Annotated in this window: 43 protein-coding genes, 1 pseudogene and 1 riboswitch (1 of these 45 running past the window's edge); of the genes and pseudogenes, 6 read left to right on the top strand and 38 right to left on the bottom strand. The window is 26.7% G+C overall.

Going from position 1 to position 57,671, the window contains the following annotated elements; genetic code table 11:
* Together NSA50_RS16435 and NSA50_RS16430 are read left to right on the top strand one after the other, a co-directional pair.
* Positions 1-919 carry the 3' portion of an ABC transporter ATP-binding protein gene (locus NSA50_RS16435; protein ID WP_257446833.1) on the top strand. It extends 800 nt beyond the left edge of the window, so 919 of the gene's 1,719 nt are visible here — the last part of the coding sequence; the start codon falls outside the window, past its left edge; it ends in the stop codon at positions 917-919.
* Between the two features lie 16 nt (positions 920-935).
* The gene (locus tag NSA50_RS16430; RefSeq protein WP_257446830.1) at positions 936-2,687 is read left to right on the top strand and encodes an ABC transporter ATP-binding protein; all 1,752 of its coding nucleotides are present in this window, start codon (positions 936-938) and stop codon (positions 2,685-2,687) included.
* On the opposite strand, the gene NSA50_RS16425 is transcribed toward NSA50_RS16430, so the two are convergent.
* The 5 genes from NSA50_RS16425 to NSA50_RS16405 form a co-directional block, all read right to left on the bottom strand.
* Positions 2,651-3,319, bottom strand: a complete 669-nt coding sequence (locus NSA50_RS16425; RefSeq protein WP_257446827.1) for a hypothetical protein — start codon at positions 3,317-3,319, stop codon at positions 2,651-2,653. The genes NSA50_RS16430 and NSA50_RS16425 overlap by 37 nt on opposite strands.
* Before the next feature lie 29 nt (positions 3,320-3,348).
* On the bottom strand, positions 3,349-4,560 hold the full coding sequence (locus tag NSA50_RS16420) for a DNA glycosylase AlkZ-like family protein (RefSeq protein WP_257446824.1): 1,212 nt from the start codon (positions 4,558-4,560) through the stop codon (positions 3,349-3,351).
* A gap of 213 nt (positions 4,561-4,773) precedes the next feature.
* The gene (locus tag NSA50_RS16415) at positions 4,774-6,150 is read right to left on the bottom strand and encodes a sensor histidine kinase (RefSeq protein ID WP_257446821.1); all 1,377 of its coding nucleotides are present in this window, start codon (positions 6,148-6,150) and stop codon (positions 4,774-4,776) included.
* Between the two features lie 4 nt (positions 6,151-6,154).
* The gene (locus NSA50_RS16410; RefSeq protein ID WP_195428239.1) at positions 6,155-6,838 is read right to left on the bottom strand and encodes a response regulator transcription factor; all 684 of its coding nucleotides are present in this window, start codon (positions 6,836-6,838) and stop codon (positions 6,155-6,157) included.
* 15 nt (positions 6,839-6,853) lie between these two features.
* Complete coding sequence (locus tag NSA50_RS16405) at positions 6,854-8,044, bottom strand: hypothetical protein (protein WP_257446818.1); 1,191 nt, start codon at positions 8,042-8,044, stop codon at positions 6,854-6,856.
* A 331-nt stretch (positions 8,045-8,375) separates the two neighbouring features.
* On the opposite strand from NSA50_RS16405, the gene NSA50_RS16400 reads away from it, so the two are divergent.
* Positions 8,376-9,722: an MATE family efflux transporter gene (locus NSA50_RS16400; RefSeq protein ID WP_195263029.1), complete on the top strand. Its 1,347-nt coding sequence runs from the start codon at positions 8,376-8,378 to the stop codon at positions 9,720-9,722.
* A gap of 60 nt (positions 9,723-9,782) precedes the next feature.
* On the opposite strand, the gene NSA50_RS16395 is transcribed toward NSA50_RS16400, so the two are convergent.
* The 4 genes from NSA50_RS16395 to NSA50_RS16380 form a co-directional block, all read right to left on the bottom strand.
* Complete coding sequence (locus NSA50_RS16395; RefSeq protein WP_257446815.1) at positions 9,783-10,238, bottom strand: GNAT family N-acetyltransferase; 456 nt, start codon at positions 10,236-10,238, stop codon at positions 9,783-9,785.
* A 91-nt stretch (positions 10,239-10,329) separates the two neighbouring features.
* Complete coding sequence (locus NSA50_RS16390) at positions 10,330-10,674, bottom strand: phenylpyruvate tautomerase MIF-related protein (protein WP_195263027.1); 345 nt, start codon at positions 10,672-10,674, stop codon at positions 10,330-10,332.
* Positions 10,675-10,925: 251 nt separating this feature from the next.
* Entirely contained in the window at positions 10,926-11,405 is a 480-nt protein-coding gene (locus tag NSA50_RS16385; RefSeq protein ID WP_195263026.1) for a PTS sugar transporter subunit IIA, read from the bottom strand.
* 45 nt (positions 11,406-11,450) lie between these two features.
* Positions 11,451-12,377, bottom strand: a complete 927-nt coding sequence (locus NSA50_RS16380; protein WP_257446810.1) for a GNAT family N-acetyltransferase — start codon at positions 12,375-12,377, stop codon at positions 11,451-11,453.
* Positions 12,378-12,609: 232 nt separating this feature from the next.
* On the opposite strand from NSA50_RS16380, the gene NSA50_RS16375 reads away from it, so the two are divergent.
* Positions 12,610-13,179, top strand: coding sequence for a protein kinase family protein (locus tag NSA50_RS16375; protein ID WP_195263024.1), 570 nt, complete (start codon positions 12,610-12,612; stop codon positions 13,177-13,179).
* 264 nt (positions 13,180-13,443) lie between these two features.
* Here NSA50_RS16375 and NSA50_RS16370 read toward each other — a convergent pair whose 3' ends face one another.
* Together NSA50_RS16370 and NSA50_RS16365 are read right to left on the bottom strand one after the other, a co-directional pair.
* Positions 13,444-13,920: a L,D-transpeptidase family protein gene (locus NSA50_RS16370; RefSeq protein ID WP_257446806.1), complete on the bottom strand. Its 477-nt coding sequence runs from the start codon at positions 13,918-13,920 to the stop codon at positions 13,444-13,446.
* Between the two features lie 102 nt (positions 13,921-14,022).
* Positions 14,023-14,556, bottom strand: a complete 534-nt coding sequence (locus tag NSA50_RS16365; protein ID WP_257446803.1) for a hypothetical protein — start codon at positions 14,554-14,556, stop codon at positions 14,023-14,025.
* A gap of 323 nt (positions 14,557-14,879) precedes the next feature.
* Positions 14,880-14,980: riboswitch (TPP riboswitch) on the top strand.
* A 62-nt stretch (positions 14,981-15,042) separates the two neighbouring features.
* On the opposite strand from NSA50_RS16365, the gene thiT reads away from it, so the two are divergent.
* The gene (gene thiT, locus NSA50_RS16360; protein WP_257446799.1) at positions 15,043-15,687 is read left to right on the top strand and encodes an energy-coupled thiamine transporter ThiT; all 645 of its coding nucleotides are present in this window, start codon (positions 15,043-15,045) and stop codon (positions 15,685-15,687) included.
* A 197-nt stretch (positions 15,688-15,884) separates the two neighbouring features.
* Here thiT and pulA read toward each other — a convergent pair whose 3' ends face one another.
* The 3 genes from pulA to NSA50_RS16345 all read right to left on the bottom strand — a co-directional run bounded on the left by pulA (position 15,885) and on the right by NSA50_RS16345 (position 23,298).
* A complete protein-coding gene (gene pulA / locus NSA50_RS16355; RefSeq protein ID WP_195263021.1) occupies positions 15,885-18,791 on the bottom strand; it encodes a type I pullulanase in 2,907 nt (968 codons plus the stop codon).
* Between the two features lie 353 nt (positions 18,792-19,144).
* A complete protein-coding gene (locus tag NSA50_RS16350; RefSeq protein WP_257446797.1) occupies positions 19,145-21,205 on the bottom strand; it encodes a hypothetical protein in 2,061 nt (686 codons plus the stop codon).
* A gap of 14 nt (positions 21,206-21,219) precedes the next feature.
* Positions 21,220-23,298 (bottom strand): sensor histidine kinase, encoded by a 2,079-nt coding sequence (locus tag NSA50_RS16345; RefSeq protein ID WP_257446794.1) that lies wholly within the window; start codon positions 23,296-23,298, stop codon positions 21,220-21,222.
* A 330-nt stretch (positions 23,299-23,628) separates the two neighbouring features.
* Between NSA50_RS16345 and NSA50_RS16340 the strand changes: the two genes are divergently transcribed.
* Positions 23,629-26,073 (top strand): family 10 glycosylhydrolase, encoded by a 2,445-nt coding sequence (locus tag NSA50_RS16340; RefSeq protein ID WP_257446791.1) that lies wholly within the window; start codon positions 23,629-23,631, stop codon positions 26,071-26,073.
* 172 nt (positions 26,074-26,245) lie between these two features.
* Here NSA50_RS16340 and NSA50_RS16335 read toward each other — a convergent pair whose 3' ends face one another.
* The 24 genes and pseudogenes from NSA50_RS16335 to NSA50_RS16225 all read right to left on the bottom strand — a co-directional run bounded on the left by NSA50_RS16335 (position 26,246) and on the right by NSA50_RS16225 (position 57,295).
* A complete protein-coding gene (locus NSA50_RS16335; RefSeq protein ID WP_257446788.1) occupies positions 26,246-27,259 on the bottom strand; it encodes a sensor histidine kinase in 1,014 nt (337 codons plus the stop codon).
* Positions 27,256-27,927, bottom strand: a complete 672-nt coding sequence (locus NSA50_RS16330; protein WP_195263016.1) for a response regulator transcription factor — start codon at positions 27,925-27,927, stop codon at positions 27,256-27,258. Before NSA50_RS16330 ends, NSA50_RS16335 begins: the two co-directional genes overlap by 4 nt.
* A gap of 482 nt (positions 27,928-28,409) precedes the next feature.
* Positions 28,410-30,407: an ABC transporter permease gene (locus tag NSA50_RS16325; protein WP_257446784.1), complete on the bottom strand. Its 1,998-nt coding sequence runs from the start codon at positions 30,405-30,407 to the stop codon at positions 28,410-28,412.
* Positions 30,397-31,164, bottom strand: a complete 768-nt coding sequence (locus NSA50_RS16320; protein WP_195263557.1) for an ABC transporter ATP-binding protein — start codon at positions 31,162-31,164, stop codon at positions 30,397-30,399. Before NSA50_RS16320 ends, NSA50_RS16325 begins: the two co-directional genes overlap by 11 nt.
* Before the next feature lie 192 nt (positions 31,165-31,356).
* A complete protein-coding gene (locus tag NSA50_RS16315) occupies positions 31,357-32,361 on the bottom strand; it encodes a lysylphosphatidylglycerol synthase domain-containing protein (RefSeq protein WP_257446780.1) in 1,005 nt (334 codons plus the stop codon).
* A gap of 471 nt (positions 32,362-32,832) precedes the next feature.
* Positions 32,833-35,391 carry a selenium-dependent xanthine dehydrogenase gene (gene xdh, locus NSA50_RS16310; protein ID WP_257446777.1) on the bottom strand — a complete coding sequence of 853 codons (2,559 nt, stop codon included), beginning with the start codon at positions 35,389-35,391 and terminating at the stop codon, positions 32,833-32,835.
* A gap of 73 nt (positions 35,392-35,464) precedes the next feature.
* On the bottom strand, positions 35,465-37,201 hold the full coding sequence (locus tag NSA50_RS16305; RefSeq protein ID WP_257446774.1) for a hypothetical protein: 1,737 nt from the start codon (positions 37,199-37,201) through the stop codon (positions 35,465-35,467).
* A 173-nt stretch (positions 37,202-37,374) separates the two neighbouring features.
* Positions 37,375-38,703, bottom strand: a complete 1,329-nt coding sequence (gene ssnA, locus NSA50_RS16300) for a putative aminohydrolase SsnA (protein ID WP_257446771.1) — start codon at positions 38,701-38,703, stop codon at positions 37,375-37,377.
* Between the two features lie 802 nt (positions 38,704-39,505).
* Positions 39,506-39,685, bottom strand: a complete 180-nt coding sequence (locus NSA50_RS16295; RefSeq protein WP_257446769.1) for a hypothetical protein — start codon at positions 39,683-39,685, stop codon at positions 39,506-39,508.
* A gap of 16 nt (positions 39,686-39,701) precedes the next feature.
* Positions 39,702-40,355 carry an HAD family hydrolase gene (locus NSA50_RS16290; RefSeq protein ID WP_257446767.1) on the bottom strand — a complete coding sequence of 218 codons (654 nt, stop codon included), beginning with the start codon at positions 40,353-40,355 and terminating at the stop codon, positions 39,702-39,704.
* Positions 40,356-40,495: 140 nt separating this feature from the next.
* Entirely contained in the window at positions 40,496-41,779 is a 1,284-nt protein-coding gene (locus NSA50_RS16285; protein WP_195428251.1) for a sigma-54 interaction domain-containing protein, read from the bottom strand.
* A 168-nt stretch (positions 41,780-41,947) separates the two neighbouring features.
* Entirely contained in the window at positions 41,948-43,168 is a 1,221-nt protein-coding gene (locus NSA50_RS16280; protein ID WP_195428252.1) for a YgeY family selenium metabolism-linked hydrolase, read from the bottom strand.
* 187 nt (positions 43,169-43,355) lie between these two features.
* Positions 43,356-43,925 (bottom strand): NTP transferase domain-containing protein, encoded by a 570-nt coding sequence (locus tag NSA50_RS16275; protein WP_195263566.1) that lies wholly within the window; start codon positions 43,923-43,925, stop codon positions 43,356-43,358.
* Between the two features lie 80 nt (positions 43,926-44,005).
* Entirely contained in the window at positions 44,006-45,367 is a 1,362-nt protein-coding gene (locus tag NSA50_RS16270) for an 8-oxoguanine deaminase (protein WP_257446763.1), read from the bottom strand.
* 54 nt (positions 45,368-45,421) lie between these two features.
* A complete protein-coding gene (xdhC, locus tag NSA50_RS16265; protein ID WP_257446760.1) occupies positions 45,422-45,895 on the bottom strand; it encodes a xanthine dehydrogenase subunit XdhC in 474 nt (157 codons plus the stop codon).
* Positions 45,888-46,769, bottom strand: coding sequence for a xanthine dehydrogenase FAD-binding subunit XdhB (gene xdhB / locus NSA50_RS16260; RefSeq protein ID WP_257446757.1), 882 nt, complete (start codon positions 46,767-46,769; stop codon positions 45,888-45,890). Before xdhB ends, xdhC begins: the two co-directional genes overlap by 8 nt.
* Before the next feature lie 13 nt (positions 46,770-46,782).
* A complete protein-coding gene (gene xdhA, locus NSA50_RS16255) occupies positions 46,783-49,074 on the bottom strand; it encodes a xanthine dehydrogenase molybdenum-binding subunit XdhA (protein ID WP_257446754.1) in 2,292 nt (763 codons plus the stop codon).
* 147 nt (positions 49,075-49,221) lie between these two features.
* Positions 49,222-49,725, bottom strand: coding sequence for an AAA-type ATPase lid domain-containing protein (locus NSA50_RS19985; RefSeq protein WP_458339760.1), 504 nt, complete (start codon positions 49,723-49,725; stop codon positions 49,222-49,224).
* Positions 49,726-50,060 (bottom strand): annotated as a pseudogene (locus NSA50_RS19980) (sigma 54-interacting transcriptional regulator); the annotation flags it as partial.
* A 1,017-nt stretch (positions 50,061-51,077) separates the two neighbouring features.
* Entirely contained in the window at positions 51,078-52,433 is a 1,356-nt protein-coding gene (locus tag NSA50_RS16245) for a uracil-xanthine permease family protein (RefSeq protein WP_257446751.1), read from the bottom strand.
* A 207-nt stretch (positions 52,434-52,640) separates the two neighbouring features.
* Positions 52,641-53,996 carry a uracil-xanthine permease family protein gene (locus NSA50_RS16240; RefSeq protein ID WP_195428260.1) on the bottom strand — a complete coding sequence of 452 codons (1,356 nt, stop codon included), beginning with the start codon at positions 53,994-53,996 and terminating at the stop codon, positions 52,641-52,643.
* 426 nt (positions 53,997-54,422) lie between these two features.
* Complete coding sequence (locus NSA50_RS16235) at positions 54,423-54,767, bottom strand: hypothetical protein (protein ID WP_195263574.1); 345 nt, start codon at positions 54,765-54,767, stop codon at positions 54,423-54,425.
* A 28-nt stretch (positions 54,768-54,795) separates the two neighbouring features.
* Complete coding sequence (locus NSA50_RS16230) at positions 54,796-55,020, bottom strand: hypothetical protein (protein ID WP_195263575.1); 225 nt, start codon at positions 55,018-55,020, stop codon at positions 54,796-54,798.
* A 268-nt stretch (positions 55,021-55,288) separates the two neighbouring features.
* A complete protein-coding gene (locus NSA50_RS16225) occupies positions 55,289-57,295 on the bottom strand; it encodes an amylo-alpha-1,6-glucosidase (protein WP_257446746.1) in 2,007 nt (668 codons plus the stop codon).
* Between the last annotated feature and the right edge of the window lie 376 nt (positions 57,296-57,671).

Raw genomic sequence — 57,671 nt, 5'->3', positions numbered from 1 at the left:
GACTCAAGGTGAAGTAATAGCATTTGTTAATTATATAACTCAAATTCTTCTTGCCTTAATAGTTTTTGCTCAATTAATAGTTACACTTACTAAAGCATCTACATCAGCTAATAGGGTAAATGAAATTTTAGAAATTAAATCTACAATAACAGAAAACAGTATTGTTAAGTCTTATAGGTTTTCATCAGCTCCAATTATTGAATTTAAAGATGTTTTCTTTTCATATGCTGACTCTAATGAATATTCATTAAGTAATATATCATTAACTATTAATAAAAACGAAACTATTGGAATTATAGGTGGTACCGGTTCTGGAAAATCTACTCTAGTAAATTTGATCCCAAGGTTTTATGATGCTACAAAAGGGCAAGTACTTATAAATGGAATAGATGTTAAAGATTATTCATTAAAAACTCTTAGAAACTTAATAGGTATAGTTCCTCAAAAAGCTGTTTTATTTAAAGGTAAATTAATAGAAAATTTAAGATGGGGAAATAAAGATGCCACTATTAAGGACATTGAAGATTCATTAGAAATTTCTCAATCATCATCTTTTGTCCAAGCTTTACCTGAAAAATATGATACAAATATACTTCAAGGCGGTAAAAATTTATCTGGTGGCCAAAGGCAAAGACTTACAATTGCAAGAGCTTTAGTTTTAAAACCTAAAATTTTAATATTAGATGATAGCTCAAGTGCTTTAGATTTTGCTACAGATGCAAACCTAAGAAAAGCCTTAAAAGAAAAAGTTAAAGATACTACAGTGATAATGGTATCTCAAAGAGCTAGTAGTATTAAAAATGCAGATAAAATAATAGTTCTAGATAATGGTGAAATAGCAGGTATCGGCAACCATGATTATCTAATTAACAATTGCGAAGTATATAAAGAAATTTATTCTTCTCAATTAAAAAATTAGGAGGTGACTTCATATTATGAATATTTCATTAGTAAAAAGAATTTTAAGATATACTAAATCTTATAATAAATATATAATTCTTGCTTTTTTTAGTGCAATAATTAATATAACTCTTACACTTTTAACTCCAATTATTATCGGTGAGGGAGTAGATTTAATAATCGGTCCAGGTAATGTTAGCTTTAATGGATTATTTAAAATACTAATTCCCCTTTCATTAACAGTTATATTTTCTTCCATTTTCCAGCTTATTATGACTAGATGTACTAATATTGTGAGCTATAAAACTATTAAGGATATAAGAATCGATGTATTTAATAAAATCAATGCTTTACCCTTAAAATATATAGATAGTACTTCTCATGGATCTATTATAAATGGAGTAATTAATGATATAGAAATTGTATCTGATGGTCTTTTACAAGGATTTTCGCAACTTTTTACAGGAATAGTAACTATAATTGGAACACTAATATTTATGATCTCCATAAATTTTAAAATTGCTCTTATAGTAGTTGTAATTACTCCACTATCCTTATTTACAGCTTCTACTATAGCTAAACATTGCCATTCTATGTTTAGAAAGCAATCTCAAGTCCGTGGTGAGCTAAGTGGATATGTTGAAGAAATGATAGGAAATCAAAAAGTAGTTAAAGCATTTTCATTTGAAGAACGATCACAAGAAACTTTTGAAGAAATAAATAAAAGATTATATAAATACGGACAAAAGGCTCAGTTTTATTCAGCATTAACTAATCCTTGTACAAGATTTGTTAATGGAATAGTTTATGCAGCAGTAGGAATAATTGGTGCTGTTAGTGCTATTAATGGTGCTATAACAATAGGTCAGCTTTCATCATTCTTAAGTTATGCCAATCAATATACTAAACCATTTAATGAAATATCAGGTGTTATTACAGAACTTCAAGCTGCCTTTGCATCTGCAAGTAGGGTTTTTAAAATTTTAGATGAAAAAGAAGAAATTCCAGATCCTAAAGATTCAACTATTCTAAATTCTTGTGAAGGATATATAGATATAAATGATGTTTCATTTTCATACAGTAAGGATAAAAAGTTAATTGAAAACTTCAATTTAAAAGTTAAACCTGGAGATAAAATAGCAATAGTTGGTCCAACTGGTTGTGGAAAAACTACACTAATTAATTTACTTATGAGATTCTACAACATAAATTCTGGAGAAATTAAAATAGATAATATTAATATAGATGATATTACTAGAAATAGTACAAGAGGTTTATACGGAATGGTCCTTCAAGATACATGGTTATATTCTGGAACAGTTAGAGAAAATATAGCTTATGGAAAGCCTGGTGCGTCTTTTGAAGAAGTAATAGCAGCTGCCAAAAATGCTCATGCTCATAAATTTATAATGAATTTACCTAATGGCTATGATACTATCCTTACTGACGATAATTCTTTATCCCAAGGTCAAAAGCAGTTACTATGCATTGCTAGAGTTATGTTATCTAAGCCACCAATGCTTATTTTAGACGAAGCCACTAGTAGCATAGATACACGTACAGAAATTTATATTCAAAAAGCTTTTAATAAATTAATGGAAGGTAGAACAACTTTTATTGTAGCTCATAGACTTTCAACTATACGTGAAGCAGATTTGATTCTTGTTATGAATAATGGAAAAGTTATAGAACAAGGTACTCATGATGAACTATTAAATAAAGGTGGATTCTATGCTAATTTATATAATAGTCAATTTGCTTTATCTTCTTTAAATATTAAGGTTTGATTATTATCTAATGTCATGGTTAGTGGAAAATCTCTTATTATATATTCTTTAAAAATTTTCTTTATTAATTCTATATCATTAGTAGTAATTGGACCCTTTACTATAATCTTCTCTATTCCTAAAATTTCATTATCTATACTATTTGGAACCATATATTCTTCCATAAACTTACGTGATTTATCATCTTTCATCTCTTGTAAACCAATTTGGAGTGGAATCCCCTCAAAAAAGTTAACATAACTATTTCTCCAAGGCATTGTTCTCATAAATAAATTAAAGAACCATTTAAATTTTAAAAACTCTGGCTTTGAAATATTTATATTTCTATTTTTAAATATATCATAAATCTTATCAAGACTATTTGTATCTATCATCAAACAAACTAAGCCCCTATGCCCATTATTATATAAGTTTGTCCAACTTTCTATCCATCCTCCACCCTCTTGCTTTAATATATTCACCATTTCAAAATATTCATTACCTATCCATATATTAGAAACCTTAAATCCCCTTGTTCCTTTTCCAAAGCTAGGTTCATATGGAAAACCAGCTTCAACTATTTTACTTATGTATTTTTTGTCTTTTTGATAACATTCATCGATATTTATTACTAGATGATCTAATTTAAACATTCTCTTCCCCCATTTTATATGATATTTGCTTATATTTTATTTATTTTATTAAATGAATCTTCCGATATTCCATCAGCTTTTAAATACTTGCAAAACCTATCTAAAGCCTCTTTTACAGCATCTATACACTCATCTGTTATTTTAAAATTATTCTCCCACCACCAATTTTTTATTACTAATGGTTCATTTCCTCTATGAAGTTCTGGTTCAAATCTTGCTACAATTTTATCTCCATATAAGATAGGTAAAACATAATATCCATATTTCCGCTTATCTACAGGCTTATATACTTCCCAAGTATAATCAAAATTAAAAATATCTCTAGTTAATTTTCTATCCCAAATTATATTATCTAGTGGAGCTAAAATTTTTATATTATTTTCATTTATACGATTAGAGTCATTTAAAATCGATATATCCTCTTTTCTTAAATAAAAGTTTTCTTTTAAATTTTCTACCTTTATAAGAATTAGTTCACCCTGTTCTACCAATTCATTTAATATTCTTATTCTTAGATTTTTATGGGAAACATAATTTCCTAGCCAGCCTTCTCCATTCCTATCCCAATATCCCCCTATGCTTCCTATTCTTCTCTTAAAGTACCATTTATAAAACTCATCATCTTTTTTGAAAGGATCTACTTTAGATATTATTTCTTTAGGTAATAGCCTTTCAATTAAATCATATATCTTTTGAGTATTTTTCTTTTCCTTTACTCCAAGTACCCCCATATTCCACATGTAATCCATTGTTGCACTTGAAAGTTTTCCATGTCCCCATAACCCTTTTTCTACAGAACCTAGATCAATTTGTGATGGATTAGCTGTTCCGTTCTTTTCAATATATTCTTTTACTAAATCAACATAGTTTATTGCATCAATTGAATTTCTATGTCTTAGTACATTTTCAACTTCCTTTTTTCTTTCTGATCTTACTCTCTTAAAATACTGCCAATCTTCAGCAGAATAAATAGCCATCATTTTATCCCATCCATCTATTAACTCCCTTTTCTTATAAAGCAAATCCTCTAGCATTATAGGATCATAATCTTCAATTCTCGATTGCATAACAAGATCTGCATTTCTTCCTACAACATTTAATGGGTCATATTGAACACATCCTACTCTTTTTATAAAATCTTTAATCCCTTCTTCTCCAATAAAAGTATTAGTAGTATATAGCCCTTGATATACTACTAGGAATTTTCTTAGATCTTCCTTTGATATGGTAATTGCTTGCATATTTTCACCTCTCAAAAACCTTATGCTTACTTAATTTAAATCCATATAACATGACAATAATTAAGCTTATTTTTGTAGTTAAATTTATTCGATAACTATACATTTCAAACACATATTTTATAAATATAGTTTAACATATTTTTACAAAACAATATCTCTTTATTATAAAAAACCTATGCATTTATTAATTTTTAATTTTGCATAGGCTTAATTTTATATATTTAATATTAAGGTGAATATAATATCATTATCTATAAATTCATAATTCAAACTCCATTCATTTTCTTTAGCAAGTTCACTACCTAAATATAGACCAAGACCTGAACTACTCACTTCTTTAGATATATCATCGTAATAATTGTATTTTTTAAATGGTTCAAATAACCTATCCTTTATATCAATAGGAATTTCTAAACAATTATTCTTTAATTTTAATACTATATTTTCATTTTCCTTATATAATTTAATTGAAATCTCATTAGAATCTGAGTATTTTATGCTATTATCTAAAAGATTTAAAATAATTTGTTCAAAGTCTTCTAAAACTCCATATATCATAATTTCTTCTAACTCTTCTTTTATATAAAGATCTTTATTTTTTAACCTTAATTCTAAATCCTCTATTATTTCTTTTATTATATTAGTTAATGAAAATTCACTCTTATTTTTACCTTTACTTATTTTACCTCTTGAACTTTCTAAAATCTTCTCTACTAACTTTTTCATCTTTTCACATTCAAGAACTATTCTATTACTTGCTCTTTTTAAAAATTCCTCATCAATTTCTTTTATATCTTCGTCTCTTATTATTTGAGAATATAAAGAAATAGCTGTAACTGGAGTCTTTAGTTCGTGAGTTGCATTATTAAAAAATTCTATTAGAGCTTTTTCTTGATTATTAATTTGATTTTTCATAGAATTATAAGTTCTAGTCAAATCTGCTATCTCATCTTGTGTATTTATCTCTATATCTTTAATATCTTTTCCTAATTTAAATTCCTTCATAGAAGTGGTTAAATCTCCAAGTGGTTTTGTAACCTTCTTAATTATAAAAGATATAACATATATAATTGTTAAGATAGCAACTACTTGACCAAAAATGATAATTCCTATTGTCTTTATCATTTCATTATACTTAATTGTATAATCTTTTTGTATTATTAAATTACCACTAAAGCTATCATTAATATATAATGGATAATTATAAGTTACAAAATAAGAGTTATTTTCATGTTTAAATTTGATTACTGATTTAATATTATTACTTTCTTTAACTATATCAATTATTTCTTCATTATTTATAACTTTTCCTATTGATTGATTTATATTTCCATAATCATCAGATATAGTAACATATCCTTGTGTTATTTCATTAATTGGTGATAATGCTTTCCAAATAGGTTCTTCTATTATTTCATTTTGTCTAATTATATTTAAAGAAGTTAATTTAATCTTATTCATTTCTTCTATAATATCATTTTTAAAAGACTTATCTAAAAATAATGAAATAAATATGGTAAATATTGTATTTATCGTTACCACTGATACTATTGTCCCAATTAAAAGCTTACCTCTTAAGGTTTTACTCAAAACATCACCTCATTATATATCCTATTCCAAACACTGTTTCTATAATAGAATTATCTTTATCCTCATTAAGCTTTTCTCTTAGCCTTCTTATATGAACATCTACAGTTCTCGTATCACCTTCATAATCATATCCCCATACTTTATCTAATAAATCATTTCTTGAAAATACAATTCCTTTATTTTCATATAGAAAATTTAATAAATCAAACTCCTTTCTTCTAAGAATAACTCCTTCCCCATCTTTTATTACGCTTCTTTCTTTTGTATTAATTTGTATAATTTCATTTTTCTTATCTCCATCTAAGAAATTGTTTTCTACTAGTCTTTTTTCATTTCTTCTAAATATAACTTTTATTCTAACCAGTACTTCTTTGATTTCAAAAGGTTTTACTATATAATCATCAGCACCAAGTTCCAACCCAAGTATCCTGTCTATTATTTCTCCTCTTGCAGTTAACATTATTACATAAGTGCTTTTAGATATTTCCTTACAAACATCAAAGCCATCTATATCAGGTAACATTAAGTCTAATAATACTAAATTAGGCTCAAACTCTCTAACTTTTTCTAATGCATCTCTTCCTTTAAATACACTTCTTACATCATAACCTTCTTTTCTAAGTGCAAATGTTACTGCATCATTTATTGAATATTCATCTTCAACTACTAATATTTTTTTCTTTCCCATAGTTCCCCCATAAATTTACTTTTCTTCGATTTCTAAAAAGAAATATTTAGAGTCTTTTAAAATTGACTTTGCTCCTTCTGAATGATCAAAGGCTTCTAATGCAAAGAAAATACTACTTTCATCTTTATTTGCTTTTACCGTAAGACTATCGTAATTTTCTAATCCTGCTAATCTATAAATCAAATCAAATTCATAATTGTCATTTATTTTCGCAAGATAAACCTTATTATTAGTACTAACTAGAAAAAACTCGGTATCTTCAATTTGACTCTTTATAAATACTTCTTTATTCAAAAATATAAGTTCATCTGTTCTTATATTATATAATATATATTCAAACCTCTCATTACCTCTTACTTGAAAAATCAAATTATCTTCACTAATTATGTACCCATTGAACATAGGCTTTTTATTATCAAATAAACTTTCTATACCAATCTTTGAGATATTTATATACCCAAAATCTTCAAAATAAATCTTCCCATCTTTTAGAATTACTTTTTTTATTTTGCCTAAACTATCTAAAGCCATTAAAGATTTTTCTTTTTCATCATAGTAAAACTTATTAGGATTCATTTTAATTATATCTGTTGTGTAATAAGTTTTATTTTTTATATCTACTATTAATATAGATTTTTCTTCTTTTGATTCATAGTTTTCCGTTACATTATTTATTTCTTCTATATAATAGTCATCCTTAATTTGAAAATAATCTTCATATCTATATTCAAATGAATCAATAACGTTATAATACATTTTGTCATATCCAACTAATTCAAATTTAACATTCTTTTCTAAATCCATATAATAAAAAGTATTATCTCTTGTATGAAGTCCTTCACTATACAAACCTTTGTATAATTTACCTCCTCTTCTTCTGATAAAATTTGCACCTTCCTTTGAAAACCATTTGTTTTCTTCCTTAACCAATACTCCATCCTCATTTAATATATATGGAACTCTTACTTCGTTATCATTAACAGTTCCTTGCTTTCTAGTGTCTAAAATTCCATTAACTCCATCATCATCATAAAAAAGCGGCTCAAAAGCTCTATCATCATAATTTATATTTACATTTCTTTCTGTAATTTTATATTTATTTAACACTTCATTATCCTTAGTATTTTCTTCTAAGATTTTTGTGTTATTGCAACTAACTGTAAATACAGATAAGCTAGCCAAAATAAACAAAAATATTCTTTTCATAATAAAAAACCTCCATGTACTATTTTATTATATATTACATAGAAGTTTTTACATAGTTTATTTAAGTTGTTACAAAGTTGTTAAATTTAAAAATTCTTTTATACTTTTATATATTTTAAATAAAAATTTATATTTTTATATAATCATTATTTTACTTTTCTTCTAATTATATAATATTTATTTATATTAAAAATTCACATTTATTTTCTAAATTTGAAATAAAGTTGATAATAATTATTTATAATGCTATTATTGTAAATGTTTGTACAATTAATGAAATTAGTAAGGCATATTTAGTTTATTATAGATATGTATATGGAGGGGATTATTTATGACAAAAGATATGACAACAGGAAATCCTGTAAAACTTATTTTAACATTTTCTATTCCTTTACTTATAGGCAATATATTTCAACAGTTTTATAGCATGGCTGACACTATAATAGTTGGTCGCTATCTAGGTGTAAATGCATTGGCTGCAGTCGGATCTACTGGTGCTATGGCTTTTTTAGTTAATGGTTTTGTTATTGGACTAACTAGTGGTTTTGCAGTTTTAGTTTCACAAAGATTTGGTGCTAATGATGAAGAAGGTGTAAAGAAAGCTTACGCTAGTTCTTTAATTTTATCTGCCATCATGACTATAGTAGTAACTATTATCAGCATTGCTTCTGCAAAACCATTACTTCAACTTATGAATACACCTGCTGATATTATGGATGAAGCATTAGCATATATAATAGTAATTTATGCTGGTAATATAGCAATAATATTTTATAATATGTTTGCAAGTATTTTAAGAGCTTTAGGTGATAGTAAAACGCCTCTATACTTCTTAATTATAGCTTCAATCCTAAATATAATTTTAGATATTGTGTTTATTGTTAATTTTTCAATGGGAGTAGCTGGAGCTGCTTATGCCACTATTATTTCTCAATCAATATCAGCTATATTATGTGCATTATATATAATTAAAAAATTCCCTATATTGAGATTACAAAGTAGGCATTGGAAAATCAGAAAAAACTATGTTAAAAGCCAATTAAGAATTGGTATCCCAATGGCACTTCAATTTTCAATAACAGCTGCTGGTGCTATGATTCTCCAAGGTGCTTTAAATAATTTTGGTTCTAAAATAATAGCTTCATACACTGCTGCATCTAAAGTTCAACAACTAGTTATGCAACCTGCCGTTACATTTGGTGTTGCTATGGCTACTTATTCTGGACAAAATCTTGGTGCTGGAAGAATAGATCGTATTAAAGAAGGAGTTAAAAAATGTACCATTATTAGTATTATTGTAAGTATAATATCCACAATTGTTGTAGTTACATTTGGTGGTACCTTTACAAAGTTATTTATTGATGGAAGTGATTTAGAAGTAATAGAATACGCAAGGCATTACTTAAATACAGTTTCCATATTTTATATACCTTTAGGATTAATTTTTATATATAGAAATACTCTTCAAGGAATTGGAGATAGCTTTGTACCTATGATGGCTGGAGTTGCGGAAATGATAGCTAGAACAGTTGTTGCATTTACATTGCCAAGCTTAATAGGATTTACTGGAATTGCTTTAGCTGATCCTGCTGCTTGGTTTGCCGCTGCTATTCCCCTTGGAATTACTTATTTTAAAAGAATTAACGTAATTTTAAAAGAAAAGCAATTAGCTGAATAGAAAAAACAAAAGAAAATTTCTAATAAATAATGCTACATTTATTAGAAATTTTCTTTTACTTTAGTTATTATATTTAATATTTCTTAGCATTTCTATGTGAGGTATATCATCTTCTAAATATGCATTAGAAACTTCTATAAATCCTAAGCTTTTATAAAAATCTTTTATGTAAACTTGTGCAAATATTCTAATTGGACTTTCACCATAAGTATTATTAATAAATTCTAAAGCCTTTTTCATAGCTTTTCTACCTAAATCTCTACCCCTATATTTTTCATCTACTACTACCCGTCCAATAGACACTTCATCATAAGAAACACCTTTCTTAAGTATTCTTAAATATGCCACTGTACTATTATCATCAGTACAGAATAAATGATATGCCTCTAAATCTTTATAATCGCAATCTTGATAAATACATTCTTGTTCTATAACAAAAACTTTATTCCTTAAAGCTAGTATACTATAAAGCTCTTTAGTACTTAAATCCTCAAATTTTTTTATCTTCCATTCCATATTAACCACCCCCTAAACGACTTATTATTAGGTAATTAACTATAAAATTTATATTATATTATATTATATTTTATAATTAATATACAATCGCTTAAAAGTTAAAGCCATTAAATCCCCAGTTTTCTACTTGCTCATATTTAATATATATCGCATCTTTAGGGATATTTAACTCCTTTTCATATAAATCACAAATTTCCTTAGTTACTTTTTCTAAATCACTTTTTGAAGTTTCCCCAAAAATTTTCACCTCAACGAATGCTCCATATTTCAATTCTTCTCCTCTAAAATATAAAGAGTATTCATCTTGAAATCCTATCATAAGATAATTTTCACTTTTACCAGGAATTTTTGTAATTATATTTCCTAATTTAGTTTTTAATAATTCTTTTTCTTCTGAACTTAATTTCACAGTTACTTTTGAATCTATAAAAGGCATCACTTTCCTCCTTAATTTGCTTTATATATTTTCTTATATTGTAAGATACTAATTTATTAATACTTTCCTCATCAGTACCATATTTTATACTTTTAATTACTTTTTATACTATTCATAATATTTCCTTACTTTCTATAAACTTGATTATAGCATAATAAACTAGTTCATTAAAGAAGAGATTATTACAATTTAATGTATAGTCTCCTCTTCATGCAAATTAAAATGTTATTCAATAAATATATCTAAATATATTAATCCAGCTTTTCAGTTCCATCAATTAATGTATCTTTAAATACATCTTTTATATAATTAATCAATGCATTAATATCTGTAAATGTTTCTCCTGCCATTATAGCTTCTATTGTAATAGGCAAATTTACCCCTCCAAAAACACAATACTTTTCTTGATTATTAACTAAATTAATCATTACTCTATTAAAAGGTGTTCCTGCAAATAAATCACATAATACAATCACTTTATTATAAATACTTAAATTTAATAAGGAATCATTTAACTTCTTATCATAATCATTTATGCTGTCCCCTACAATAAAATCAACTACTTCTACATTATCATAATCACCATTTAAACACTTTAAAGCACTATACAAACCAGAAGCAAAGGTACCGTGTCCAGTTATTAAAAATCCTACAGATAATTTTTTTCTGTTACTAGAAACGATGTAATTATCAACTATATTATTAATATTATAAGTTATATTTGTATCCATTTACTCCTCACTAAAAATATTTATAGCCTACTATATTATATTTTATTAAGTATGTGAAGTTACAGGAAAAAGTATTTCTCCATCTCTAACCTTACCCTTGCAATTTTTTATAAATAAAGCATTATCATCATCTATAACATCTCTTGTAATAACTTTAAACTTATTAGATTCTGGTATAAAGTTAATCTTAATATTCTTATCATCACTTTCAATAACCCTAATTAATATATTATCAATATCTATAGGATTTTTACTTATAATATCATATATAATAACCTCATCATTTTTCCTTTCTAAAATAACTACAATATCATCATCTTGAAAATAATAAAGATTATTATTAAATATATAATTACAATATACTTTTAAGGGCCATTCATCCTTTATTATTCCAAATTTATTTGATACAGGATATCTATCTTTACATAATCTTTCCATAATTATTTTATCTGTTGGCAATGATAAATTTAACCTTCTTACACTTGCAACATTTTTATACCCCATTTTTTTATAATTAATCTTCCTAGAATTTCTATTTCTTATATCATTCATGCTTATTTTATATTCAGTTTCATTTTTTCTATTGAATCCAAACTTAGTATAAAAATCTAAAACAGAATTATTAGCAAATAAATATATATAGTCTACCTTATTCTTATAATCTTTAAAGATTTCATTTATTAATCTTCTTATTAAGCCTTTATTTCTATAATTACTATCTGTCATAACAGTACCTAACTGAATTACTTTTTTTATTTCTCCGTCTTGCATTATTGTAAATTTATTTATAGAAACATTTGATATTACTTTTTCATTGTATATATAAGAATATGTAATATAATTCTCATTACAATACCCTTCTGCAAACCACATCTCGAAATTTAATCCAAATATATCTGAAGCTAAATTACTAAAGCTTTTTCTATACTTCTTATTTTTACTAAAATTTTTAAATAAAACAAACTCATCCATTTTCTTATATCCTTCTCTTTAATAAAATCTTGATATAAACTTATAATTACTATTATAGTATTCTATAAATTAATTTTATTTCTATATTCTTAGTAATTCCATACTTATATATATTAAATTATCTTTTATAATCTTAATATAAGTTTTGATTTCACTTACTTTTACATAATTTAATATCATATTATTTTTATTAGCATATAATATTTAAAAGCAATTAATAAAGTGTGATTTTATGAATTACCTATTAGAAATTCAAAACTGTAAATTATTAGGTTCCGGAGCTGAAGGCTCTGTTTACTTAACACCTGAAGGCTTTGCTCTTAAGACATTTAAAAATGTTAAAGCAGCTAAAAATGAAGAAGAAATACTTAGAAAAACTTTAGATAGTCCTTTCTTTCCAAATCCTTTATTAAGAGTAAGTAATATATTAGTGAGAGAATATGTAGGTGGAGAAAATCTTTTTGAATATATCTCTAAACATGGCCTAACTTATAATTTATCTATAGAAATTATAGATTTAATCGAGGACTTGAAAAGACTGAACTTTAAAAGAATTAACATAAGAAACGCTCATATATTTGTAAACTCAAAAGGTAAGATTATGGTTATAGATCCCAGAAAACCATATACTAAAGTAACACCATATCCTAAAGACATAATAAAAATACTAGCTAAACTTCATTTATTCGATAAGTTTTTAAAAGATGTTTTGGAATATAAACCAGAGCTGCTTCCTTATTGGACTTCTGCATATGATTATCTTGCATCTCCAAGGGAAAAGAGAATTTATCGATATGGTTAATCAAAATTAATCATTATATATTTATTTACATTTTATATATTTTATGGTAATATGTCTTTAATGGAATAAAGTATATATCTTGTACATTTTATCGTTATTTTTATAGTTGTTAAGCTGTAAATATAATCTTCAAATTATAGATAAAATTTTCTTTACTTAACTACAGTAGATACAATAGACATTCTTAAGCCTTAATCTTATGAATTAATTATAAAAAAATAAATGGTTAGTAAATATAAATTTTATATTTCTAACCATTTATTTTTAATAACTATAAAGCTCATTATAGCTTAAAGCTAACATTATTTTAGGATTATCTCCAGGATTTATCCATTGTAATATTTCCTTCATCTTACTTTGCTCAACTGCTACACATCCCCAAGTAGGAACTCCAACATCTACGTGCAAAAATATAGCAGAACTTTTACCGCTTATAACAGGATACCTATTATAATCAATCACTAACGCATATTTGTATGAATTACTATGCTCTATTAAATACTCAGCTGAATTCCATCGTCCATTTGGCTCTCCAAATTGCATTGTATTATAATAAGGAGAGTTAACATCATCTACCCAATATTCTGACCCATCTAAAACTCGATATGGAACTCCACTTCCTGGGTTTTGGGCAGCTCCAAAAGCTTCCGTTAAACTATATACTCCAGTTGGGGTGCATAAGTCCATTTCATAAACATCATTTGCAGATTTCATTCCATTTTCTCCAAGTTTTGCAAACATACTATCATATTCATACCATTTTCCATTACTATCTTTTTGCCATAATACTAACTCTGCTGTACTACCACCTGTACTTACTACTGAAATTATTTCTCTGGAATTTTATGCAACAGAAGTATTTGCAATTTTAGGCTCATTATTAGTAGAAACTGGTTGTTGTACATTGGTTCCGTTGCTTATATTTGATGTATTGGATTTATTTACAATATCTTCTTTTTTAGCATCTTCTTTTACTTCTTCTTCCTTTTTTTCAGTTTCATCTTTTGATGCCAATTCTCTTTCATTTTCTTCTCTTATTCTTTCTTCTTCCGCATTTTTCTCTTCTTCTTCTTTAACTCGCTTTTCAACAGAAGATTTTAAATCACTCATCGTTTTTAAAGTCTCATTAGCTTCAATTAAATTTTTATCACTTATAGATTTATTAAAGCTTTCTTTTAATTTCATATAAAGTTCTTCTTCATCACTATTCATATTAGAAATTTTCAACGAACTAAAAACTTTATTTACTTCTTCTATTTGCACATTTAAGTTTTTTTCTTTGCTAACCTTTACAAGGTAAGCTCCAGTACTGCCTAAAATAATAAGTGTTACTATAAGTAAAATACTTATTATCTTCATCTTTTTAGTTTTTATCATCTTCTTCCCCCATATAATAATTTTTTTTGTTTAAATGTATTATAATAAACCCATTTCTTATAATACATTATTTTTTATTCTAAATAAATAGTTGATTCTTACAAAATTATTTTTTTAAAGCCTATTTACATATATTCTTTTAAAAGATTTATTCATAAATACCTTTATTTTTACTATAAATAACATTAATCATTTTATAAAGTTATATATGTATATATTTTTATATTAAATTTTACAAATCTTCTATATAACTAAAATATTAAAACAATTAAATATTTACTTTTATAGCAAATTTATGTAAGCTTTACTTATAAATTAAATAATTTAAGTGCTAGGGGTGCCTTTTGGCTGAGAAATGATAATTCATTAACCCTCTTTACCTGATCTGGATAATACCAGCGTAGGAAAGTCACGATGTACTTTTATAGGAATGATTATATCAAAGCTATAAGTATACCTCCTAGCAACTTTTAGGAGGTATTTTTTATGGATATTTTTATTAACACATTAAAAGAAGGTTTTACTGAAATCTTGAAAAACCCACTTTCTTTAGCTACACTTATTGGTGTAATAATATTAATATTATCACTTATTAGATTTAAGAAAATTAATCTAGATGCTAAAATTATATCTAGAATTGGTATTGCTTTAGCTCTTGCTACAATACTTCATCTTATAAAGATTGTGGATTTGCCTAATGGTGCTGGAAGTATTAACTTAGGAAGTATGGTTCCTATTTTAATTATCGCCTTTATGTATGGTCCTGAAATTGGTATGCTTACAGGATTTTTATTTGGAATTATATATTTGATTATAAGTCCTTATATACTCCATCCAATTCAAGTTCTTTTCGATTATCCTCTTCCATTTATGGCTATGGGAATTGCTGGATACTTTAAGAATAAAAAACTCTTAGGTATTTTCGTAGGCATGTTTATAAGATTTATATTTCACTTTATATCAGGCTTCTTATTCTTTGGACAGTTTGCCCCAGAAGGTTGGCCTCCTATGCTTTACTCCTTACTTGCTAATGGATTAGTGGTTGGAGGTAATTTCATTGTAGTATTAATAATTACAGCATTGCTACCAATAGATAGAATCATTGAAAAAAGTAGCAATTTCACAATATGAATTTTATAAATCATTATAAATATTATATTTTACTGTATTTATTTAATTATATACTTATGCATTAAAAACTTATTCTTAGTAATGATTGAATATTTTTTGTTAAATAGTGAATAATCGGTCAATTAAAAATGGAATAAGAGCTAATTATAATTAGCTCTTATTCCATTTTTTTCTCTAATTTCACTTGTATAAAACTACTATGAATATAAGACTAAAATTGAGTATGATTTCAACTTTGGCACTTCTGATGTTTTAACTGTCTTTATTATTTCTACTCCTGCTTTATTAAAATCAGCAATTATATTCCATTCCCCTTTTTTTGAAGCTGGTATATATTGATTTATATCATAGTCATCTATTGATGTTCCATTGTATACAACAATTAAATCATTAATATTTTGTTCTATATGGTTTAAATTTTTAAAATGCCATTTAATTACTCCAACCTTTTCTTCACCATTTAAAAAGCTAATTTCAATATTGTTTAACTCTTCTCTCTTTTCTAGTCTAAACGCTTTAAAATTCTTCCTAATTTCTATTAATCCCTTCACATAGTTAAATACTTCAATATATTTTGCTTTATCTCTCCAAAATATTGCATTTATATTATCAGGACTCTTATAACTGTTATGATCACCATTTTTCGTTCTTAATATTTCAGCTCCACCCTGTATAAATGGTATTCCTTGTGATGTTAATATTATTGCAAGCGCTAATATATTTCTTCTCACCAAATGATTTTCAAATATATTTTCTTCTTTAATTTTTCTATAATCTTTCTCTTTAATGTCAGGTGTTAAACTTTTTTCAATTTGATCCCAAAGAGTATAATTATCATGTGCATCTACATAATTTATACTTTCTCTTGGATAATATGTCAATGTATTTATAGATCCTTTTAACCCTTCTATTATGCTCCATGCTGTAGCTCCATCATGTTGACTTCCATTGACAAATCCATTAGATGGGTTATTATTTCCTCTTATAAAATCTCTAAAGGAATCATTAAATATGGAAAAATCTTCTCCCCTTTGACTACCTTTATAAGTTCCATTTGTAAGTGATGACTCTCCACCTTTCCATGGCTCACCATAAATTAATATACTTTCATCTATTTTCTTACTTTCTTTTACAACTTCCTTCATAGTATCAATGTCTATTAATTCCATAAGGTCAAATCTTAGTCCATCTATATTATAATCTTTTAACCAATGTTTTATAGAATCAATTATAAACTTTCTAACCATAGGTCTTTCGGTTGCTATTTCATTTCCACATCCTGATCCATTTGTAAATCTACCTCTATAATTAGTTCTAAAATAATATGCTGGAACTATATTATCTAAACTTCTTGTTTCCTGCATATGATTATAAACTACATCCATAACTACCCTTATTCCGTTTTTATGAAGATTTTTAATCATTTCCCTGAGCTCGATTATTCTCGAAATTGGATCATATGGATCACTTGAATAACTACCTTCAGGCGCATTGTAATTCTTAGGATCATATCCCCAATTTCTATTACCTTTTTTATTTGATTTTCTTTCATCAACTGAGCCAAAATCAAATACAGGTAACAGATGTATATGTGTTATTCCAAGTTCTTTTAAATGATCAATTCCTGTTTTTACAGTAATCTTTCTTTTCTTATCTTTATAAGAAGTTCCCTCTTTAGCTAATCCCAAATATTTACCTCTGATATTTTTATCTATTCCACTATCATCACTTATAGTAAAATCCCTTACATGTACTTCATAAATTACAGAGTCTTCTTTTCTTAAAAGCTGTGGTCTTTTGTCACATAACCATCCAAATGGCATTGATTTTACATTATTTATATCTACTAAAAATCCTTTTTCTCCATTTATTCCTACTGATACTGCATATGGATCTACTGCATAATTTATCTTTATATATTCTAATCCATTTCTATCTATATCTTTGAAATATAGTTTATATAGATAAAAGCTACATTCATTTTTTTTTCTACTAATCTCAGTAAAATAAGTTCCGCTTTTTTCATCTTTATCCATATGATATATGTTTTTTTCACTTTCATTAATATCATACCAATTTTCATATAAACATAAATCTACCTTAAATGCTGTAGGAGCCCAAATTCTTAAATATATATTTTCCTCATCATATACAACTCCCATATCAGTTCCATCATAATAATAATTATCTAAAAAGTTTCTCATGGTTACTTTACAAGGTAAAAATGTATTACTAGCCCTTATTTCAACTAAATCACTTGGTGATATTTTGGCATCTAACTTTTTAAACTCAACCTTTTTAAATAATTTATCAATTACATACTCGCAATTTTCTTTTTTAATTCCATTAATGTAGAGATAAAATTTAGTACCATCCAAAGGAGTTTTAGATAAAAATGCTGTAATGCTATCTTTATTATCCATTATTGCAATTTCAATCCTAGGCTTTATATATTCAATTACATCTTCTAAATTTGTTATAATTTTATTTTCTCCATAAACTATATAACAATTTTTTATTCCTTTTGGTATTTCAAATGTTGCTGTTTGCTCAGACCAATCATTTCCCCAGTTATCTCCCCAGGCTTTTCTTCTTGCAATTATATTTTCTTCCCTCACAAATGCACATCTACCAAAATCACTTTTATTTTGTAACTCAACTGCATATGAAACTCCATGATTTGAAAAGCTCCATAAATCCCACTTGTATCCATTTCCAAAATAATCACCATCATTTTTTATGAAATGTATTAATGTTCCTTCTACTTCATTTAAAATAATAGAAAACTCTCTGCAGGCTCTTTCTCCTGTAATTTTATCTATACAAGTTACTTTAAGAGAGTTTTTATTTCTTAATAGTTTACTTATTTTAATTATATTATTTGAAAGCGTGATATCTTTTCCTAAATAATCAATTGTCCAATAAACATCTCTTATTTCTTTTATTCCAAATATCGATTCTTTTAATGCTACTAATTGTATTTCCTCACCTAAAAAAAATACATTACTAGATGCTTTTATTTCTAATGAGTTAATATTATATATTTTATTAGAGTTGTTATTGTTTATATAATTATGTGTTATATTATCGCTATAGCTTATCATTCCTTCAACTCCTAAAACCTTGCTATTATATTTTATTCATATAAATAATTATTGCCCCTACTTGTTTCTTCTTAATCATTAGTAAAATTTATTTGATTCATAAAATAATATTATTAGACTTTAATTTTATACTTCACCATTCATGAACTTTTTCATTATATATCCTACTAATTCTTGTATTAATTTGATATTGATTTGTGAAGATCACTAAGTTAATAATCCTAATAATTGTAATCAATATATAACTTACTTTAAATATATAAGTCAAAAAATAAAAACTATAGATATAATTTGTAGCTTACTTACATAAACATCAAATTCCTTTATAGTTTTTACTCATATCTTAATCCACGCTATAATATTAAATCACAAAATTCAATTGCAACATTTAAATCATTTATTTGATAGTTTTCAATAGTCATATTTTTATTTAAATCTTGAAACATTAACTTTGGTAGTAATATTGTTAATTCATTTCCATAAGAATATTTATTATTAACATATACTTTTCCATTATGAAGCTCTAATAAAGATTTAGCTATTGATAAATTCTTAGCATAAAATTTAAATGAGTAACTGTTAATATTATTTCTTAATGAATTAAATATACAATTATCAACATCATTTCCATTATATTTAAATTTAATTTTTACATAACTTTTTGTCTCTGAAATGCTTATAAATATATCGGAATTTTCTACTGATACCATTAATGTATTTGAAATAATACTTAGTATTATTTTTTCAATTAAATTTGGATCACACTTTATAATTAATTCTTCTATTTCTGTATCAAATATTAAATCATTATTTTGAAGACTTGCATATTTTACAGTTTTTGATACAATGTCTTCAACTAAGTAAACTATATTATAATTTTTAAATTCCACCTTTAATTCATCTGCATCTATTTTTACTGCATCAATTAAATTATTTATAGTTTTTAATACCTTTAAACAATTTTTTGTAACTACAGAATTGTATTTTAAATAATACTCCTTTAATTCACAACTCCCAATATTACTCATATTATCTATTAATTGAATACAAGAATAAATTGAGTTAATTGGTTCTTTTAAATCATACGACAATTTCGAAAAAAACTTTTCTTTTATCTTATCATATGACTTTAGTTCATTATATCTAGCATTTATTTTAGTTACTTTTTTTTCATTTTCTATATTAATATCCTTCAAAATCGAATTGATTCTTTTTGCAATTATTAATGCTTTTTCATAGTCACCATTATTCTTATAAGCTAATTTAATACCATTATAGCATCTTAAAGTATACCTAATATTGAATTTGTAAGAGCTTCTTAATGCATCATTATAATACTCTAATGCTTTTAAATAATCTCCTTCTGAAAAACTAATATCTCCTTTTATTATTATTATCCAATAATATATGTCAGAGAACTTAAAATTTTTCTTATACTTAATATAGGTTTCTTCACTTTCCCTAATTAATCCTTTAACTATAGATAGATTTTCCCTTTTAGATACATCTTCTTCTATTTCAAGCATTATTTTTCTACATATTAATATATTTACTTTAACCTTAAACTGCTGTTGCTTTCTCTTATCTAACTTCTTTAAGATTTTATTAATATAAGCAAGCAATACTTCTATATCTTTATTTATTTTCTTCTCATTTATATATATTTCAAATATCTCTATAGCTAAAGATAATTTTGTCATTATATTCAATTTTTTTTCATACGTTTCTATAGTTTCAATAATTATTTCTCTCGCATCAGATAATCTGTTATCAATTACATAAATATCTTTCAAAAAACAAACTGTAAATGCAATTTCATCATATTTATTATTAAGCTTTGCATATTTCATAGCTTCCTTAAACATATTTTTAGCCGATTCATAATCTTTTATATAAATGTACACTTCACCAAGACAAACATAAATATTGAATACATCTTCGTCTTTTAACAAAGTTATCATTTCCCTAGTTTTCTTTAAATATTTTTTTATATAATAATTTTCTCTTCTTTTTAATGCTTCAGTGTACATTGTTGATAAATATAGCTGAATTAAATAATAATATGACTTTTCTTCTATAAAAATTTCTTCTGCTAAATTAAAATATTTCTTTTGAAGATAACTTTCATTAAGATCAGAATAACACTTAGTCATATATAAAAATATTTTTCCTCTTTCATGTAAATCATTTATCTTATTGCTACTTAAAGTTCTACTAAAAAATTTAGCTGCTCTTTTTTTGTCTTTTTCTAAATAATAATAAATAGCTTTTGCATATTGTACATATTCATATTTTTTTTCTTCTTCTATATAGATTTGTATATTGTCCTTAACTTTTTGCAAATCTTTATTCCTTAATATATTTAAATATCCATGATCTACATCATTTATTGACTTAGCAAATAATCCATCCATTCCTATAACCCCTATTAATTATATAAATCATAAATATCAGATAATTCTACTGATATCTTTTCAACATTTAGTTTATATTCTTCTTTATATTTATTATTTTCCTCTATTAACCTATATTTAGGTAAACTTACCACAAATTCGCTTCCATCTTTATATTCTGTATTTAAATATATATTCCCATTCATTAAATCTAATAAGGATTTTACTAAAGGTAAACCTATCCCACTTCCTTCGGTACTTCTATTTAATGACTTATCTACTTGAATAAATTTTTCAAAGATTTTCTCTTTCATTTCCTTAGGTATTCCAATTCCTGTATCTCTTACACGTATTTCTACATTATCTGTTTTATTATAAATATTAACCATAATCTTACCATTTGCTGGAGTAAATTTTATAGCATTTGATAATAAATTCAATATAATTCTTTCTAGCATATAAGCATCACATTTTATTATTAGTTCTTCTATATCTGTATCAAATAATATTATTATTTTTTTTATTTCTACATATGGTACTACTGAATTCGTAATTTTCTCTACTAAATCAACTATATTTATATTTTTAAAATTAGCTTCATAAATTCCTTTTTTTATTTTTGTTACATCTATAATATTGTCTATAAGTTTAAAACTCCTTAAGCAATTTTGTCTAATATTATTTTTATATTTTAAATAATACATCATAAATTCTTTTTCATCTTTATCTTTATATAAATTTAAAAGTTGCATTGACGAATATATTATATTAATTGGAGTCTTAAATTCATGAGAAATATTTGCAAAGAATTCACTTTTAGCCTTTTCTGATTCTTGTAACATTTCAAGATTTCTATACAGCTCTAAATACTTTTCTCTATATTTATTATTATCATATGAAAGCATTATTGAATTAGCTTTCTCCATATATTCCATAGCACATCTAAAATCACCAAGCTTTTCGTATGTTTTTGATAACCTTTCATATGTTTTTTCTATAAATCTATAACCATACTTTTGTGATAGTTTCGTTAAGTTATTATAATGAATTAATGCTGTTTTATACTCATTTAAATTATAGTATATATCACCATATAACATTTCTATATATAAATCAAAATTACTAAATCTAAAAGTATCACTATATTTTTCATAAATAGACTTTGCTTTATCTAATTCTTGCAGTATATACTTTCCCTTTTCCTTCATTTTAATAAAATATCTACACTTAAGAAGTATTAAATTTGCTTCAAATTGTTTTTTAGTTTTAATTGGTATTTTCTTTATATTTTCTTCAATTAAACTTATTAATGACTCTACCTTGTCCATATTTAAATTTAAGTCTATATATAATGTTGATAGCTCCATATAAATTGTTGTAATAATTAATAAAGATAAGTTATTTTCTTTGTTATTTATAATTTTATTATATAGCTCTATTGCATCTCTTCTTCTACCTATATATGTATATCCAACTGCTATATAATACATCAATAAAAATTGAATCTTTTTCAAATTATATTTTTTGGCTAATTTGTATCCTCTATTATATAAATCTATTGCTAGTTCATTATTATTTAGCTCTATAGAAAAAACTGATCCAACATTAAGATATTCTTCAGCTACCCAATATTCATCATTATTGTCTAATAAATCAATAGCTTTTTTTAATATATTTATTCCTTCACCCTTTTTTTCATTTCTGATAAATCTTGTTGCTACATTGATATATAAACTTACTAATTCTTCATATTTTTTTTCTGATGACAATGCTTTTTCCGCCAACATTAAATGAATTTTATATCCATTCATATTATTTTGAACTAAAAACATTTTTGTTAGCTCTGCATATATTTTCCCTGAAGATATCTTTTCAACATTTTTTATCAAAAACTCTTTTTCAAGATTTTCTATTGCATCATCTAACAAAATTTTATTCATATTAATTAAAGCTTTTAAATGATATGATTGCACTTTATCAATACTTTTTGAACCATCATCTACTTTTTCTAAAGCACTCATTGCACTTAAATAAGCCTTATTTATAGTATCTCTATTTTCTTTTGTTTCTCCAATATCCTGTATCTCATTAATTTCTTTTCTTAATGTTTTCATTTTATCCCCTTATAGCTACATATCAAATTAAATACATCCCAATATACTATATTATAGCTTTTACACTAAAATTTAACAATATTTTATTTAATTTTATTTAATATTTAGATGAAATTTAATTAATTTATTTATATTTATTGAAGTTTAGGATTATTTTTCAAATTAATAGTATGTTTTTGAAAATATATTTCTCTTTTTAAAATATATCTTGAAACATTTTATCTCTTGGGTTACAATTATACTATCTTGTAAACATTTCCATTTAATCTGATTTTTAATTTAATTCTATATTAATATTAAAATTATTAAAATTCATTTAGGAGGGGTATTATGAATAAGAAAAAAGCTTTGACATTATTTTTACTTGCTAGTATCTCTAGCCAAGCGATAACTTGGCAAAATTCATTTGCATCAGTAAATGAATCACCATTATTCAACTTCAAATCCTATGATTTTACTACAATGGATGCAACTTATGATGAAAACACACCTGTGTACCTTTATAAAAATGGTCCTAAGGTAACTATTCCTGATACGTTTGTTAGTCCAAAAGAACAATTTAGAACAGCTTGGCTATCAACCGTTGTAAATATTGATATTTCTGATGTCACTAGTGATCCAAACCTTTCAGCTGAAGAAGAATTCAAAAATGAACTTTCTTCGATTCTTGATAGATTTGAAGAGCTAAACTTAAATGCAGTTACTTTTCAAGTTAGTCCTATGCTTGACGCTTGGTATCCATCAGATATAGCACCTTGGTCTCAATATCTTCATAAAGGTGGTACTAGCTATACATTTCAAGGCAAAGACCCTGGTTTCAATGGTTTTGATCCATTAAAATGGCTAATTAGTGAAACTCATAAAAGAGGTATGGAATTCCACGCATGGTTTAATCCATATAGAGTTACTAACACTGTTGATAAAAGGTCTATAACAGAGAAATTGAATGAGCTTTCAGAAAGTAATTTTGCAAGAAAAAATCCTCATTTAGTTTACGAATTTCAAAACAAATTATTTTTAGATCCTGGTAAACCAGAAGTTATTGATTATGTAGTTCAAAGAGTAGAAGAAGTTGCTAGTAAATATAACGTAGATGCAATTCATTTCGATGATTATTTTTATCCATATAAATATAGTGAAAATGGTAAAGATATATACTTCTATGCTCAAGATTTAGATAAACAAACATTTTTAAATTATAATAGAGGGTTTGGTGAATACACTATTGAAAATGCTGCTAAATGGAGAGAAAATAATATTAACCTTCTTATTAAATCAATAAAAGATAAAATAACAAACATAAATATAATTAATAATAGATCAATACAATTCGGTGTTTCACCATTTGGAATATGGGGACATGCTGAGAACTATCCTGAAGGCTCTAATACACCTACTGGATCAACATCAAGTCTTAGAGACCAATTTGCTAATACGAGAAAATGGGTTAAAGAAGGTTTGGTTGATTATTTAACACCTCAAATTTATTGGGCTTTTAACACCGCTGCTGCTCCATATGGAGAATTACTACAATGGTGGGATTCTCAATTTGAAGGAGTAAGTAACTCTCATCTTTATATTGGACATCCTAATTATAAATATATCGATGCATCTTGGGATAATAACTTTAAAAACCCATATGAAATAGCTAACCAATTAAGATTCAATCAAAAATTTGAAAACGTTAAAGGAAGTGCATTCTTCTCCTTTGATAAATTGTTGCCTAAATCAGTTACTACTCCTGGAGATAAATTTGATATATTAAATCATTCTAATGATATTTTAGAAAAGAGCTACTTAAACTTACCAGCAAATGTTCCAGGAAAACCTTGGCTTGACAAATTAGAAACTACCCCTGTTACTAATATCAAATATGAAATAAAAGATAATACTATTAAATTAAGTTGGGATGATACTAATGCTGATAGTAAATTCTATTGCATTTATAAACAAGAAGGAAACCTAGATACAATTGATATCACTAATCCACAAAATTTAATTGTTAGAAAAGGTATAGAATCCGGAAAAGAATTTATTGATACATCTATTGAAGCTAATAAAACATATACTTATGCTGTTACCATAATAGATAATGCCTCAACTGAAAATGAAGCCAAAATATTTAATAAAGTTGTTTTATATAATGAAAATGCTGCTTTACCTATTATAGAGGCAATTAACAAAATTCCATCATTAGATATATTAACATTAGAGCATGAATCCCTTGTTACTTCTGCAAGAACTCTAGTTACAGCTTTAAATAATGATTCCTATGTTACTAATTTAGATATATTAATTGCTGCTGAAGGCAAAATATCTGAACTTAAGTCAGAAAAAGTTAAAGAGGAACAAATAGCAAAAGAAACTGCAGCTATTTCAGCAATAGACAAGCTTCCAATTTTAGAAAATATAACTTTATCAGATGAAGACTCTATTAAAGATGCAAGAAAATTAGTTACTATTGCAAATAATGATTCAGCAATAACAAACTTAGATAAACTGGTAAAAGCTGAAGCTAGAATTAAAGAATTAAAAGAAAATTCTAATACAAATCCTGAAAACAACAATAATAACAACAATAATAATAATCATAACAACAATAACAATAACAATAATAACAATAATAATAATAATAATAATAATAATAATAATAATCATAATAATAATCAAGGCAGTAAACTTCCAACTACAGGAGGAAGAAATTCATCAATATTATTGAGTTTTGCATCAATGCTTACCATAGCTGGCGTCACTTTATTTAAGAAAAATAAATAATAAAAACATATTAATCCTAGCAAGTTTTTCTTGCTAGGATTAATTATCCTTATACCTTATTTATTCTTCTTTAAAATTTATTGAATTTGTAGTTAATATATTTATAATATAAAATTCATTTATAAAATATATTATGATTATATAATAGTTCTACTTTATATTTTTATATGTTCTATTGAAATAATGTAAATTTTCCCAACGGGAAAATTATTTCTACCTTTGTACCAACGTTTTCCTTTGATTCTAATTTAATTCCTAAACCTAATTTTTTACATAGACTACTACATAAATATAATCCTATCCCTGTTGACTTTCCATATATTCTACCATTTTCTCCTGTAAATCCTTTTTCGAAGACTTTATCTATATCTCTTTGATTTATACCTACTCCATTATCTTCTATTATTAATGAATTACTGTTTTTATTAGACTTAGTATATATGGTTATTTTTCCTCTTCCCTTTTGTGAATACTTAATTGAATTTCCTATAATCTGATTAATAATAAAGCTTATCCATTTTATATCACTAAATATCATTATATCTATTTCTTTAAGATCTAATATTATTTTTTTATTTATAAAATCTCTTGAATTATTTCTTATTGCTATTTTAACAGCTTCTGATAAATTAAACTCTTTTATAATATAATCCCTGCTCACATCATCGCTTTTCGAATAATATAATACTTGTTCTATAAACCCCTCTACTTTTTTTATTTCATATGATATTTTTTCTGCAATTTCACTTTCACTATTTTCTAAAATTAATTTAGTTGAAGCAATTGGAGTTTTTATTTCATGAACCCAGGTTTCAATATACTCTCTATACTCTGCTTGTTTTTCTTTGTAATATTTAACATTTTCGTTCATATTTTTATTTGTTTCCTTTAAGACATCATAGACTATTTTTCCTTCTAAAAATTCAGGTTCTTCGATTACTTCAGGAAGTAAGTATTTCTTATCTAAGTTTTCCAATACAGAAATCATATTTTTATAGAAGCTATTTTGTTTAAAATATTCTAAAAAAATATTTATAAATAAAGGAAGTATCCAAGTTAAAAATATTAATACTATAAACCAGTTATTAACACGTGCTACAAACAAAATTATAGATACAAGTATAAAAAGAAAAATATTTATTATTATTATAGCTCTTCTGTCCTTTATATAGTCTAATATATTCATGGCATTATATATCCTAATCCTCTTCTTGTTTCTATAATATTATTTAATCCTATTTCTTCAATCTTTTTTCTTAATCTAGTTACATTTACCGAAAGAGTATTATCATCTAAAAACAAATCGGATTGCCATAATGCATCCATTAATGCATCTCTAGAGACAATTTTACCTTTATTCTTTATTAAATATGCTAAAATCTTCAATTCATTTTTAGTCAGTTCTATAGTATTTGACTTATATGATATACTCCCATTTGCAAGATTTAACTTCAAATCCCCATAACTAATTATTTCATCATTGCTACTTTTTCCATAACTTCTTTTTAATATTGCTGATACTCTAGCAATTAGTATTTCAGTATTGTAAGGTTTTGTTATGAAATCATCAGCACCTAAATTCATACTCATAAGCTCATCAACTTGGCTATCTCTACTTGTAACAACTATTATAGGAACATCTGATTTTTTTCTAACTTCCCTACAAATATAATATCCATCATAAAGAGGAAGATTAATATCAAGTAAAATTAAACTTGCATTACTTTTATCAATATATTCAATTATATTTTCAAAAGAATCTGGAGTTTCAACTTCATATCCATATCTTTCTAAATATGTCTTAAGCTCTTCTCTTATAGATTCTGAATCTTCAATTATAACAATCTTATACATTATTTCACCTCTATACTAAGTTTTTATTTTATATATTCTTAAATCAATCTCATAAATAATTAATACTGATAGCTATTGATATTTAGTATAATTATTTAAGTAATGGCATAATTGAAATCATATGTTTATTATATACCAAATCCTACTATTTATCACACAGTCCACACAGTCATATCATTTTACTATAGAACCTATATATTTTCAAAAAAATAGGGCTGTATCAAAATGAATTTTGATATTATCTGATAAAAAGGAACGTTTTAATTTGAACTTTCCTTTTTGTGCATATATAAATAATAGATAAAAATTTCTATTTATGTTTTAAAACCGTCTTTAAGTAAGTAAAATCAATGGTTTAAAAGGGGCTCGCGTTTCGCGAGCCCCTTTATAAAAATAATAAATTAACTTTTTTAAGGCAATAAAACTTGATTGAATTTGAATAAATTTTATATTAAATAGATTTCTAGAGACTGTGCCTTTTTTTATTTAACTACGTTTTTGTATCCAGTATATGTTGCATAAAAATATCCTGCATAAATTGCTACTAAAGTAAATAAAGTAACAAAAGATGATAATCCTATGCTTGGCTTATTAAATAATACTATAAAATCATTTATAACACTAATTCCTACTATTGAGTGAACAATCGCTAAAATAAGCGGAATCATAAAATATATTATTGTCTGTTTAAATATAGTTTTATTTATCATCCTTTTAGATGCTCCAATTCTTTTAAGTGAGCTATATCTTTCTTTACTATCAACAGCTTCAGATAGTTGTTGTAATGATAATATTGCAGCACTAGAAATTAAAAATACTATTCCTAAGTATATTGCTATAAATAAAATGACAGTTGTCATACTTTTATTCTCCGTATATATTTGATTTCTAGTATAACCTAATACAAAATCTGTATAATCATTTCTTGTATAACTTCCACTTCTAAAATCTGTAAATAAGTCTTCATATTTTTCTTCATACTTACCTTCAGAATAGTTAACATTTAAAATTGATCTTGAAGGAATTAACTCTCCCTTAAAATTATCTGGAACTATTATAGTAAATACATTTTCCGAAATTGAATCTGTATAAAATGACTCTGTAATTAAATCTGAATTTGCTATTTTATATTCCTCGCCGCTTAAAATTATAGTTTCTTCATTTTTAGCAAATTTACTTATTTCCTTAATTTTATTTCCAAAACTTGACGCAATTAAGACTTCATCTTGATTCAAATACAAATCCTTTTCACCTTTAAGAGATTTAATTTTATTATAATCAGATATTTTTATAAATTCTATTTGATTATCTCCAAACCCCTTTATATCTTCTGGACTTTTTATATAATCTTTAAGAATATCCTTTAGTTTCTCATTTGAGATATATTCGGTATATATTATATATTTTTCATCATCATTAAATTTAAAATTCAATTTGTCTAAATTTTCTTTTATATCCTTTGAATTAGATCTCTCATCTAGAAACATAAGGGCTGAAGCTGAAAATGGCGTCGTATCTTTTAAACTACTTTCTAAAGCATTTTTAAAACTAAGCCCAGTTGAAAGTGTTGTTATTGTTAAAAATAACATTAATGAAATTATCGTCATAGATACAAAGTTAGTATTAACCTTGCTACTTATTTGTCTTAAAACAAATATATTAAGTTCTTTAAAATAAGCTTTTTTATTATTTTGAATTAGATATATGCTAAATCTACCTAAACTTATAAAGAATAATAATGTTCCTACAATTCCCAATACTAAAGACATAACAAACCTACTATCTTCAGGATTTAATCCAGCTTTTATAACTAAGTAATATGCAGCAAATAATATTATTATTGATAAAATAAATATTATAATATTTACAATTGGGTTTTTAAATTTTACATTTTCGCTTTTTCTTGAGGCTGTCAACATATCTATTAACTTGTATTTTGATACAACAACAGTATTAAAAATCATAACTAATAAAAACATTATTCCAAAGTAAATAGTACTTTTAATCATTGCTTCAAATGAGATTATAAATTTATATTCTCTCATCCAAACATCAAATAGTTTAGCTGTAAATACTGATAATCCTTGTGAAAAAATCATTCCTAATACAAGTCCTGCTAATAATGACATTATCCCAATAATTAAAGTTTCACAAAGTAATATTTTGGAAATCTTACTTTTTCCCATCCCTAGTGTCATATAAATTCCAAGCTCTTTTTTACGTTTTTTAATTAAAAAGTTATTAGCATATATTATTAAACTTCCAAGAATAACTGATACAAATATTGAAACCATTCCTATGATTTTGCTTAAACCACTTATCGTATTTGACTGACTACTATTCATTTCAAATATAGCTTTTTGGGATTCTATTGAGTTAAAACTGTAAAATATACAAACTGCAAATGTTAATGTCAAGAAATATATTGCATAATCTTTTATACTCTTTTTTACGTTGTTAAATGCTATTTTAGAATACATTTCCTGCATCACCTCCTAAAAGAGTAACCACTTCAATAATTCTATTGAAAAATTCCTTTCTGGAATCTCCTCCTCTTACAAGTTCATTGAATATCTTTCCATCTTTAATGAATAAAATTCTATGTGCATAACTTGCTGTAAATGCATCATGAGTAACCATTAATATAGTTGCTTTTAATTCTTTATTAAGAGTTTCAAATGAATCTAAAAGTAACCTTGATGATTTAGAATCTAATGCTCCTGTTGGCTCATCTGCTAATATCAATGATGGGTTAGCAACAATTGCCCTTGCTGAAGCAACTCTTTGTTTTTGTCCACCTGACATTTGATACGGATATTTACTTAATACTTCTGTTATTCCAAGATTACTTGATATATCTTTTATAAGTCCATCAATTTTATTATGACTTCTTCCTTGGATAGTTAGTGCTAATGCTATATTTTCATAAGCAGTTAAAGTATCTAAAAGATTAAAGTCTTGAAATATAAACCCTAGCTCATCCCTTCTAAATTTTTCTAATTGTTTTGATTTAAGCTTTGTGATATCCTTATCGTTTATTATTATCTTTCCTGTAGTCACAGTATCTATTGTTGAAATACAATTAAGTAGAGTTGTTTTCCCACTACCAGATGGCCCCATTATTCCAACAAATTCTCCTTTATCAACTTTAAAGCTTATATTATCAATTGCTTTAGTTACATTATCTTTGTTTCCATAATACTTTTCGATTTTCTCTACACTTAAAATATTCTTCATGTTATCCTCCATCTAATTAATTATATTAATGTTTAAAAAACTACTAATTTCATTACAATCATATTTTAACCTAATATTTATTAATTACGTATTTATCTAACTTTCATTAACCTTTCATTTTCGTAAGATTATAATAAAAAAACAACCCTCTATATATTAAAGGATTGTTTAATATTTATATCTTAACTAATCTTAAACTTCATTACTATCAATTTTATTTTGTCTTGCAAACTTTGTTTTATTGATTATTTTTCTTATAGATAGCTTTAAAATATCTCTGTAATCTTTATTTATTTTATTTTTAGTTTCATAAATTAATAAAAATATTCCTACAGTTAACGGAATGATATAATAACTTATGCGATACAACAATAAAGCTAGTAGGGCTTCTTCTTTATTTATACCAAGAGCATTCACCCCTAATATAAATAATAAATCAAATCCACCAATTCCTCCTGGCATCATACTCACAATTCCTACAGCTGAAGATACTACGTAAATTGGGAATATTTTTGATAAAGGTAATGCATTTCCTAATAGTTTTAAAATGCTAAACAATAATAGTGCCATTGCTATCCATTCTAAAATTGAGATTATCATTATTTTTATAGTCTTTATAGCATTTTTTCGCATTTCTTTAGTTCTACATCTATATAAGTTATAGATAAAAAGGATTGGTGCATAAAGTGCAGCTAATAATATGCCTATTTTTACAAATTCAATTTTCTTTAAACTTGTTATGTTTAAAATTGAATAAATGAAGCAAATTGCAGAAAATCCAGTAAAATTTAATAATACTACTTTTGAAACTTCTTTTACTAATTTTGTCTTGTCCTTAATATAAGGTGAATAAAAATGACTTTTAAGTGCTATTGCAGCTGTGCCACCAAAACCAACTATACTTGAAATAGAGCTCGCAATCCAAGAAGATTTATAAAGACTCTTGTTATCTAAAGAAATATTACAGGTATCCTTGATTATAAAATCATATAACGATAATGGTAAATATGATAATAACCCTAAAATTATAATAATACTTAAGCTTATAAAAGAAAGCTTGTCTTTATATATGTAAAATGTATGTGTATCAAAATCTGAAAATAGCTTTCTGAACTGAATAAGTATTATTGTCAATATAGTAAGTATAAAAACTACTTTCATCCATACTTTTACCTTGCCTTCTGATTTAACAAACATATAAATTCTCCCTACAAAATCAATTTATACTATACATAAAAATTTATTACTTAATCTTTATTAGTATATATCAATAATAAGGTAAATACAAAATATTTTTATTTAATACTGGAAATTTTAAGTAAAATTATATTAAAATATTATATTCAAAATTTGAATTAATATTTAATATGTTAATTTGTGAATACTTTATAAATCAAATTTTTTTTCATCATAACCAGCAAATACTACTAAAGCAACAACAGTTAAAACATCTTTAATCTTTCTCATAAAAAAATCATCTCCTAATCTCAATTTATAAATTTATTATATTATTTATTTTTCCTTTGTAGTATTTATGTATATTACGAAATGCTTTCAATTATGTAACCTTTTTTATTTTCTATAAAAAAAATCATCTTTTTAAGTAAAGGATAGTTTAATTTTATCTTTTACTACTTAAAAAGATGACTTTATAATTTCCATATTTTTTTATTTTTTTAATTTTCTATAATAAGTATTTTCTAATGGCAATTTAGTTCTAAATTCACCATCTAATTTATAGTATGCTCCTTGCATTGCTGGTGCAGCTGGAACAACAACAATTTCTCCAACTCCTTTTGCTCCATATGCTAAGCTAGATTTATTTTTTTCAATTAAGATAGTTTCTATTTCTGGAACTCCTGTTGATCTAAATAATCCTAATGTTCCAAATTTAGCTAATGGAACTCCATCTTTTAATGGATAATCTTCTGTTAATGCATATCCAAGCCCCATAACTACTCCACCTTCAATTTGTCCTTCTACAGCTATAGGATTTACAGCTCTTCCAATATCGTGAGCTGCAACTACTTTTAGTACCTTACCATTATCATCTAAAACTACTACTTGAGTTGCATAACCATAAGCAACATGACTTACCGGATTTGGCTTTGTACTTCCCATTGGATCTGTATCTGAAACATACTCACCATAAAATTCTTCACCCTCTAATTCCTCTAAAGACTTATTCTCTAAAGCTGCCTTTAGCTTTAAAGAAGCTGCTCTTGTTGCTTCTCCTGTAAATACAGTTTGTCTTGAAGCTGTTGTTGTTCCTGAGTTTGGTGTAGTAAAAGTGTCTGGATTATCTACTAAAACTTCATTTGGTTTTATTCCTGTAGTTTCACAAAGAATTTGTGTTGCTATTGTACCAACGCCTTGTCCAATACAAGCTGCTGATGTTCTTATGACAGCCTTTCCATCTTTAATTACTATTCTACATCTACCTGTATCAGGAATACCTACACCTAATCCAGCATTTTTAAATGCACAGGATATACCTACATTTTTATTATTTTCAAAAGCATCTTTTACAGCTTCTAAAGTTTCTACTAATGCTGTTCCTTCATCAGCAATTTGTCCATTTGGCAATACTTGCCCTGGCCTAATTGCATTTTTATATCTAAACTCCCATGATGAAATTCCTACAAGCTCTGCAAGCTTATTTATATTACATTCATTTGCAAATGCTGATTGAGTAACTCCAAATCCCCTAAATGCTCCTGCTGGAGGATTATTTGTATATACTGCAATACCTTCTATTTCTACATTTTGATAGTTATATGGCCCAGCTGCATGAGTACAAGCTCTTTGTAATACAGCTCCACCTAATGATGCATAAGCTCCTGTGTCAGAAATTATTCTTGCTTTCATTCCTGTTAAAATTCCATTTTCATTACAAGCTGTAGTAAATTCCATTTCCATAGCATGTCTCTTTGGATGTATTATTATACTTTCTTTTCTACTTAAAGCAACTTTCACTGGTTTCTTTGTATAATAAGTTAAAAGTGCTGCATGATGTTGTACACTCATATCTTCCTTACCACCAAATCCTCCTCCTACAAGCATGCTTTTAATTCTTAATTGGCTTGGATCTAAGTTTAAAAGCTTTCCTATTTCACGAAGTTCATCATAAACTCCTTGTCCACCTGTATATACTGTTAGAATTCCATCTTCATAATTAGCAACTGCACATTCTGGTTCTAAAAAAGCATGTTCAGTTGGTGGCGTGCTATACTTTTCTGTTACAACATATTTTGAATTTTTTATTGCTTCATCTGCATCTCCTCTTTTTAGATATTGCCTACTTAATATACTTCCACTTTCATGAACTTTAGGCGCATCATCTTTCATTCCCATTTCTGGATTTATTACAGGTGAAAGTTCTTCGTAATCTACTTCTATAAGATTTAATGCTTCTTTTAATATCTTTTTATCTCTTGCAGCTACTAAAGCAACAGCATCTCCTAAATATCTAGTTTCTTCTCCAATATCTATCATCGCTGGCCAATCTTGAACTAAATGACCTATAAATCTATCCCCTGGTATATCTTTTGCAGTTAAAACAGCATAAACACCATCCAGTGCTTTTGCCTTTGATGTATCTATATTTTTAACTAAGGCTCTTGGATATTTTGATCTTAATGCAGATCCATAAAGCATTTCATCAAAATATAAATCATCTGCATATTTACCAATTCCTAAAGTCTTAACTTCAGCATCAATTCTTGGCAAATTTTCTCCCACTAATCCTTTACAATATACTTTAGGTACTTCTTCATCATTTCTTAAAAGTTCTGCAACTAAATTAATAGCTTTTATAATTTTTACATATCCAGTACATCTACATATATTTCCTTTAAGAGCAATTTTTATTTCATCTTCAGTAGGATTTAAATTTTTATCAAGCAGTCCTTTTGCACTTATAACCATTCCTGGAATACAAAATCCACATTGTACTGCTCCACATTTACCAAAGGCATAAGCAAAAACATCTCTTTCTCTTTCACTAATTCCTTCAACAGTAATTACTTCTTTATTTTCCAATCTACTTAATTTTTGAATACATGCTCTTTGCGCTACCCCATCAATTAATACCATACAAGCACCACAAGCACCTTCTGCACAACCATTTTTTACGGATGTCAATTGTGCTATATCTCTTAAATAATCAAGTAAACCCATATCTTCATTTACTGATACACTTTTACCATTGAGCTTAAAACTATACATTTAATTTGCTCCTCCCAATTATCAAAATAATAATTTTAATGTTTTATAAATAAAAAATCTTTTTGATAACTTATTATACGTAATTTTTTAATTCTTCTTCTTTTAAAGCATCTATTTCATCAATATAATAAGGATAATCTTTTAAAATCGTTTCAGCAGTAATTTCTAATTTACTCTTGTTTTCTTTTGAATTAACTGTATATATATATTCTTTTCCATCTTCTCTTAATAAGAATTTACCTTCTCCAATTCTTAATAATCCAGTATTCTTTGAATTATTATATTCTTCTAAATTCTTATAAATAGTTGGTTTCTTAAGATATGGAAAGCCTCCTTTTGGACAGAACATATGGCAGTTACCACATTCATTACACATATTTTCAATATGTGCTATTTGATAATTAGCTGAAAGCTCTTCAACAGGTACTCTCAAATTAGCTCTATTTGGACATATGTCAACACAAATTCCACAACTCTTTAAACAATCAAATGTCTCTAGCTTATCTTCTAAAATTTTACCATTACCTTTATTTTTATAATTAGTGTCATTCTTTGCCTTATCTGCTAATTCATTTAAAGCCTCAATATTTAATCCTTCAGGTGCATGTCCTGCTTTTTTCATTTCATTTAATAAACCAATATTATTTGCGTAGCCTTTGGGTTGCAAAAATAACGTTGCTATTGTAATAGGCGCAATTCCAGTATTAAAAACATCTAATGCATTATTTTTATCTATTCCTCCTGATATGGACATATTTATGTCCTTAAACTCACTTGCAATATTTTTAGCTACATTTATTGCTATTGGATATAGTGGCTTTCCAGACATATACATAGCCTCACCTGGCATAATATTTCTATTATTAACTACTGGCAATGTGTTAGTTAATTTAACTCCAAATGTCACATTATTATCTTTTCCTATTTGTAGTAACTTAGATATTATTTCTTTAGCCATATCAAATTGTAAATCGTGTTCAAAGTCTTCTCTTTTTAATTCGATATCATTGTATCCTAAATCATCTAATATTTTTCTTACAGCATCATATCCTAATAATGTAGAATTACATTTTAATAATGTATTTATCTTTTTATTTGATAATAAGTGAGTTGCTATATCTAAAATCTCACTTGCTTTACATCCATGCATTGTTGAAAGTGTAATTATATTTGTAATCTTTGAACTTATCTTATCTATATCTTCTAATTTAAATCTTTTAAAATTATTTATATTTTTCTTTAATACTTCTATACATTCTTTAAAAGCCTTAGTATCTTTTGATTCTTTAAGATCATCAATAAAATCAGAAATCTTTTTTGATTGAATTCCTTTAAGCTCATATCCTACACTTATATTAAGTATAAAATCTTTTACATCAGACAATCCAAGCTCAATTCCCATTACTTGTAATAATACAGAAGCTTTAATATACTCATCTTTTGCTTCTTCAACTGTTAATTCTGTAGACCATTCTACATTGTATCCTACATTTTTAACATCAATACAAGGTCTTGCTATCATTTCTTGCATTTCTTTTCCATCTACTATTTGAACAGTCTTAGGTTCAAAATATCTACATCCTGTTAGATAAGCTGCTAAAAAATTTTGAGTTAATTGTGTATGGGGACCAGCTGCAGGCCCTACTGGAAATCTTAAGTACTCACCACAAAAATTCATTTCTATACTATTATCAATATCTCTATAAAAATCCTTTTCTTCTATTCCAAATATTTTTCCTTTTGTATAATAATCTTTAAGAGTTATCTCAAGAATTTTTTCAAAAGACATTACTTTCATTACATCGCTCATAATTGTTCCACCTTTCTTAAAACAAATTTAATATGAATTCCCATCACTATAAATTTTAATTATTAATAAATTTTGATATAAGTTTACTTACTCTATCACTTCTATTAAAGTTAATACGAACTTTTCTATTCCCATATACATAAAAAACTTATTAAGCATATAATTAAGAACTCTTACATTTGATCCCATAACTTTTGAGCTATTTTTCTTGAATCTGCAAATATTTTTTCTTCATCTATATTTACTAATTCTCTATTTTTCATAACAACTTTTCCATTTATAATAGTTGTTATTACAGATCTTCCTGTAAATCCAAAAAGCATATGACCATTTATATTACTTGCATTCATAGGAGTTAGAGGATTATAATCAACTATAATCACATCTCCATAAGCTCCTTCTTTTAATATTCCAAGATCTTTATTAAAGAATCTATTTGCTATATTTCTATTATTTTCAAATAACAACTTAAATGTTTCATTAAAAGCTACACTTGGATGACATCTATTATGTCGTTGTATTATAGGGAAAACCTTCATTGATTCAAACATATCGCTAGTATATCCATCAGTTCCCATTCCTATATTTATACCTTTATTTATCATTTCTAATACTGGAGAACATCCAACTGCATTTCCCATATTTGATTCTGGATTATTAACTACATTTGTATTAGTATATTTTAATAATTCCATTTCCCTATCATTTATATGGACACAATGAACTGCTAAAGTTTTTTCGCCTAATATATTGAAATCATAAAGCCTTTCGATGACTCTTTTTCCACTATGTCTTAAAGCCTCATGTAAATCTGATATTCCCTCTGCAGCATGAATATGAAATCCTGAATTTAAGCCTTGAATTTCTTTAGCACATTTTTCTAAAGTTTTATTACTTAATGTAAAAGACGCATGAAGCCCAAATAGGCCTTTTATCATATCACTTGAATCATTACTAGCATACTTAATAAAGTTTACGTTTCCATTAATCCCCTCTTCGGCTATTTTATATCCATCTCTATCTGATACTTCGTAACATAATGAAGTTCTAATCCCAAGTTCCTTAGCTACATCCCCTATAGTAAACAAACTATTTTCTATACTCATAGGGCTTGCATGATGATCAAAGACAGTTGTAACTCCATTTTTAATACAATCAATATATGTTGTATATGCACTATATTTTGTATCCTCAAGGGTCAATTTTTTATCTAACTTCCACCAAAGTCTTTCTAGTATTTCATTAAAATTTTGTGCAGGACTTTCTTTTGCATCCATGCCCCTAGCAAAAGCACTATATATATGATGATGTGTATTTATTAATCCTGGCATTATAACCTTACCTTTAGCATCAATAAGTTCAAAATCCTTATATTTAGCTCTTAAGCTTTCAAAATCTCCAACTTCAATAATTAAATTTTCTTTTATAGCAACAGCTCCATTATCTATAATGGGGTTATCAATATCCTGGGTTATAACTATACCATTACCAATTAAAATCATCTATTATCCCTCCAGTATAATATAATCAAAATTATACTTAGCATTATCCATGCCAAGCTTTATTAATTAAAGCTCTTAATTTAATTTTATTTTAATTATTTTTATAAAATTACTTATGGTAACAATACTTTAATTAAAAGTTATAAATAAGTTATATTGTTTCTATTTATTAGATATTCAAAATTTATAACTAATAAAATTTAGCTTTATTATCAATTTAGTAATTGTAATTATCATTTTAAGAATAAAATAAATCTACTTTTCAAATATTATGTTCTAAGCTTTATAGCTTTTAAGTTTCCTGCACATAAAAAATAGCCTCTAAAATTTATACTATTAAAGTATATATTTTAGAAACTATCTTAAAATTTCTGTAACTTGAACTCAATTATTTTTATACCTCTTTACTATATAGTGCCATAAATAAGACTAATATTTTGAGGCAAAATTTTGAAAGTTCGCCCTTATTGTGATACTAAATTCAAAAATATTTATATACTTTTTAATAAATCATCTAATATCAACTGCATAAATTTCAGTAAGAAATTTCCTAAAAAACTAAAATATAAAATACTCTAAATTATATTATGAGTGTTTTACGAATATTATTATATTCATTTTTTACAAACCAAATAAATTTTTACTTAGATAAACTTACTAAAACTCCAAAACTATCAATAGCTTTCTTTGTATTTATATCAACTTTATGGGGATGTTTCGTTAATGGTTTATCTCCATTATGGTTAAAATATAAGTGATAGTTAATATATTTAATAACTATCACTTATACTTTTAAATTTATTCAATCCTTTAATTTATTATACATAAAATCTATCTTTTCTCTTATTTCTTTATTTTTCAACCTAATATTTCTAATATTTTTAATTAATTTATATACTAATATTATAATCCCAAACAGTAAAAACAAATTAATAACGGTTGCAATAATAGTTGCATAATTTATCTCAATAATGCTGTTCATATAATTTCTCCTTTCTTTATAATACCAACTCTCTTAAATCGCTAACACTCGTTAAATAATAACTTGAATTTTCTTTCATAAACTCAATTATTTCTGGTATTACATGAGACCATCCTGCACTAGCAAAATCTACATTGCAAGCTTTTGCCATATCTAATCCTGGTTTTAAATCATCTACTACTAATATATCTTCATTACTTAAATTAAATATCCTCATAGTTTCCTGAATTGAAAAAGGATTTGGTTTTCTTTTATCCCCTTCAAGATCCCAGCCAAATATTTTATCTGGAATAATTCCACAATTAATCTTATAATCTCTTTCAATTTGTTTGCTTTCCGAATGAGAAGCAACACAAATTATTCCACCTAAATTTTTAAATTCTTTTATTAATTCTGAAAAGCCAGAATAAAAATCTGGAATCTTTGATTTTGTATAGCTAGTCCATACTTTATATTGATATTCTTGTTCTTCTTTACTAAACTTTAATACATCTCTACATAGCTCAGAAAATCCAGGACTAAAACAATTATAAACAAATTCTTCGAAAGTTAATAATTTTTCATTTGGTCTTAGTGATTTAAGCGCCTTAATAAAGGATGGATAATGTATATTTGGAGTACTCATAGTAACTGTATCATCATGATCTAAAATTAAACATTTATATTTCATTAACAGAAACCCACCTTAAAGATTATTCATTTTACATGTCCTAAATAAAAAGCTAATTATTCAAATACTATACTTATTATAAAAAATAAAGTATTTCTCTATAAATCAAAAATAGAATAAACATTATAACTTGCAATATTTCAACTCTTTCTATATAAAGTAGCTAACCCTATTCCAAGTTTTTTAGCTGCCATAGATTTTCCTTTAGTATCATGTCCACATTTTTCCAAAGCATAATTTATATATTTTTTTTCTAATTCATCTAATGTTATTAAATCTCCATCTATAATTTTATCTAAATAATTTGCATTATTTTTGTTATAATAATCTATTATATAATCAGGAAGAATACTACAAGTTATTATATTATCTTCATCTACTAAATTTATCATGAATTCCAAAGCATTTTGTAATTCTCGTATATTTCCTTCCCATGGATAATTTTTTAGTTTTTCTATAACATCATCTTTAATATAAATTTTTTCTAAACTATAAGTTGAACAATATTTATCTATAAAATTTAAGGCTAACTCTTTTATATCTTCCTTTCTCTCTGAAAGATTAGGAATTTCGATAGGTATTACATTTATTCTATAATAAAGATCTTCTCTAAACCTTTTTTCTTTAATCATTTTTCTTATATCTTTATTAGTTGCAGCTATTACCCTTATATCTAAATTTATCATTTGGTTAGATCCTATCTTTGCAAATTTCCTTTCCTGAAGAACTCTAAGAAGCTTTACTTGTAATGCTAAAGGCATGTCTCCAATTTCATCTAAAAATATTATTCCTCCATTAGCAAGCTCAAACTTACCTATTCTACCACTATTACTTGCTCCACTAAATGCACCTTTTGCATAACCAAATAATTCACTTTCAAGTAATGCTTCTGGTATAGCTGCACAATTTATAGCTATAAATGGCTTATTACTTCTGTTGCTTTGTGAATGTATAGCTCTTGCTATAACTTCCTTCCCTGTCCCACTTTCTCCTGTTATAAGCACTGATGAGCTTGAATTTGCTATTTTCACAATTTTTCTTTTAATATTTTTCATTGCCTCTGATTCACCAATTATAGATTTTAATTTTATTTCTCCCCATACATTATTTTCATTTATATTATTGCATTTATCCTTTTTACAAATTTTATTTAATATAATAATATTTTTATAATTATATGAATCTAAATCAATTTCTAATAATTCTCCTATACCATCGTAATCAATCCCTTTGGCTCTTATCCCAATTTTATTATTTTCTGCACCATTACTTCTAAATATTTCTATTTTTTCTAAGTCACTGCTTTGAATATTTAAGGCCTTTCTTACGTAATTGTTTGCATAAATTACTTTGTCGTTAGAATTTAAAATTACAATTCCATCGCTTATTTTGTTAGCTATGTCTTCAATAAATTTTTCTTCCATGCTATCACCTTTTGTAATATATTATTGATTATCATATTCTCTCTCAATATTATGTTACCATTTTTTCCTTAGCCTTACAATTATTATAATCATCAAAAAAGAAGCTTCGAATCATAAAATAACCTTATTATAAGCTTATTTTATATCTAATGCTCCCTTTTAATTAGTTTATTTACTATTTATTCTACTCATATATATTGTAGGAATTAATGCATACATAGCTGCTGACTTTACTATTTCACTCTTCCAAGTTCTTTCATTCGGTGCATGAGCTTGATCTTCATGTCCTGGTCCAAAACCTATACATGGAATGCCATACCTACCCATTATAGAAACACCATTAGTTGAAAATGTCCATTTATCCACGATTGGTTCTACCTTAAACAAACTCCTATATGCTTCTATAAGTGTCTGGCATACCTCATGTTCTTCCTGTATAACCCAAGTTGGAAAATATGCTTGTGTTTCATAAGAAAGCCCTGTATAAGATTCCTTATTATAATTATACATAGATACTTGTGCTTGTGCCTTTTTAACCGAAGGCAAATCTTTAATTTGATTTATTGCAAATTGATAAGTTTCTCCGTCTGTTAATCTTCTATCTATAGAAATACTACATCCATCTGCCACAGCACATCTTGAAGGTGATGAATAAAATATTTCTGATACAGTTAATGTTCCTTTACCAAGAAAATCATTATCCATAAGTTCACCACCTAAATTTTTTAATTCATTTAAAATTGGAGCCATCTTAAATATCGCATTTTCTCCTCTTTCTGGAGCTGATCCATGACAACTTATTCCATTAGTACTAACCTTTATTTCAACTCTTCCTCTATGACCTCTATTGATATTACATGAAGTAGGCTCTGTAATCACTACAAATTCTGGTCTTATGTTATCTTCATTAATTATATATTGCCAGCAAAGTCCATCACAATCTTCTTCTTGAATAGTACATGCTATAAGTAAAGTATAGTCATTTTCTAAGTTTAGATCTTTAATTATTTTTCCTGCATAAACCATGGCTACTAATCCACCGCCCTGATCACTTGCTCCTCTTCCTAAAATTAGCTCTGCATCTTCATCACCTTCGTATGGATTATAATTCCAGAGACTTGGATCTCCTACCCCTACAGTATCAACATGTCCATCCATAGCAATTAAATGATTTCCTGTTCCAATATAAGCTAAAATATTACCCATTGGATCTATTTCTATCCTATCGAAGCCAACCTTTTCCATTTCCTTTTTTATTCTCATTATTTTACGTTCCTCATTACAACTTTCACAAGGTATAGCTATTATTTCTCTTAAAAAGTCACTCATATCTTCCTTGTATTTTTCTGCACATTTCATGACTTCTTCAGATATAAATCTATAATCCATATTGGTTCCCTCCACCGTAATCTCTAAATATATATCTAATTATTTATCTATAAAGCATATTTTGTGCCAAAACTTTCTTATAAGATTTTATTAAAACAAGCAAATTCCATAATAAATTTATTAATATTATTTAAGCAGTTATCAAAATAATAATTAATATCATTTTGATAACTGCTTTTTATTTTTATTACACTAAAATGAATTTCTTATAGTCCTCTATATTATCAATATCTTGCAAAAATAACTCATTTTCTATATCTATATATTTCACTTTACTTTTATTATTTTTTATTACTTCTCGTCCCCCAATATCTCCCTCTAATAACTCTAAGTCACGTTTCAAACATTTAGGGAAAATAACTGGACTGCCAGTCTTATCTTTTACTCTTGGTACTATTATTTTATCTTCACAATTTAAAGATTCAGTTATTAATTTATTTATAGACATACTATCTATAAAGGGCTGGTCTCCACAAAAAAACATAAAATCTTTATTTAAGTCTGCCCTAGATAATCCTAGTTTTATTGATTGACTTTGTCCATAAATAGCAAATTCATTTTTTATTACTTGTATTTCTTCTCTAATTCCTAATTCGATAACATTATCTTCCCTTGCAACTAAAATTATATTAGAAATGTCACTTTTCTTGATTTCACCTATAACTTTTTCTAATATTGCCTTTTCTCCAATATTCATTAATAATTTATTTTTTCCCATTCTTCTACTAAATCCAGCTGCTAAAATTATTCCATTCATTTACCCCACACCTTTATTCTTAGGTAAGCGCTTCCATATAATAAGCTTAATTCAGTTTATTAAAAAACTTTATATATTTATTATATTTTTGCAAATAAATTTTCTACTGCTTTTCTAGCTTCAAAAACAGTTTTTTCTTCATCTATTGTAGTAAGCTTACCATCTTTTACAACTATTTTCCCAGCTATTATAGTATAATCTACAGGTGATTTACATCCTACTGTACCTAGTATTGATTTTGGATCATATTCTGCACCTATAAATTCTATTCTATTAGAATTTATCATGAATAAATCAGCAGCTTTTCCAACTGCAAGTTCTCCTATATCTTTCCTACCAAGAACTCTAGCACTTCCTTTTGTAGCTAGTTTTAATATATCATACCCTGTTGGTGCTTTATTACTCCAATTTAATCTATGAAGTAAGTAACAAATTCTAAGTTCTTCTAAAAGGTTTGAACCATCATTACTTGCACTTCCATCAACAGCTAATCCTACAGGAACGCCTAAATTTACCATTTCTGGAATCCTTGCTATTCCTGATGATAATTTCATATTAGAAATCGGACAATGTGCCACTCCAGTTTGAGTCTTTGCTAAAACTTTAAGTTCATCAGTATTAAAGTGAATTCCATGTGCATACCATACATCATTACCAATCCAATTAAGAGTTTCCATATATTCAAGAGGTCTCATATTGAATCTTTCAATAGTATATTTTTCTTCATCTTTTGTCTCTGCTAAATGTGTATGAAGTCTTACATTATATTTTCTAGCTAAAGCTGCACTTTCTTTCATAAGTTCAGCTGTAACATTAAATGGGGCACATGGTGCTAAAGTAACTTGTCTCATCGAAAATTCATTTGCATCATGGTATTTTTTTATTATTCTTTCAGAATCATATAAAATCTTATCCATTTTTTGAACAACAGAATCTGGTGGTAATCCTCCATCTTTCTTGCTTAAATCCATACTTCCTCTTGATGCATGGAATCTAATTCCCAAATCTTTAGCTGATTTAAATTGTTCATCAATAAGCGTTTCTTCAGCTTTTTCTGGAAAAAGATAATGATGATCAAAGCAAGTTGTACATCCATACTTCATTAATTCTCCCATGCCAACTAAAGAACTATATCTTACTGATTCAGAAACTACACCTTTCCAAATTTCATATAATGTAGTTAACCAATCAAAAAGTTCCATGTTTTGAACTTGAGGTAAATTTCTAGTAAAGGTTTGAAAAAGATGATGATGGCTATTTATAAGTCCTGGATACACATACATATCCTTTGCATCAATTACCTCATTTGCCTCATATACATCTTTTCCTATATATTTTATAACTCCATCTTCAATATATAAATTTACATTTTCAAATAAATTATCTTTCTCGTCACATGTTACTAAAGCTTTTATATTTTTTATAAATAAGGTATTTTTCACAATAATCCCTCCAAACTTTATAAATTAACTAGCTTTAATTAGCTTATATTTTCTTTATTCTTCTAAAGATTTTTTTGTTGCATTAAATATTTTTTGATATCCTGTACAACGACATAAATGTCCTGAAATTTCTCTCTTGATTTCTTCATCAGTAAACTTTTTACCACTATTTACAAGTGAAGTAGTTGCAAGAACTAATCCAGGAGTACAAAAACCACATTGAACAGCGCCCTCTTCTATATATGCTTTTTGCACCTTCGAAAGTTCTCCATTTTTTTCTACTCCCTCTACTGTTAAAATTTCTTTTCCATCTGCCCATACAGCCATATATATACATGAATCTATTGGAACACCGTCAACTAATACTGTACAAGCTCCGCATTCTCCAACAGAACACCCTCTCTTAACTCCTGTATAATGTAACCTCTCTCTTAATACATCTAATAAAGTTTCTCTTATATCCACTTCTATACTATGCTTTTTTTCATTAATTGTAAGAGTTATTTTTTTCATAAAGTCATTACTCATTAACTACACCTCCAGCCCTTTTAATTACCTCTAAAATTCCTCGCTTAGTTAATTCTTTTATCAAATGTTCTCTGAAATCTTTTGAACCTCTCCATGAATTTCTTGGTTTTGCATCTAGTAATGCTTTTTCTGATATTTCTATTATATTTTTCATATTTACTTCTATACCTTTTGCAAATTCTTCTCCCTTTGAGCATCTTATTGGAGTTGGTGCTGCTACCCCTAATGATATTCTTAAATCCTTAAATTTATTATTTTCAATAACTCCAACTACAGATACTCCAAGCATTGCAATATCCATAGCTTTTCTATTACTAAATTTTATATAGTTACCTTTATATCCTTTATAGTCTTCTTTTTTTATTATAATCTTTACTAATATTTCATCTCGAAGGATATTTACTTTACCTGGTCCTAAATAAAATTCTCTTATTGGTACTATTCTTTCTTCATTTTTTCTTCTTAGTAAAAGCTGTGCATTTAATGCAAATAATGTTGTTGCGCTATCTGCTGAAACTGCACCATTACATACATTTCCACCTATGGTAGCCATATTTCTAACTTGTGGTCCACCCATTGATACTGCCGCCTCTGATAATACATATATATTTTCATTTATTATTTCATTTCTAAATATATCTGTAAAAGAAGCCATAGCACCTATTTCTATATCTTCGTTATCATTGAATTTTATTACTTTTAGCTCTTTTATATTTCTTATACTTAAAAGTTCAATTCCAAGCATATCTCCGTGATGCAATTTTATTAATACATCCGTTCCACCAGCTATAATTTTTATATTTTCTTTATTGTCTAAAATATCTAAAGCTTCTTCTATAGTTTTAGGTTCGTAAATATTACTTATATCAAACATTTCTTCTTCCTCCTTATATTAGTCCAAGTTCTTTAAATTTCTCAAAAACTGACTGAGGATTCATTGGAATTTTATTAAAGGAAACTCCTGTTGCATCTAATACAGCATTACGTATTGCTGGTGCTGGTGATATTGTTGTATTTTCACCAAGAGACTTTTGACCAAATCCAGCTGCTGGTTCAAACTTCTCTACAAATGCAGAACCTATATTAGGCGTATCCATTATTGTCTGTAATTTATAATCAAGTAAATTATTATTTAATGCTTTTCCTGTTCTTTCATCAAATAACATTTGTTCTGAAAGTGCATATCCTAATGACATACTAACTCCACCGTGTACTTGTCCTTCTGCCAATTTATGATTCATTATTATTCCTGAATCATGTACATTATAAATTTCTAATACTTCTATTTGTCCAGTTTTCATATCTACTTCCACTTCTGTAAAAGTTGTACCATATGCTATTGCATTACTTCTAACATTTACAGATGTATCACTTGTTATAGGTGCAGATTTTATCCTGTCATAGAATGATTCCATAGCTATTTCTTCTAATGAACAAATAACTCTACCGAATTCTTTCTCAATAATATTGCAATTTTCCATATCTAATGCTTCTTTATCTAACCCACATTTATCACTTGCAAATTGTAATACTTTGTCTTTAACCTCTAATGCAGCTTTCTTAACAGCTGCACCTGATACAAATGTTTGTCTTGATGCATAAGATCCTGTATCAAAAGGCGTTATATCAGTATCTTGATTACTTATAACATGCACCATATCTAAAGGAAGTCCTAGCACTTCTGCTACCATTTGACCAAATACTGTATCACTACCTTGTCCTATTTCTGTAGCCCCAATTTGTAATTGAACCGAACCATCTTGATTCATAACTATTCTTGCTCCTGCAGCTTCTAATGAAACTGGATGTGTTCCGCTAAAATAGCTAAAGCATGCCATTCCTAGCCCCCTTCTTTTGTCCCCAGTTTGATTCTTATAAAGTTCCTTCTTTTCATCCCATTTAATTAATTCTTTTCCTTTTTGAATACATTCAGGAAGTGCAAAAGCTCTAGCAATATTTTTACTAACTGGTTCTACATACCCTTCAGTTATTAAATTATTCAATCTAAATTCTATTGGATCTATATTAAGTTTTCTTGCTATATCTTCAACATGACTTTCAAGAGCAAAAAACATTTGTGGTGCTCCATATCCTCTCATTGCACCAGCAACTGGTAAATTTGTATAAACTGTCTTTGGACTATATTTAATCGAATTAAAATTATATAATGGTCTGAATTTTCCCCCAGAACTCATAGTTACTGAATGTCCATGAGACGCATAGGCTCCATTATTCACCAAATTATCTATAGATGTTCCAAGTAGCTTACCTTCTTTTGAAACTGCAGTTTTAAATTTAAATTTCATAGCATGTCTTGTTCTACTATCTATAAAACTTTCTTCTCTATTTAATGCATATCTAACTGGTTTCCCATTTACTGCTAAACTCATTGCTACTGTTAGAGGTTCCAAAACTACATCTTGTTTATTTCCAAAACCTCCTCCAACATACGGCTTTATTATTCTTATCTTTCCCCAAGGGATACCAAATGCCTGTCCTACAACTCTTCTTACTATATGGGGTATTTGTGTAGATGAAACAACTATAATTCTTCCTTCACCATCTCGATATGCATATGCACTATGGTTCTCCATTTGGCAATGTTGTACTATGCTCGTTTCATAAACACCTTCAAAAATACTATCTGCATTTTTAAAATCTTCATCTACATTTCCTGATTCTGAGCCCATTTGACTTAAAATATTATCAGGCCTTTCTTCATGTATAACTGGTGCACCTTCTTTTATTGCATCTTCAGGATTTATAATATGAGGCAAAACTTCATATTCAACCTTAATAAGTTTTAATGCTCTCTCTGCAATGACTTCATCTTTTGCTACAACTGCTGCCACAGCATCTCCAACAAATCTTGCCTTATCTGTTAGTATAAGTCTATCTTCAATATCTCTATGGCTAGCCTCTAAGGACCAAGGATGACCTGCTGTAGAAAACTTTATTTTTGGCAAATCTTTATAAGTTATTATAGCTTCTACACCATCTATTTTTTTTGCTTCACTCACATCTATATCTTTTATTCTTGCATGAGCATAAGGGCTTCTTAGTACCTTTCCAATAAGCATATCCCTTTCAAAAAAATCATCAACATACTTTGCCTTTCCTGTAACTTTAGCAACTGCATCAATTCTGTTTACGTTGCTTCCTATTACTTTATAAGTCATTTTACACCTCCAAAAATACTATTTGTAACTGTTTACAGAAGTAGATTATTTAATATAATATTACTTTTGTAATATACTGTCAATAATCACTTTTTATGTTTATATAATAAGAGTAAAAATCTTTTAATAACTTTTTATTCTTACTTACTATTTTAATAATTTATATTCATCAATTTTTCTATATAATGTTGCTATACCAATTCCTAATTTTTTGGCAATCATTTTCTTATCCTCTGTTGTTGTACCATAAATGTCTAATGCTTTTTTTATTTCAATTTCCTCTAATTCTTTAAGAGTAATAATTTCACTTCTATCTGATATTCTTTCAATTTTTTCACATAGTAAAATATTCTTAGGAATTACATCCTTATCTATTATTCCATCTACACCTATCATATTAACTATAAACTCTATTGTATTTTCTAGTTCTCTAACATTACCTGGCCAAGAATATCTATAAAAAGCCTTCTTTACTTCTTCTGTCATTACTATATTCTCAAAACTCTTATCTAATAAATTTGTGTATTTATTAATAAAAAACTTTATCAGTAACTCAATATCATCTATTCTTTCTCTTAATGGAGGAATTTCAAAAGGTATTACATTTAATCTATAATATAAGTCCTCTCTAAATTTATTTTCTTTTATCAATTCCTTCAAATTTTTATTTGTTGCTGCAATCACCCGTACATCTATGTCAATTTCTTTATTTGAACCAACTCTTGTTATGCAAGTTCAAATTTTCCAATTTTGCCCATAGGATCTGCACCAGTAAATGCACCTTTAACGTATCCAAATAATTCACTTTCTAGTAGAGTGTCTGGAATAGCTCCGCAATTTATTGCAACAAATGCTTTTGCTTTTCTATTTCCTTCATTATGTATAGCTCTTGCAAATACTTCTTTGCCAGTCCCGCTTTCCCCTGTTACTAATACAGTTGAAGTTGATAAAGCTATTTTTTTTACTTTTCTTTTCAAGTCCTGCATTATCTTAGTTTGTCCTAAAATATTTTCCGTTTTTATTACATTTTTTATATTAGTATATTCTGATATATCATCTCTAAACCCTTTATAATCCCTAAATATGAAAATCTTATCGAATTGATTGTCATTTATCTCCATAGGAAAAATATTACCTATAAACTGAAAGACTTGATTTCCAATAGATACTTTATATATCTCCATCTGAAATAAGATATCTCCAGTAGGCTCAATAGATACTTTGGATATAAAAAAATTATCAACATGCTTAATTAATTCTACCCCTTTTGAATTTATATGTGTTACTTTATCATTTTTATTTAATACCATTACCCCTTGATCCATTTTATCTATAATTAAATTTAATGATTTTACTACTACATCTTCTCTTTTTCTTTGAAGATTTTCATAGGCTGCTGTACTTATAAATTCAGCTATTTGCTCCATAAAAGCTTTATAATTTTCAAATCTTGCAAGTATTTGATCTTTTTGCTCTTTACTAAAACAAACTAAGCCTATAACGCCAATGATTCTTCCTTGAAACTTTATTGGTGTACTCATTTCAAATAGTTCTTCACATTTTCCTCTTTTTATACAACTACTACAAATAATATCTTTTCCAGGCTCGGTTATAGCTTTAAATTCTCCAGACTTTAAAACTTCCCTATATGCATAGCCTTGCTTTGATATATCATTATCTATTCTATTTCTATAAGCTCCTGTTGCTGCAATTCTTATTAAATTTTCGTCGACCACTTCTACGTCAACCATTAATATTTTTTCAACTATATTAACATATTTCATTACAGCACCTTGAATTTCTTTCAATATAGACGACATATCCAAACACCTCTTTTAGCTTTTTTATATAACCATGTAGTTTACTTATATATTTATAGCAATTTTTATGCCACTATCTTACTGATTATTAAATTGTAGTAGTTTAACCGTGTATTACCTTAAAATATATTAAAGGCTATGCACAAAAATTCTATTTTTTATGCATAGGCCTTATTATTATAACTATCCTTCTATTTCATTTCTTTCATTTTCTTCTTCTTCTATACTTTGCCTTGGTAAGATTAAATTTAATAGTATAACTACTATAGTAGTTATTACTACTGGTGAGCTTCCAAAAACCATGCTTACCCCACTTGGAAATGCATCTAAAACTCCTGGAACTTGTGTTACTCCCATCCCAAGAGCAACAGAAAGACCCACTATACTTACATTTCTACTTGATAACTCATCTTTAATTATTATCTTAATACCAGTCATTGTAATCATTGCAAATACTATTACAGTTGCTCCACCTAAAACACTTTGCGGAATTGTTGTTATTAAAGCTCCAAACTTAGGTATAAATCCCGCTATTAACATAAATATAGCTGCTATTGCTACTACAAACTTACTAATAACTTTTGTCATAGCAACTATGCCAACGTTTTGACTATAAGTAGCTGTTGGAAGACCTCCAAAAAAAACTCCTAATACACTAGCTATTCCACTTGCTATTATTCCTCCAGATATTTCAGTATCTTTGGCTTCTCTACCAAGTCCCCCTTCTGTTATCGCTGAAAGATCTCCTACTGCTTCTACAGAATTAACTATATATATTACACTAATAGAAATTATCGCTGAGGGTACAAATTTAATTCCAAAATGCATTGGAGTTGGCATTTGTATCCAAGATGCTTCAATTATCGGTGCAAAGTCTACTCTTCCTAATACTACTGAAAAAACATATCCTACAATTATTCCAATTAAAATAGATGCTAACTTAGCATATCCCTTAGTAAAATGATTGCAAAATAACACTACAATTAATGTAAGTATAGCTATCCCCCAATTAATTGGCGACCCGAAATCACTTACATTAGAGCCTCCAGCCATATATCTTACTGCTGTTGGATATAAAGATAAACCTATTGAAAATACAACAGTACCTGCAACCAATGGTGGAAATAACTTTCTCATTGGCTTTAAAAAAGCTCCAAAAAGTATAGCTACAAAACCACCAACTAATTGAGCTCCAAAGATAGCTTCTATACCATAAGCCATCCCTATTGCTGTTAAAGTTGGTACATAAGTAAAACTAACACCAATTACCATTGGTAATCCTGATCCAATTTTCCACATAGGATATAATTGCATCAGTGTTGCAATTCCTGCTAAAAAAAATGATGCCTGCACTAAAAGAGTAGTATCACTAACTCCAAGCCCTGTGGTCTCTGCAACTATAAGCGCAGGCGTTACATTTCCTACTATCATAGCTAATAAATGTTGTAGTGATAATGGCATTGTTTTCTTTAATGAAGGTACTCCGTCCAAATCAAATATCGAAGTACTTCTAGTCCCTTTTTTACCTAATGTTAACATAATAATATATTCCCCCTCATGTAAACTTATTAATTTAAACTCAATACATCACTCGAGAATATATGATAATTATCAACTTAAAAATCACTTCTCATTTTGATAATAACCCTATTCTTATATATCTTTAGTAACAATTTTCATTAATTACAATATTGATTACTATATATAAATATTTAAACATTTACTAATACAATAATAACTTTAATTTTAGTTCTCTATCTTACTTCTTTCATTATCTTCTTCTTCAATTGTTTGATTTGGCAATATTAAATTAAGTAATATTACAGTAATTGTTGTAATTACTACTGGAGAGCTACCAAATATCATATTTACCGCACTTGGAAAAGCATCTAATGCTCCAGGAACCTGTGTTATTCCCATTCCAAGAGCAACTGAAAGTCCAACAATACTTACATTTCTACTTGAAAGTTCATCTTTTATTATTACTTTTATTCCTGTCATAGTTATCATTGCAAACACTATAATAGTTGCTCCACCTAAAACACTTTGCGGTATTGTAGTTATTAAAGCTCCAAACTTAGGTATAAAACCAGCAATCAGCATGAATAAAGCTGCTAGCATAATTATATACTTACTTACAACCTTAGTCATTGCAACAATTCCAACATTTTGACTATAAGTAGCTGTCGGTAATCCCCCAAAGAATGCTCCAATTATACTAGATACTCCATTTGCCATTATTCCTCCTGATAACTCTGTATCTTTCGGTTCTCTACTTAATCCACCTTCTGTTGTAGCTGAATAATCCCCAACGGCTTGCACAGAATTAACTATATAAATTATTACCATAGATATTATAGCAGAAGGTATAAATTTCATTCCAAAATGCATTGGCGTTGGCACTTGAATCCATCCTGCATTTGTAATTGCTGTAAAATCTACTCTTCCAATTATTATAGAAAAGATATATCCTACAATTATTCCGACTAATATAGAAGCCAATTTAATATAGCCTTTTGTAAAGTGATTACAAAACAAAACTACAACTAGTGTGACTATAGCTATTGTCCAATTTATAGGAGATCCAAAATCCTGTGCCGAAGCTCCACCAGCCATATATTTTACAGCTGTAGGATATAATGATAATCCGATTGTAAATACAACAGTTCCTGCAACTAATGGTGGAAATAACTTTCTTAAAGGCTTTATAAAAGCGCCTACTAATATGGCTGCTATACCACCTATTAATTGAGCTCCAAATATAGCTTCTATTCCATAAGCTGATCCTATAGCAGTTAAAGTTGGAACATAAGCAAAGCTTATTCCCATAACAACTGGCAATCCTGAACCTAGCTTCCAAACAGGGTATAATTGCATTAAAGTTGCAATACCAGCCATGAACAATGAACATTGAACTAATAAAGTCTTATCACTTAAATTCATTCCTGTAATCCCTGCTACTATAATAGCTGGTGTTACATTTCCTACTATCATAGCAAGTAAGTGTTGCAAAGATAATGGTATGGCTTTCTTTATTGGTGGTACTCCTTCTACATCAAAGATTGAAGTGCTCTTCTTATTTCTTTTACCTATCTCTAACATATGATATATTCCCCCTCATGTAAATTTTAAATCCAAATTAAATACATCATTCTAGAATATATATCTATTATCATATTGAAAAAATCTTCTCATTTTGATAACAGTTCTATTATTTTAAACCCCTTAAGTAATCGTTTAAATTTTAATATTATTTTCACATAGCTATATGTTAAATTATTTGCAACTTAAAAGAGCCTTTAAAGTTGCACTTACTCTTAAAGCAATAAGTGTGCCAAACTTTAATAGGCTCTTAAATTACAATATTTTACTTTATTCCATTGTTTTCACTATATAAAATAATATCTAAACTATTAATATTATATATAAATATTAAAATGATAATTATAAATTCTTATAATGGCGTATTTACTAATATAAAATTATCAATTCGAGTATATCAATTTAATAATTATTATCATAATGATATTACCAAATTACCTCATGCTCTATATTAAATTTTACTAATAACCTATATATTAAACTTACCATATTCCACATATTTTCTGTTTCATCTTCACAATCAATTATTAAATATGCATTCTTACCTTCAGTATAACACTCAACTATGATATCATAACCTTCATTAATAAAATAATCTTCTAATATTTCAGCAAGATTGTCCCCTTTTTCGTATAAATAATTTTCACCTAATTTCAACTCTACAACATAATTTAATTTTACAATATTATAAAGATGTAAAAGGCTTTTATATGTAGTATTAATAGTATTTAATTTTTTCTTTTTTAAGTTCCCTTTAATTCGCTGTCTCACTTCTTTTCCCTCACCATATAATTAATATTTAATTATTAATTTGCTTCTTAGACTGTCTATCTTCTATATAAGATACTATTATAGACGATATCATAAGGAAAATTCCTAAATATAAAATAGGTCTATTATCTTCAATAGGGCATGTGCCTATAGGCAAATCCCTTCTTACTTCATATATTTTATAAAAACCATATAAACTTACAACTATCGCTATAGTAAATAGTATATTTGATAATTTAATTATTTTTTTCACTATTATTTTCACCCTTCGTAAAGACTTATAAAAATATAATTATATTGTACCATATTTATATAATTTCGTGAATTTTTTTGTACTATTTTTTAACTTATTGTAAATACTATTGAGGTATTTATTTTTTTAATAATTGTTAATAAATATATTTTCTATTTATTTTTAGTAGTATTTATAATTTTTTAGAATAAAAATAGACATATTTAAGTTTATTTCTTTCCTTCCTTTACAAGAAGTCAATTAAACTTATATATGTCCATTTATAATATTATTTCTTAGTAATATCACAATATATTCTTAGTACTTCTCCAACACTCCAAGCTTGTGAATAGCATCCTCTACTTGTAGATGAAAATTCTCCATCAAATATTTCTGCTATTCCATTTATACATCCATCTTTCATATGATCTTCAAATACAGATATCATTTCTTTTGCTTTTTTTATAGATTTTTCATCATAATCATTTACTTTACAATATGCTGTAATAAATGGTCCTATTAAAAATCCCCAAGTTGTTCCCATATGATAAGCTAAATCTCTTTTAAACAGATCACCTATATATTTATTTTTAAACTCTTCATCCATAAATGAAAGAGACCTTAACCCATAAGTCGAATACAAATGCTTATATGCAACTTCAACTATACTCTTTTCTTTTTCTCTATCTAATATTGAAAATGGTAATGAAATTGCCCATAATTGATTCGGACGAATCTTATCATCATTTTCATCTACCACATCAAAAAGACATTTTTTATCTTCATTCCAAAATTTTTTGTTAAAAGAGTTCTTAACTTTTAAAGAAAGTTCTTTATATTTTAAATCTTTTTTATTAAATTTAATTCTAAGTTCCTCCATTATACATAATGCATTATACCATAAAGCATTTATTTCTACAGGTTTACCGTGTCTTGGAGTTACAGCAAAATCTCCAACCCTTACATCCATCCAAGTTACTTGATCTATACCTGAACCAGCAAAAATTAATCCATCATCATCCATACCTATTGAAAAATCTGTTTTAGTTGAATATGCTTTAAAAATTTCTACTAATTTATCATATATTTTTTTCTCTATAAAACTGTAATCTTCATCTGTACCTGTATATTTCAAATATTTATAAACAGCTTGAAAATACCAAAGTGATGCATCTACTGTATTATACAAAGGTTCTGTATTAGTATCTGGAAATAGATTAGGGATTAATCCATTCTTCACGTATTTGGAGAATGACTCTAGTATTTCTCTTGCATCTTCAAATCTCTTAGTACATAAAACTAATCCTTCAAAAGCAATCATAGTGTCTCTTCCCCAATCAGTAAACCATGGATAACCTGCTAATATAGTCTTTAGGCCTGTACTATTTCTATTAACTATAAAATGATCAGAAGCTTTAACAAGATTGTTAGCAAAATTATCATTATAGCCTGCTTTTTTTACTAAATCTTCTGCTCTCTTCTTGTACTCTTTTTCTATCTCAAATCCAGTTTTACTTATATTTTCTTCTAAAGTACATATAATGTAAAACTTTTTTGTTTCTTTAGCTTTTATTTTTATATTTATTTCGTACGGAGTATAATGATTATCTATGCCTAAAAATCCTGTTCTATTATCTATCATATAATATTGATTTTCTTCAAATAAATAATTATGAGTTGCCATTGTAGTAGGTATTAAACTTCTATCATAGTATTCTCCTTCTGATGCATAAAAAGTAATCCTTACATCCTTATTTTCTTCTGGAATTAAAATAATTTTATTATTTTTAACTTCTTTACTAAATTTTAAATTAGTTTTTTCTATGGAATCTCCTGGTAATCTATAATTAAACAAAGGAATTATTTTAAAATTTAAATCTTCAGTTCCATTTTCTATTTCATAACAAACAGCTGTTGTATTATACCCATATTCCATTGAAATACTTTTTTTAATCTTAACATCTTCTACTCTATAAATATATTCTGGAATTATATCAAAATTAAATCTTTCTAAGTGTTCTTGTCCGTTTTTGGACATATTAATATATTGTTGAGAAGTTAAATCATATGTTCTACCATTTATATTCACTTCTTCTTGAGTTCTTGTAAAGATTAAATATCTATTCAGTGGTGGGTTTAACGCTGCTATTAGGTAGCCATGATGCATCATAGCACTTCCACCAGAAACTGTACAATTAGCATATCCACCTATTCCATTTCCAATCATCCAAGATAACTCATTTCCTTCTTCTATTGTCTTAAAAGAACCTCTTCCATAACTATATATCTTTTCCACCTATACCCCTCCAAAACTTCTTTAACTTTTGCTTTTCATATTAATTATATAATTAATACTATATTTATTTAATTGTATAGAAGTACAAAAAGGAGGCCGCTAATTTATATATTCTACAATCTTATATTGTAAAAAATCATAAAATTATTATTCCATGTGTAACATTTATACTCTTATATTCATATTATTATAATAGCTATTAGCTTTATGGCTAATCCATATAAATTCATCTCCTTCATTAATTATAAAAAAAGGGGCTGTTGCAAAATGATTTTTAATCATTTTGTAGCAACCTCTTTTTTTGCATTTTAAAATTGATATTTTAGGGGTTATAATAAAAACATACTATGAAATATCTGGTTAAATATTTATTTTG

Source organism: Clostridium mucosae (assembly GCF_024622765.1).
Classification (GTDB): domain Bacteria; phylum Bacillota; class Clostridia; order Clostridiales; family Clostridiaceae; genus Clostridium.
The sequence above is the reverse complement of the archived record's forward strand: the minus strand, read 5'-3'. Positions and strand labels throughout refer to the sequence as shown.

Coding starts and splice junctions, on each gene's coding strand:
- NSA50_RS16430 (WP_257446830.1), top strand. CDS start 936: ATGAATATTTCATTAGTAAAAAGAATTTTAAGATATACTAAATCTTAT.
- NSA50_RS16425 (WP_257446827.1), bottom strand. CDS start 3,319: ATGTTTAAATTAGATCATCTAGTAATAAATATCGATGAATGTTATCAA.
- NSA50_RS16420 (WP_257446824.1), bottom strand. CDS start 4,560: ATGCAAGCAATTACCATATCAAAGGAAGATCTAAGAAAATTCCTAGTA.
- NSA50_RS16410 (WP_195428239.1), bottom strand. CDS start 6,838: ATGGGAAAGAAAAAAATATTAGTAGTTGAAGATGAATATTCAATAAAT.
- NSA50_RS16405 (WP_257446818.1), bottom strand. CDS start 8,044: ATGAAAAGAATATTTTTGTTTATTTTGGCTAGCTTATCTGTATTTACA.
- NSA50_RS16400 (WP_195263029.1), top strand. CDS start 8,376: ATGACAAAAGATATGACAACAGGAAATCCTGTAAAACTTATTTTAACA.
- NSA50_RS16395 (WP_257446815.1), bottom strand. CDS start 10,238: ATGGAATGGAAGATAAAAAAATTTGAGGATTTAAGTACTAAAGAGCTT.
- NSA50_RS16390 (WP_195263027.1), bottom strand. CDS start 10,674: ATGCCTTTTATAGATTCAAAAGTAACTGTGAAATTAAGTTCAGAAGAA.
- NSA50_RS16385 (WP_195263026.1), bottom strand. CDS start 11,405: ATGGATACAAATATAACTTATAATATTAATAATATAGTTGATAATTAC.
- NSA50_RS16380 (WP_257446810.1), bottom strand. CDS start 12,377: ATGGATGAGTTTGTTTTATTTAAAAATTTTAGTAAAAATAAGAAGTAT.
- NSA50_RS16375 (WP_195263024.1), top strand. CDS start 12,610: ATGAATTACCTATTAGAAATTCAAAACTGTAAATTATTAGGTTCCGGA.
- NSA50_RS16370 (WP_257446806.1), bottom strand. CDS start 13,920: ATGTTTGCAAAACTTGGAGAAAATGGAATGAAATCTGCAAATGATGTT.
- NSA50_RS16365 (WP_257446803.1), bottom strand. CDS start 14,556: ATGATAAAAACTAAAAAGATGAAGATAATAAGTATTTTACTTATAGTA.
- thiT (WP_257446799.1), top strand. CDS start 15,043: ATGGATATTTTTATTAACACATTAAAAGAAGGTTTTACTGAAATCTTG.
- pulA (WP_195263021.1), bottom strand. CDS start 18,791: ATGATAAGCTATAGCGATAATATAACACATAATTATATAAACAATAAC.
- NSA50_RS16350 (WP_257446797.1), bottom strand. CDS start 21,205: ATGGATGGATTATTTGCTAAGTCAATAAATGATGTAGATCATGGATAT.
- NSA50_RS16345 (WP_257446794.1), bottom strand. CDS start 23,298: ATGAAAACATTAAGAAAAGAAATTAATGAGATACAGGATATTGGAGAA.
- NSA50_RS16340 (WP_257446791.1), top strand. CDS start 23,629: ATGAATAAGAAAAAAGCTTTGACATTATTTTTACTTGCTAGTATCTCT.
- NSA50_RS16335 (WP_257446788.1), bottom strand. CDS start 27,259: ATGAATATATTAGACTATATAAAGGACAGAAGAGCTATAATAATAATA.
- NSA50_RS16330 (WP_195263016.1), bottom strand. CDS start 27,927: ATGTATAAGATTGTTATAATTGAAGATTCAGAATCTATAAGAGAAGAG.
- NSA50_RS16325 (WP_257446784.1), bottom strand. CDS start 30,407: ATGTATTCTAAAATAGCATTTAACAACGTAAAAAAGAGTATAAAAGAT.
- NSA50_RS16320 (WP_195263557.1), bottom strand. CDS start 31,164: ATGAAGAATATTTTAAGTGTAGAGAAAATCGAAAAGTATTATGGAAAC.
- NSA50_RS16315 (WP_257446780.1), bottom strand. CDS start 32,361: ATGTTTGTTAAATCAGAAGGCAAGGTAAAAGTATGGATGAAAGTAGTT.
- xdh (WP_257446777.1), bottom strand. CDS start 35,391: ATGTATAGTTTTAAGCTCAATGGTAAAAGTGTATCAGTAAATGAAGAT.
- NSA50_RS16305 (WP_257446774.1), bottom strand. CDS start 37,201: ATGAGCGATGTAATGAAAGTAATGTCTTTTGAAAAAATTCTTGAGATA.
- ssnA (WP_257446771.1), bottom strand. CDS start 38,703: ATGATTTTAATTGGTAATGGTATAGTTATAACCCAGGATATTGATAAC.
- NSA50_RS16295 (WP_257446769.1), bottom strand. CDS start 39,685: ATGAACAGCATTATTGAGATAAATTATGCAACTATTATTGCAACCGTT.
- NSA50_RS16290 (WP_257446767.1), bottom strand. CDS start 40,355: ATGAAATATAAATGTTTAATTTTAGATCATGATGATACAGTTACTATG.
- NSA50_RS16285 (WP_195428251.1), bottom strand. CDS start 41,779: ATGGAAGAAAAATTTATTGAAGACATAGCTAACAAAATAAGCGATGGA.
- NSA50_RS16280 (WP_195428252.1), bottom strand. CDS start 43,168: ATGGATTATAGATTTATATCTGAAGAAGTCATGAAATGTGCAGAAAAA.
- NSA50_RS16275 (WP_195263566.1), bottom strand. CDS start 43,925: ATGAATGGAATAATTTTAGCAGCTGGATTTAGTAGAAGAATGGGAAAA.
- xdhC (WP_257446760.1), bottom strand. CDS start 45,895: ATGAGTAATGACTTTATGAAAAAAATAACTCTTACAATTAATGAAAAA.
- xdhB (WP_257446757.1), bottom strand. CDS start 46,769: ATGTTTGATATAAGTAATATTTACGAACCTAAAACTATAGAAGAAGCT.
- xdhA (WP_257446754.1), bottom strand. CDS start 49,074: ATGACTTATAAAGTAATAGGAAGCAACGTAAACAGAATTGATGCAGTT.
- NSA50_RS16245 (WP_257446751.1), bottom strand. CDS start 52,433: ATGTTAACATTAGGTAAAAAAGGGACTAGAAGTACTTCGATATTTGAT.
- NSA50_RS16240 (WP_195428260.1), bottom strand. CDS start 53,996: ATGTTAGAGATAGGTAAAAGAAATAAGAAGAGCACTTCAATCTTTGAT.